This is a genomic window from Streptomyces sp. NPDC020681 (assembly GCF_044334895.1).
Classification (GTDB): Bacteria; Actinomycetota; Actinomycetes; order Streptomycetales; family Streptomycetaceae; genus Streptomyces.
This window is the reverse complement of record NZ_JBIRTX010000030.1, coordinates 1-53,626: the sequence shown is the minus strand read 5'-3', so window position 1 is coordinate 53,626 and position 53,626 is coordinate 1. Positions and strand designations below refer to the sequence as shown.

Here is a 53,626-nt window from a genome sequence, read left to right as displayed (position 1 = left end):
CGACAACACCAAGCCCGCCTCAGTCACTACAAACGACGCGGACACAGCCCATAAAAACTGCCCAACCGTCACGGCAAACACCGTTGCAGTACTAGCTCACCCGTAGCAGGAAGTCCTCCACCGCCGACCGCACGTCCCGCCCGGTCCACTCCAGGCCCTCCCGGCCCACCGTCACCTCTGTGGCGGCGATGCCAGGCGGGCAGCCGTCCGTGAACCAGCGGCGGAACAGCGTCACTCCCGTCTCTTCCGACTGGCTCAGCGCCGCCGCGTTCAGCGCCTGGGCATCCCCCGCCAGCCAGACCTGGAACTGGTGGGTGTGCGGCTCCTCCGGATGGATGCGGAACCAGGGCGTGCCCGAGTCGCGGAAGCTCTCCGTCAGCGCCGCCGCGACCGTCTTCGCGTGCGCGACGTACGACGGCAGCTGCGGCAGTTCCCGTTCCAGGCCGAGCAGGGCCGACAGCGCCGCCGGGTACTGCTGGAAGACCAGGCCGCCGTACCGGTGGCGCCAGACGCGGGCCTCGGAGATCAGGTCCGACGGGCCCGCGAGTGCCGCGCCCGAGAGGCCGTCCAGGGACTTGTAGAAGGACACGTACACGCTGTCCGCGAGCGAGGCGATCTCGTCCAGCGCGCGGTCGAAGTGGGGCGCGCACTCCCACAGCCGCGCGCCGTCGAAGTGCACCACTGCATCCCTTTCGCGCGCCGCGTCCACCACCGCCGTCAGCTCGTCCCACGTCGGCAGCACAAAACCCGCGTCCCGCAGGGGCAGTTCCAGCATCAGGGCGCCGAAGGGCTCCTCGAAGTCCCGCACCTCGTCGGCCGTCGGCAGCCGCAGCTCGTGCGTCGGATGGACCGTGCGCAGCCCGCTCACCGCGCCGAACGCGCCGCCCTCGTGCAGCTCCGGATGGGCCATCGGGTGCAGCGCGACCACCGGACTGCCGGTGCGCCCGGCCCAGCAGCGCAGCGCCACCTGCTGAGCCATCGTCCCGGTCGGGAAGAAGAGCGCGTCCGGGAAGCCGAGCAGCTCGGCCACCCGCCGCTCCAGTGCCGCGACGACCCCGTTGCCGTACACATCGGTCCAGTCGTCCAGATCGTGGACCTTGCCCGCCTCCGCCGCCAGGGACGTCAGACGCTCGCCGATGCTGCGGTCCGCGGAGGCCCGCCACAGCACCCGGTCAGAGGCCCGCCACGCGGCGAGCCTACGTCCGCGCTGGTCCTGGGCGCTCTGTGCGTCGTCGTACGGGTTCGCCGACTCGTCCTGCGGGTCCGATCCGACGGACTCGGTCAGCACGCTCTCACCGCTCGTTTCAGCCATGGCTCGATCATCGCCCACAGCCTGTGGACAACCGATGGAGACGCTGCGGCCCTGGCGTAGCATGACGGGAAATCGTCCGGTACCCCCCGCGGACTGGAACGGAAGGCCCCGCCGCGTGAACCCCACAGCACCACAGGAACCGCTCGACCCGCGGGACCGCCCCGCCCGCCTGACCGTCGGCGTCGTCGGCGCCGGCCGTGTCGGCCCGGCACTCGCGGCGTCGCTGCAGCTCGCCGGGCACCGGCCGGTCGCCGTCTCGGGCGTCTCCGACGCGTCCGTGCGGCGGGCCGCCGCGCTGCTGCCCGACGTTCCGGTGGTGCCGCCCGCGGAGGTGCTCGCGCGCGCCGAGCTGGTGCTGCTGACCGTGCCGGACGACGCGCTGCCCGCGCTGGTCGAGGGACTCGTCGAGACCGGTGCCGTACGACCCGGGCAGCTGCTTGTGCACACTTCCGGGCGGTACGGGGCGAAGGTGCTGGACCCGGCGATGCGGGCCGGTGCGCTGCCGCTCGCGCTGCATCCGGCGATGACGTTCACCGGGACGAGCGTGGACGTCCAGCGGCTGGCGGGCTGTTCGTTCGGCGTGACCGCGCCCGAGGAGCTGCGGCTGGCCGCCGAGGCGCTGGTCATCGAAATGGGCGGCGAGCCGGAGTGGATCGAGGAGGAGTCCCGCCCGCTCTATCACGCGGCTCTCGCGCTCGGTGCGAACCACCTGGTCACGCTGGTCGCCCAGTCGATGGAGCTGCTGCGTACGGCAGGGGTCACCGCGCCCGACCGGATGCTCGGCCCGCTGCTCGGCGCGGCCCTCGACAACGCTCTGCGGTCCGGGGACGCGGCCCTCACCGGACCCGTCGCACGCGGCGACGCGGGCACGGTGGCGGCCCATGTCGCGGAGCTGCGCAAGCACGCGCCCGGCACGGTCGCGGGCTATCTGGCGATGGCCCGCACCACCGCCGACCGGGCGCTCGCGCACGGCATGCTCAAGCCGGAGCTCGCGGAGGATCTGCTGGGCGTACTGGCGGAGGACGACGCGCGATGAGCTTCGACGTCGTACAGACCGCGGACGAGCTGCACACCCTGCAAGAAGCCAAGGCCCCGCGGTCCACCCGGGCCGTCGTCATGACCATGGGCGCCCTCCACGACGGCCACGCCACCCTCATCCGCACCGCGCGCGAACACGTCGGTCCCGACGGCTTCGTGACCGTCACCGTCTTTGTGAACCCGCTGCAGTTCGGCGCCGGCGAGGACCTCGAGCGCTACCCCCGCACCCTTGACGCGGACGTCAAGACCGCCGAAGAGGCGGGCGCCGACGTCGTGTTCGCCCCGTCCCTCGACGAGGTCTACCCGGGCGGACGGCCGCAGGTCAGGATCTCCGCGGGCCCCATGGGCGAGCGCCTCGAAGGAGCCAGCCGCCCCGGCCACTTCGACGGCATGCTCACCGTCGTCGCCAAGCTCCTCCACCTCACCCGGCCCGACGTCGCGTTCTACGGGCAGAAGGACGCCCAGCAGCTCGCGCTGATCCGCCGGATGGTCCGCGATCTGAACTTCCAGGTCGAGATCGTCGGCGTACCGACCGTCCGCGAGGCCGACGGACTCGCGCTGTCCAGCCGCAACCGTTACCTCTCGGCGGCCGAGCGGACCACCGCCCTGGCTCTGTCCCGCGCCCTGTTCGCGGCCCGCGACCGCCTCGGCGCCCAGCAGGCGCTGCACGCCCGCGCCGCGGCCACGCCCGGCACGCACGCCCGAGCCGCCGCGCTCTCCGCCATAGGCGAGGCCCGTGCCGCGGCCGACGCGCACGCTGTGGCCCAGGCGGGACCCGGCGGAGCCGACGGCGTGCGGGCCGCGGCCCGCGTCGTCCTCGACGAGGCAGCCAGGATCGTGCCGCCGCTCGCCATCGACTATCTGGCTCTCGTGGACCCGGACACCTTTGCCGAGGTCTCCGACGACCACTCCGGCGACGCGATCCTCGCCGTCGCCGCCAAAGTCGGCACGACGCGCCTGATCGACAACATCCCCCTGAGGTTCGGAGTCCCCACGTGACCGGCATACGGCTGAACGCCCCCGCGCCCGGCTGGGCCATCGCCGCCGACGTCGTCGTGGTCGGCTCCGGCGTCGCCGGCCTCACCGCCGCACTGCGCTGCGCGGCCGCCGGGCTGAGCACGGTCGTGGTCACCAAGGCCCGTCTCGACGACGGCTCCACGCGCTGGGCGCAGGGCGGGATCGCCGCCGCGCTCGGCGACGGCGACACCCCGGAGCAGCACCTTCAGGACACGCTCGTCGCGGGCGCGGACGTCTGCGACGAGACAGCCGTACGGGTACTGGTGACCGAAGGACCCGACGCCGTACGCCGACTGATCGCCACCGGCGCGCAGTTCGACACCTCCGAGGCCGGCGAGATCGAGCTCACCCGCGAGGGCGGCCACCACCGCCGCCGTATCGCGCATGCCGGAGGCGACGCGACGGGCGCGGAGATCTCCCGGGCGCTGGTCGAGGCGGTCCGCGCGGCCGGACTGCGCACCATCGAGAACGCACTGGTCCTGGACCTGCTCACGGACGCCGAAGGCCGTACGGCCGGCGTCACGCTGCATGTGATGGGCGAGGGCCAGCACGACGGCGTCGGCGCCGTCCACGCACCGGCCGTCGTCCTCGCCACCGGCGGCATGGGCCAGGTCTTCTCCGCCACCACCAACCCCGCTGTCTCCACCGGGGACGGCGTCGCGCTGGCGCTGCGGGCCGGCGCGGAGGTCTCCGACCTCGAGTTCGTGCAGTTCCACCCGACCGTGCTGTTCCTCGGCGCGGATTCGGAGGGCCAGCAGCCGCTGGTCTCGGAGGCGGTACGGGGCGAGGGCGCGTTTCTCGTCGACGCGTCCGGCACCCGCTTCATGCTCGGACAGCACGAACTGGCCGAGCTCGCCCCGCGCGACATCGTCGCCAAGGGCATCATGCGCCGGATGCAGGAGCAGGGCGCGGCCCACATGTACCTGGACGCCCGCCACTTCGGCGCCGAGATGTGGGCCTCCCGCTTCCCGACCATCCTCGCCGCCTGCCGCGCGCACGGCATCGACCCGGTCACCGAGCCGATCCCGGTCGCGCCCGCCGCGCACTACGCGTCCGGCGGCGTCCGCACCGACCTGCGCGGCCGCACCACGGTCCCGGGCCTGTACGCCTGCGGCGAGGTCGCCTGCACCGGCGTCCACGGCGCGAACCGGCTGGCCTCCAACTCCCTCCTCGAAGGCCTGGTCTTCGCGGAGCGCATCGCCGCCGACATCGCCTCCCGCGCACCACTGCGGGCCGGTGCGCCGGCCGCTCCGGCGACCCCGTCCGTACTGCCGCTCATCGCTCCCGAGACGCGTGCCGACATCCAGCGGATCATGTCCCACGGCGCGGGCGTGCTCCGCTCGGCGGACAGCCTCAACGAGGCGGCCGCCGCGCTGGACACCGTCCACCGCAACGCCGTCGAGGACGGGAACGGGCCCACCGCCAAGACGGCCGAGCCCGGCGTCGAGTCCTGGGAGACCTCCAACCTGCTGTGCGTGGCCCGGGTCCTGACCGCGGCCGCGCTGCGCCGCGAGGAGACCCGCGGCTGCCACTGGCGCGAGGACCGGCCCGAGCGCGACGACGCCGAGTGGCGCCGCCACCTGGTCGTACGCCTCTCACCCGACCGCAGCCTCGTCGTCCGCCGCACCGACAGCACCGACTTCGCACCGACCGTCCCCGACGCCCCCATGGAGCCGTAACCGTGAGCACGCCCGAAGAACGTCCGCGACCGGTGGACGTACCGCTGATCCAGTACGGCGCCCCCGCCGAGACCGCCGACAGCGGCTGCGGCGACGCCTGCGGCTGCGGCGACGAAGCGTACGAGTGCGGTCTCGACCCCGCCCTCGCGCGGATGCTGGCCGACGCGGGCCTCGACCCCGTCCAGGTGGAGGACATCGCGCACCTCGCGATCAGCGAGGACCTCGACGGCGGCTCGGACGTGACGAGCATCGCGACCGTCCCTCAAGAGGCAATGGCCACCGGCGACTTCACCGCACGCGAGGCCGGCACGGTCGCGGGACTGCAGATCGCCGAGGCGGTGCTGTCCATCGTGTGCTCGGACGACTTCATGGTGGAGCGGCACGCCGAGGACGGCGACCGCGTCGAGGCGGGCCAGAAGCTCCTCTCCGTCACCGCCAACACCCGTGAGCTGCTGCTCGGCGAGCGCAGCGCGCTGAACATCCTGTGCCGTCTCTCCGGCATCGCCACCGCCACGCGCGCCTGGGCGGACGCGCTGGAGGGCACCAAGGCGAAGGTCCGCGACACCCGCAAGACGACACCGGGCCTGCGTGCTCTGGAGAAGTACGCGGTGCGCTGCGGCGGCGGCGTCAACCACCGCATGTCGCTGGCCGACGCGGCGCTGGTGAAGGACAACCACGTGGTCGCCGCGGGCGGCGTCGCGGCGGCCTTCAAGGCCGTACGGGACATGCTCGCGAAGCACCGCCAGGACATTCCGGTCGAGGTCGAGGTGGACACGCTGCACCAGGTGCGCGAGGTCCTCGACGCGGGCGCGGACCTGATCCTGCTCGACAACTTCACGCCGGCCGAGACCGCGGAGGCCGTCTCGATCGTGGCCGGCCGGGCCGCGCTCGAATCCTCCGGCCGCCTCACACTCGACAACGCCCGCGCCTACGCCGAGACCGGCGTCGACTACCTCGCGGTGGGCGCCCTGACGCACTCCTCCCCGATCCTCGACATCGGCCTCGACTTCCGTGAGGCTGACGTCTGATGCTGCTCACGATCGACGTCGGCAACACGCACACGGTGCTGGGGCTCTTCGACGGCGAGGAGATCGTCGAACACTGGCGCATCTCCACCGACGCCCGCCGCACCGCCGACGAACTGGCCGTCCTGCTACAGGGCTTGATGGGCATGCACCCGCTGCTCGGCGACGAACTGGGCGACGGCATCGAGGGCATCGCGATCTGCTCGACGGTCCCTTCCGTCCTGCACGAGCTGCGCGAGGTGACCCGCCGCTACTACGGCGACGTCCCGGCGGTCCTCGTCGAGCCCGGCATCAAGACCGGTGTGCCGATCCTGATGGACAACCCCAAGGAGGTCGGCGCGGACCGCATCATCAACGCGGTCGCGGCGGTCGATCTGTACGGGGGCCCGGCGATCGTCGTCGACTTCGGCACGGCGACGACGTTCGACGCGGTCAGCGCGCGCGGGGAGTACGCGGGCGGTGTGATCGCCCCCGGCATCGAGATCTCGGTCGAGGCACTCGGCGTCAAGGGCGCCCAGCTCCGCAAGATCGAACTGGCCCGCCCGCGGAGCGTGATCGGCAAGAACACGGTCGAGGCGATGCAGTCGGGCATCGTCTACGGCTTCGCGGGACAGGTCGACGGCGTCGTCCGCCGCATGAAGGTCGAGCTGGCCGACGACGCGGACGAGGTGACGGTGATCGCGACGGGCGGCCTGGCGCCGATGGTTCTGGGCGAGGCCTCGGAAATCGACGAACACGAGCCGTGGCTGACGCTGATCGGCCTGCGCCTGGTCTACGAACGCAACGTCTCCCGCATGTGACGGACCTCCCGGGCCCGGGGCCCTGTCCCCGGCGCCCCGGGGACACCCGGACCGCAGAAACTCACGGCGCGCCCGGGGTGGGTGAATAACCCGATTTTGTCCTCGTCGCACGTATCGTCGGGCCATGCCCACGCCATACGGATCCCGCGGCGGCATGGCCTTCAGCGCAGACGAGCTGCGTGTGCTCCGACGCGCTCTCGCCAGCGCCCTCCATCCCGTCCCGCTCGCCGACGAGGACGTCCAGGACTGTCTGCGGCTGGCCGATTCCGTGGACGAGGCGATGCGCGAGGCCGGTCGGCTGCGCGCCTTTCTCCTCGCCGACCTGGTCAGGTACCGCGAAGCGCTCCCCGGCTCCACAGCGGGCTATCTGGAGCTTCTCCAGGACGCCCTGGCCGCCGGCTACGACCCCCGTCCGGAGGATCTCGCCGCGCTGCGCACGCTGCGCGGCCATCCGGTCGGCGCCGCCGTGCTGCACCGCTGCCAGTCGCTCGCCGAGCAGTCGGTGCGCGCCCGGCTGGCCGGCCGCTCCGTACCGTTCCAGGCCCCCGCGGCGCGTACCCGCCTCCTCGCACTGCCCGGCGGCCGCGCCGCCGACGAGGAGAAGTCGAAGCCCCAGCGCAAGCCGGAGCCGAAGCCCGAGCCGGGGAACCCGCAGCCCAAGCCGTCCGAGCCCGCCGAGCGGCCGGTCCCCAAGCCGTCCGAGGTCTTCCCGCCCCGCCGCCGCCCCGTGCCCCCACCCGAACAGCGCGCCGCCGGCTAGCTACTCTGGGACCCATGGACTACGTATCCGCGCTGCTGCCTCCCGTGGTGATGGCCGTCTTCTTCACCGTGCTCGTCGTCACGATCGTCAAGAGCCAGGGCGGTCCGAACAAGGCGAAGGAGGACGCGTTCGTGGACGCCACGATCGCTCGCGCCGAGTCCACCCGCCAGGCCGTCCGGGACAGCTGACCGGATCCGGTCCCGGTTCCGGTCGGGCGCATCACGCAGATCAAGGACGTACGGCGTATTTCCAGCCGTACGTCCTTTTTCCTACGTCAATAACCAGCCATGCCGGGCATCTCCCACTATGGTGGCGATGTGCCCCGCCAATTGGGAGAGCTGGAAGACGCCGTCATGACGCGCGTCTGGCAATGGAACCGGCCGGTCACCGTCCGGGAAGTCCTGGAAGACCTTCAGCAGGAACGGTCCATCGCCTACACCACCGTGATGACCGTAATGGACAATCTCCATCAGAAGGGCTGGGTCCGCAGGGAAGTCGAGGGCCGCGCCTATCGATATACGGCGGTCTCCACCCGCGCCGCCTACTCGGCCGCACTGATGAACGAGGCATGGTCCAGGAGCGACAACCCCGCGGCCGCACTTGTCGCCTTCTTCGGCATGATGTCGCCCGAGCAGCGTGAGGCGCTGCAAGCCGCCGTGAGCATCGTTCAGGGCGACGTTCCGAGCGATGTTCCCGCCGACGTTCCGGCCGACGTTCAGCGTGAGGTTCAGGGCGAGGTTGAGGGCGACGAGGCCGCCGACGGCGAGACCGCTCAGGGGCGATAGCGTCGGCCCATGCCTTATGCCGCAGCAAATGCCGTCACCGTCCGACGGGCCAGGACCAGCGATGTGTCGGCGGTCCGCCGGCTCTTGGATCCGTACGTGAGTGAAGGCATCCTGCTCGACAAAGCCACGGTCACTCTTTACGAAGCCATCCAGGAGTTCTGGGTCGCGGAACGCGACGTGGACGCATCGGTCGTCGCCTGCGGTGCACTGCATGTCATGTGGGAAGACCTCGCGGAAGTCCGCACTCTCGCCGTCGATCCCGCCTTCAAGGGCACCGGGATCGGCCATCACCTACTGGACAAGCTGTTGCAGACGGCGCGCTGGCTGGGTGTGCGGCGGGTTTTCTGTCTCACCTTCGAAGTGGACTTCTTCAGCAAGCACGGCTTCGTCGAGATCGGTGAGACACCCGTCGACGGCGAGGTGTACACCGAACTGCTGCGTTCCTATGACGAGGGCGTCGCCGAGTTCCTCGGGCTCGAACGAGTGAAGCCGAACACCTTGGGCAACAGCCGGATGCTTCTGCACCTGTGATCACCACAAGAGCCGGAACCCTATGTCCGAATCGCTCACGTTTCCCGCGTTCTTGAGCTTCTGAACCTCTCCCAAGGGTTTGTGTTTTCCTGGGAAAAGCGGTTTCCTTTCCGCGTACTGCATTTTCGATGAAAGGAAATCCGGTGGCACAGAAGGTTCAGGTCCTTCTTGTCGACGACCTCGACGGTGGCGAGGCGGACGAGACCGTGACGTTCGCGCTGGACGGCAAGACCTACGAGATCGACCTCACCACCGCCAATGCCGACAAGCTGCGCGGGCTGCTGGAGCCGTATGCCAAGAGCGGCCGGCGTACCGGTGGCCGGGCCGCGTCCGGCCGTGGCAAGGGTCGCCCGGCGGCGAGCGGCAACAAGGACACCGCGGAAATCCGCGCGTGGGCGAAGGCGAACGGTTATGAGGTCAACGACCGCGGCCGTGTCCCGGCCACGGTCCGCGAGGCCTACGAGAAGGCCAACGGCTGACCTGCCGACGGCCGAGTATTCGCACGCGACGTATTCGTACGCAGCAAACGGGCTCGGTGGCACTGAGTCGCCACCGTGTCCAGAAGTCGCACGAGATCGGTGCTGATTCCCCCGCCGGTGCCAGCTTTGCTTCCGAAAGGGACCAGGGCCGGCAGCGTCGGCTCCACCTCGCGTCCCGGCACGGGGGGCCGCAGCCACACGGCGGCCCCCCGGGATCCGGACCATCCGGGGGGCGGCGGGGCGGTCATCAGCCCGCCCGTGCCGACGGCGGTCAGATCGAGAGCGATCCCGCCCCACTCCAGCCAGTCGAGCAGCCCCGGCAGCTCCTCCGCGCTTCCCGCGGCCACCAGCAGCCGCATTCTGCGTCCCGCCAGGGCCACGGGCCCGCTGAGGTCGATCCGGCGCAGCACCGCCGCACCCGCGTCCGCGGGCAGATCCAGTACGTCGAACCGCAGCCCGGTGCGCAGCCGGACCGGGGAGCCGTCCGCCGCCGCCCAGCCGAGCCGGGTCTCGTACCACTGCGCGACGCCGCCGTCGGAGGGCGTGCGGGGAAGCGGGACGGTGAGAGCCATGTCTCGGGAACTCCCGGGAAGGTCCCAGAGTTACGCAGAGTGGGGGGCCGATCGCGCAGGGTGTCCAGATTTGGGGCGTACGGGAGCATTCTTGAGCGCAAGGTTGTTCGCCCGTAGCTGAGGGAACCGGTGTCCGCCGCATGGAGTGTCAGTGCTTACGGGTAAGACATTCCTAGTGGGGAGGGGCGACACGCTCGCACGGCCGTCTCACGTTCGCCATCGGCGTAGTGGTGGTGAGGGTAACTGCCTGGCCTGCGGGAACATCGTCTCGCACCATCGGGTTGGAGCAGGTGTCGGCGTTCAGCGGTCAGGAGGCCACGGACGGGTGTCGGCAGTTGGAATGAGCGGTCCCCGCTTGCGGGACTAAGCTGCGGAAGGACAGGGAGGGGATCGTCCCCAATCTTTCTGACCGCTCTGAGGAGCGATTAACGATGTTCGAGAGGTTCACCGACCGCGCGCGGCGGGTTGTCGTCCTGGCTCAGGAAGAAGCCCGGATGCTCAACCACAACTACATCGGCACCGAGCACATCCTCCTGGGCCTTATCCACGAGGGTGAGGGTGTCGCCGCTAAGGCCCTGGAGAGCCTCGGGATTTCGCTCGAGGCGGTCCGCCAGCAGGTGGAGGAGATCATCGGTCAGGGCCAGCAGGCCCCGTCCGGGCACATCCCCTTCACCCCCCGTGCCAAGAAGGTCCTGGAGCTGTCGCTCCGCGAGGCCCTTCAGCTGGGCCACAACTACATCGGCACCGAGCACATCCTGCTCGGCCTGATCCGCGAGGGCGAGGGCGTCGCAGCCCAGGTCCTCGTGAAGCTGGGCGCCGATCTCAACCGGGTGCGGCAGCAGGTCATCCAGCTGCTCTCCGGATACCAGGGCAAGGAAGCCGCCACAGCAGGCGGCCCGGCCGAGGGCACGCCCTCGACCTCGCTCGTCCTGGACCAGTTCGGCCGGAATCTCACCCAGGCCGCTCGTGAGTCCAAGCTCGACCCGGTCATCGGGCGCGAGAAGGAGATCGAGCGGGTCATGCAGGTGCTGTCCCGCCGTACGAAGAACAACCCCGTGCTCATCGGCGAGCCCGGCGTCGGCAAGACGGCGGTCGTCGAGGGCCTGGCGCAGGCCATCGTCAAGGGCGAGGTGCCCGAGACCCTCAAGGACAAGCACCTCTACACCCTGGACCTCGGCGCGCTGGTCGCGGGCTCCCGCTACCGCGGTGACTTCGAGGAGCGCCTGAAGAAGGTGCTCAAGGAGATCCGCACCCGCGGCGACATCATCCTGTTCATCGACGAGCTCCACACCCTGGTGGGTGCGGGCGCCGCCGAAGGCGCGATCGACGCCGCGAGCATCCTGAAGCCGATGCTGGCGCGTGGCGAGCTGCAGACCATCGGCGCCACGACGCTCGACGAGTACCGCAAGCACCTGGAGAAGGACGCGGCCCTCGAGCGCCGCTTCCAGCCGATCCAGGTCGCGGAGCCGTCGCTGCCGCACACCATTGAGATCCTCAAGGGCCTGCGCGACCGTTACGAGGCCCACCACCGGGTCTCCATCACGGACGAGGCGCTGGTCCAGGCCGCGACCCTGGCCGACAGGTACATCTCGGACCGCTTCCTGCCGGACAAGGCGATCGACCTGATCGACGAGGCCGGTTCCCGGATGCGCATCCGCCGGATGACCGCGCCGCCGGACCTCCGCGAGTTCGACGAGAAGATCGCGGGCGTGCGCCGTGACAAGGAGTCGGCGATCGACTCCCAGGACTTCGAGAAGGCGGCCTCTCTCCGCGACAAGGAGAAGCAGCTGCTCGCCGCGAAGACCAAGCGCGAGAAGGAATGGAAGGCCGGCGACATGGACGTCGTCGCCGAGGTCGACGGCGAGCTCATCGCCGAAGTCCTCGCCACGGCGACCGGCATTCCCGTCTTCAAGCTGACCGAGGAGGAGTCCTCGCGTCTGCTGCGCATGGAGGACGAGCTCCACAAGCGCGTCATCGGTCAGAAGGACGCCATCAAGGCCCTTTCCCAGGCGATCCGGCGTACGCGCGCCGGCCTGAAGGACCCGAAGCGTCCCGGTGGCTCGTTCATCTTCGCCGGCCCGTCCGGCGTCGGTAAGACCGAGCTCTCCAAGACGCTCGCCGAATTCCTCTTCGGCGACGAGGACGCGCTGATCTCCCTCGACATGTCGGAGTTCAGCGAGAAGCACACGGTTTCCCGTCTCTTCGGTTCCCCGCCCGGATACGTGGGTTACGAAGAGGGCGGCCAGCTCACCGAGAAGGTGCGCCGGAAGCCGTTCTCCGTCGTCCTCTTCGACGAGGTCGAGAAGGCCCACCCCGATATCTTCAATTCCCTTCTGCAGATCCTGGAGGACGGTCGGCTGACCGACTCCCAGGGCCGCGTCGTGGACTTCAAGAACACGGTCATCATCATGACGACCAACCTCGGGACCCGGGACATCTCCAAGGGATTCAACCTGGGCTTCGCCGCGCAGGGCGACACCAAGTCGAACTACGAGCGGATGAAGACCAAGGTCAACGAAGAGCTGAAGCAGCACTTCCGGCCGGAGTTCCTGAACCGTGTCGACGACACGGTGGTCTTCCACCAGCTCACCGAGGACGACATCATCCAGATCGTCGACCTCATGATCGCCAAGGTGGACGAGCGCCTGAAGGACCGCGACATGGGCATCGAGCTCAGCTCGGACGCCAAGTCGCTGCTCGCGAAGAAGGGCTACGACCCGGTCATGGGCGCCCGGCCGCTGCGCCGGACGATCCAGCGCGAGATCGAGGACCTGCTGTCGGAGAAGATCCTCTTCGGCGAGCTGCGCCCCGGTCACATCGTGGTCGTGGACACCGAGGGCGAGGGTGAAGAGAAGAAGTTCACCTTCCGCGGCGAGGAGAAGACGGCGCTGCCGGACGTCCCGCCGATCGAGCAGGCGGCGGGTGGGGCTGGTCCCAACCTGTCGAAGGAGGCGTGAGGCTCGCGCGCTGAGCCGAATGCTTGAAGGGGCTGCCCCGGATCCGTACGGAGACGTACGGGCCGGGGCAGCCCCTTTTGCAGTGGTCGGCGCTAGCCGATGATCTGCCGCTTTGGCAGACCGCGGACGCTGATCTTGAGGCCTTCCACGGCGCGCAGAGGGGTCAGGTTCAGACGCCGCTCCTCCGTGTCGGGGTATGAGATCGAGAGCTTGCGCAACCTTGGCATCCGAGCCATGGCCTCCACATCGTCGACCGAGACCCGTACGGCGTCCAGGTGCACCTCCTCCAGGGAGTCGAGCTCCGTGAGGAAGGCGAGACTTCGCACGGCCGGACAGCGTTTGACCGCCACCTGCTGGAGCTGCGCGCCGCAGCAGTCCAGGAAGGTGAGGTCGGTGAGCGACGCGTTGTTCGCGATGCCGATCGTCGCTACGCGATGCCCGTCGAGGTGGGCCACCAAGTCGGCGGCGCCGAAGTCGCCGGTGATGTCGAGGTTGCGGGCGTGGCGCAGCAGGTGCAACTGAGCCAGCTGGTCCCGGTTGTTGATGAACAGCGGCACGTCCGCCAGGTCGACCCGGGTCAGAACCTCCCGCGCGTACACCTCGGCCGGATAGTTGGCCCAGTTGCGGGCCAGCGAGAACGCGATGCGACTGGGGCCGTCGGCCACGTCGGCGAAGCGGCGGGCGTAGGGGACCGCTTCGGCGCCACCGATCTCGTTGATCAGATCGACCACCCGCTTCACGTTCATGGCCGCCCGTTCGTCGGGGCCGGGCAGCAATGGCAGGAGATACGGACCCAAGCCCGCCAGCAGTTGCAGTTCGCTCGCGTCGCCGGGCGGGATGACGGACGCGATGCCCTTCCGTACCCGCTCGAGCGTGGTGGTGTCCAGCCAGGCCGCGTGCTGGGCGCAGAGGTTCGCCAGTACGTACAGGGCCGTGCGGCGCTCGCCGCGCATCTGTGAACCCGCAGCCATCAGACCGTTGACCAGCACCGGCAGTTCGCGACGTGAACAGTGGCCGGCCGCCAGCAGCAAGACGTCGTGCCACTGCTGGTCATGGGCGTGCTGCAGCATCTCCCTGATGTGGTCGCCCTCCACGAACTCCTTGGCCGCCAGGAAGTCCTGGAATGTGCGGTGGGCGAACTGGAACACGTCGTCGCTGCGTTCCTGGAGGAGACCGCTGCGGTTCAGCAGATGGTTCAGCACGTCCACTCCGGTGCCCTGCTCGCGCACCCGTTGCATCCCGGGCAGCGCGCGGTCCAGCTGGTGCAGGGCCTGTTCGCGGGTGAACTCGGACTGGCCGCCGCGGACAAGCCAGGCCGCGATGCGCTGCAGCAGCTGCTGATTCTCCTCAACGTTCATGGAGATGCCTTCGGGCGCATCGATCTTGCGGCGCTTGTCGCGGTTGCCGAGGAGCATCTGGAGCGCGGACTGGTACAGCGCCCATCTCGTCTCCGGCAGAAAGCCCTGCCGCAGCCGGTGCAGGGCGCAGATGACGGCGCAGAGCAGCGGCGTACGGGCGAGCTCACTGAGTGCGCGACTCTGGGCGAACTGCTGGTCCAGATCCCGCTCCAGGTCGACCAGGGCTTTCTCGTCGTCGCCGTCGAGACGGGCCGCCCGGTGCCAGGCGGCGATGAACGCATGGATGTCCGCGCCCGACAGAGGCAGCAGGCTGAGCTCTTCGAACTGCTCCGACGACAGCCAGTCCGGTTCGACTGCGAGAGGACGCGAGGTCACCACGCAGCGGGTGTCCGGGAAGCGCGCGAGCAGCGCGGACAGCCACTCGTTGGCCTCCTCCCGGTCGCTCTTCGGTACTTCGTCGAGGCCGTCCACGAGCAGCAGCGCACGCCCGGCCTTGAAGACCCGGGCCGCCCAGCCCTCGGGCGGTTCCTCGCACATGAGCCGGGCGACGGAGTGGAGTTGGGCGAGCGCGGGGAAGGCGCCCCCGCCTGCCCGCAGAGTGCGCATCGGGACCACGAACGGAATCAGGCCGTTCAGCTGGTCGAGCCGGGCGGTGAGCGTCCCGGCCGAGGCGTGCGCGGCCAGCCACCACACGAGCGTCGTCTTGCCGGCGCCCGCCTCGCCGCGCAGCAGAACCCGGGGACGGTCGGCGAGTAGATCGTCTATTCGTTTGGGTGCGAGGCTTCCGCCCGTGCCCCCTTCGAACAGGCTGGCTCCCTCGCTCGGGCTCTCGCCCTCGCGCGGCTGCGCCTCCAGGCTCACGTACGCCGTGTCGAGCTCCCACTCCGAGTCTCGTTTGCCCAGCTCGTCGAGGCCGAAGATACGTGTCTTGCGGTAGGCCGTGCCGACGGCCTCCGCGTACTCCTTCTCGTAGCGCAGGTCGTTGACGGCCGAACTCATGAGTTCGCTCAGCTGCGGCGGCGGGTGGCCCGTCGATGTGCCGTACGCGTCGAGGAATCCCTGGTCCATGGCGAGCGTCTGCAGAGGGAGGCACTCGACCCTGCGGTGGCCCCGGCCCCGCGGGACCTCTTGGACGATGCCGAGGAGACCGTCGTCCGCGAAGACCGGCGCGCCGGAGAGGCCGGCGAGCGGTGACGGCCCCTCTTCGGGCTCGGTGGCAGGCGGGCGGTCGAACTCGAACACCATCGTGCCGCGGATGAGTCCGGCCATCGGCAGCAGCGTCCCGGTGTACTGGTCGACGTCCAGCTGCCGGCCGCCGTCGTACCGCTGGACACGTGGGAAGCCGATGATCTCGCAGCCGGGCAGCGGCCGGTCGGTGGCCACGGTGCTCATCCGCGGCAGCCGGGTGCGGGCTTCCGCTGCCGGCTCGAAGTGCAGTAACGCCGCGTCGAGCCGCTCGTCGCTCCACAACACCCGGGAGGTCAGCCGGCTCGAACCGCCGGGAAGGGCCACTCGGGCCGCTTCCGCGTAACCAACGACATGCGCGCAGGTGAGCACCGTGCCGGGGCCGATCAGCACACCGCTGCCCTGTTGCTCGGCGAGAACCGCGACGACGCTCCGGGAGGGCGTGAAGGCCATCACTCACCCGGTCCGGCGCCGAAGCCGTCCGTGCTGCCGAGGTCCTCGTTGCCGACCTTCCACGGCCCGCCGGTGGCCGCGTTCGTCGGCTTGAGCGTGAAGGCGACCTTGTGGGTCTGTCCGGTGGTGCGGGTGCCGTCGGCGCCCGCCTCCACGACCCACGCCTTCACCTTCGCGCCCGCCTTGACCTCCTTGCGGAGTTCGATCGTGAACTCCATCTGGATGTCGCCGACTTCGAAGACGACGGGCCGGCCGGCCGACCGGGTCGCCGCTTCGATCAACTGGTCGCGTACCGACTGGATGGCGTCGGCGAGCTCGATGTCCGTCATGGCCCGGACTGTACGGAGGGTGCAGTCCGGGCCGCCCGCCGTTCAGCAGAACTTGGGCTTCTGCCAGGAGCATTCAAGGTCGGACGGAAGCTCGCGGGAGCGCGCAGCCGTCGGCTGGGCCGCCGCAATCGTGCCGCCCGCGGTGTCCGACTTCGCGAGCGTCACCACAATCGCGTCCTCGATGCTCTTCACCGAGGAGGCGAGGTAGTTGTTGAGCACGACGCTGAAGACCAGTTCCCGGCCGCCGGCATCCGTGACATAGCCGGAGAGCGCCGAAGCGCCGGTCAACGAGCCTGTCTTGGCACGGGCGTTGAGAGCCGCCGGAGTGCCGCACATACGCGTACGGAGCGTGCCGCCGATCGCGCGGTCGGAGTTGCAGGCGACCGGGAGGGACGTGTTCCAGTCCGCGTACCAGGGCGCGTCCCGGACCGCCAGCAGCAGGGTCGCGAGTTGCTCGGCCGGGAAGAGGTTCATACGGGACAGGCCCGAGCCGTCGACCTGGCGGAGTGTGGAGGTGGTGACGCCTTCCTTCTTCAGATAGCCGTCGACGGCCGCGAGCCCCGCCGACCAGGTGCCCTGGCCCGACGCCTCGTCGCCCATCGTCTTGGTGAGCGTCTCGGCGTGCATGTTGTTGGACAGCTTCATGAACGGCAGCATCAACTCCCGCAGCGGCATGGAGTTGTGAGTCGCGAGCTGCTTCGCGTCGGGCGGGGTGGGGCGGCCGAGGCGTGGGGTGCCGGTGAGGCTGATGCCGTGCGCCGCGAGCGCGTCGGAGAAGACCGCGGCGGCGTAGCCGGTGGGCTCCCAGACGGCGACCCACTCCTTGGTGGCGCTTGCGCCGACCGGGATGTTGCCGCTGATGGTGATCGTGTTCGTGCCGTGCTGCCGTTCGACGGCGAGTGTGTCGGGCTGTCCGGCCGGGACGGTGGTGCCGCGGATGTCGAGACGTACGTAGTCCGTCCGGGGCGTCACCGTCACCTTCGGCCGGTCGCCGGGCTTCGCGCCCGGCAGCGCCTCGACGATGACCGTGCCCGAGTCGTAGTCCGTGTCCGGCGCGACCGTGAGCGGCGAGATCTGCGCGGAGTAGTACGAGGACTCGTCGTCGGCGGCCCACGAACGGCCGAGGCGCTGCGTGTCGAAGCGCGTGTCGTCCGCGACGAGGCGGCCGGTGACGCGCTTGATCCCGGTCGCCGCGAGATCGGCGGCGAGCTTGTCGTAGTCCTTGGCGAGCGTCGTCGGGTCGCCGCCGCCGCGCAGATACAGATCGCCGTGGAGCGTCGAGCCGTAGCGGCGGCCCGGGGAGAGGACGTCGGTGCGGTAGCGGTAGTCCGGGCCGAGCAGTGCCATTGCGGCTACGGAGGTGGCGAGTTTGGTGTTGGAGGCGGGCATCACACGCTCAGCGCCGTCGCGCTGATAGAGCCGCTCACCGGTGACGGCGTCGGCGACGACCACGCTCGCCGCTCCGCCGTCCATCCGGGCGTCGGCGAGGATCTTGTCGATGGCGCCCTTGAGCCCGTCGTCGGAGGGTCCGGCTCCGGCGGGCGCGCTCCAGCTGAGCGTGGAGATGAGTAAGCAGGCGAGCCCGATGACGACGGGCCGGATCCTGGCATGGCGCTTCGCGGGTCTACTCGGTTCACTCATGGGACAGGAGCATTCCGGAGAGGCGGGCGCGCGGGAAGAAGGCACGCGTCAGGAGCCCATGTGCAGCCTGCCGTCGAGCAACTCCTCACCGGCGAGCCTCAGCTCGACGGACGGGTGGTGCCTGACCCTGACGTCCAGGTCCGGCAGATTGCTCAGTGGCGTCATGTCGATCTCGTACTCCCGGACCCTTCCGAGGTTCAGCTCCAGCCGGCGCAGGGACGGGAAGACCCGTGCGAGCGCGGCGGTGTTGAGGTACCGGTCGACGTCCCGCAGCGTCAGCTCTGTGATCCGGGGAGCGGCGGCAGTCGCCTCGATGTCGAAAATGCCTATCTGCTCGATCGACAGCCGGCTCAGCCGGGGCATGGGCCTGATCGAGTCGACCAGCGAGGAGATGCGCTCGCCGGTGGTGACGATCAGATGCTCGATCACGTTCCAGCGCGCGAGGTCCGCGTACGGGATGAGGGTCGGACCGAACAGCCGGAGCGTCTGGACCTCCGGATACGGACCGGGCAGTGACAGTCGGTCGGTGTCCAGGGTGAGTTGCCTGAAGGAGCAGTCGGACAGCTCCTCCAGTGTGGACACCGCCGGGGAGTCGTGCAGGGCGAACCAGTCGATCGAGGGACGGTGCCGTACGAAGGACAGGTCCGTCACCGCCGCGTTGAGAATGACGGACAGGTGCTTGATGCCGGTACGGGGCAGATGGGCGTCGAGATCGGCGGTCGAGTGGTCGCCCTCCACGATGATCGAGGAGGCGGGCCCGCAGAGGTGCAGATGGCGGAGCTGGTCCGCGGTGGTGATTCTCAGCATGAAGTCGTCCAGGCGCACGCCGGACAGCACCTCTCGGGCGTACTTCTCGGCTGGGAAGGTGGTCCAGGCGTCCACGAGGGCGGACCGTACGGCGGCGCTGCTGTGCCCGGTGAACTCCTGCAGCCGGTCCATTCCCGCGACGTCGCCGACCATCGCGATGGTCTCCACGATCGCCGCGTCCACATGCGGCGATCCCTTCGACGGTCCGGGCAGCAGCGGCAGCACGTATGTGCCCAGGGAGGCGAGTTCCTGCACATGCCTGGGCCGCTCGAGGGGCGGCATGAGCGCCTTGACCCGGCGTTCGGAGTCCGCCCGGATCCGGTCGTCCAGAAAGACCGCGGACCCGGCGCAGTACCCGGCCAGAAGGTGCAGTGCCCGCCGGGTCTCGGGGCCTGGTGCCGTATCGCCCAGCTTGCCCAGCCCGTCGATCAGCCCGCTCACCCTGCCCCGGTCGAAATGCCCCACCGACAAGCGGATGACGTCCTGCCACTGCTCGTCCGCCGCTCGCTGGAGCAGCTCGCTCACGCTGTCCGTATCCGCGAACTCCTTGGCGGCCAAGTAGTCCTGGAAGGTCCGGTGGATGAACTGGATGACTCCTTGGCTGCGTTCCTGAAGCAAACCGCTGCGGTTGAGGAGATGCGTCAGGATCTGCTTGGGCGTGCCCTGCTTGCCGACCTGTGGCATGCCCTTCGTGGCCTTCTCGATCTGGGTGATGGCCTGCCCGTGGCTGAGCTGTGTCTGGCCGCCGCGTACGAGCCATACGGCGATGTGCTGGACCAGCAGTTTGTGCTCGTCGACGCCGAGGGACAGGCCCTCGGGCCGGTCGATGCCGCGCAGCTTGTCCCGCTTGCCGAGCAGCATGTCGAGGGTCGCTCGGTACAACTCCCAGCGGGTGTGCGGCAGTTCGCCCTCCCGCTTGCGGTGCAGCGCGCAGATGACGGCGCACAGCAGCGGCGTACGGGCCAGGTCGCGCAGCACACGGTTGCGTGCGAACTCCCGGGTCAGGGCCTGTTCCAGGTCCTCCAGATGCCGTTCTTCGGCCGCGGCCCGCGCGCTGTCGGCCAGCCCGGCGTACTCCAGGCGGGCCGCCCTGTGCCAGGCGGCGACGAAGGAGCCGATGTCCTGGTCGCTCATCGGCAGCAGCAGGACATCGGCGAAGCCCTCTGACGTGAGCCAGCGCGACTCGACGGCTCCGGGCCGTACCGTCGCGAGGCAGCGGCTGTTGCTGTGGTGCTTGATGAGGTTGGTGAGCCAGGCGCGGGCCTTGTGACGGTCGGCCTGGGGGAGTTCGTCGAGGCCGTCGACGAGGATGAAGGCCCGGCCCGACTCCAGTACGCGCTCCGCCCAGCCGTCCGGGGCATGGCCGACGGGCAGCCCGGCGACACGGGCCAGGTCGTCGGGGCCCGGGAAGCCGTGGCCCTGCGCGTACAGGCTGCGCATGGGGATGACGAACGGAACCAGACCGTTGAGCTCGTCGAGTTCCGCGGGCAGGGTCCCGCAGGCGGCATGGGAGGCGAGCCACCACACCAGGGTCGTCTTGCCCGCGCCGGCCTCGCCGCGCAGCAGCGTGTGGCGCCTGCCCTTGAGTAGATCCTCCACGCGCTGCGGACGGGATTCGGCCTGGGCGTCGAAGTGCTGCGGGAAACCGGGGCCGTAGTCGAGGTCGGTCGCTTCGAGGCTCAGATACGCGGTGTCCAGGTCCCAGCTCGCCTCGCTGATGCCCAGGTCGTCGATGCCGAAGATCTCCGTCTTGCGGTACTGCGCCTTGAGCGCGTTCGCGTACCGCTCCTCGAAGGCGGCGTCCTGCGGGTGGAAGCCGGAGAGGTTCTCCAGCGCCGGCAGATCGAGGATCGTCCTGTTCGGGTCGGCCTCGATGTCGGTGAAGCGCCTCCGCAGCGGTAACTGGATCGCCTCCACGGGCACCGCTTCGAGGTGCTGGTGCCCGTCCGTCGCCGCCACGTCGGACACGATCCCCAGCAGCACCGACCCCGCGAAGACCGGCGAACCGCTCAGCCCGGCGAGCGGTGAGCCGCCGTTCGGGCGTACGGCTCCGGGGGACTGGTCCAGCCAGAACGTGAGCGCGCCGTGCATCCGGCCCGCGACGGGCAGGACGCTGCCCAGGTACTGGCCGAAGTCCAGCTGGTCCGCGTCGTACCGCTGATGGGCCGAGAAGCCCAAGGTCTGGCAGCCGGGCAGTGGATCGTCCCTGGTCAGGCGGGCCCAGCGGAGTCTGCCGAGCTCGGACGGCGGGAGTACGTCATGGTCGGCGCGCAGCAGGGCGGCGTCGGTCACCTTCGGGTCGCCGATCCACAGCGTCTCGCAGGGGACAAGGCCCCGGGAGGCGGGATGGGCCACCGTGACGCGCTTCTTGCCGACCACATGTGCGCAGGTCAGAAGGTATCTGGAGCTGAGCAGCACCCCCGTGCCCTGCTGGTCGCCGAAGACCACGACCACCCGCTTCGAGGCACTGCTCTTCATGTCCCCACCCCCGTGGTCCGTGCTCCAAACCGAGCTCGAGATTAGCGGCGCGGGCGGACGGTACACCGGCGAATCCGTGACAAGGCACACAGGCCCATCAGGGCCTACTAGCCGGAGTAGTGGAGAGTTTCGGCCCTGACGGGGACTTTCGGTCCGCTTGCGGGGAGGACCTTCGGCCCGTCGGGCCGGGACGGTGGGGGACCCCGCACTTGTCGGGCACTCACTTGGCTCGTACGTCCCTGGTACGCGGGCGGTACGTGTGCTTAAACCTCAATGAAAAGGGATATTTCGACCAGTCTTCAGAAGGCTTCCGCGGCGTGTCCGGAAGGCGTCAATGGTCCAGATCACGCCGCGACAGCTACGACGCAATGTCGTAGATGGGCGGTTTGGGCCTTGCTGGGGGGTTCGGTTACCAAGGTATCGCCAGCCCGGCGCAGAGCCGGGTCCCTTTATGCCTCGGAGGCTTGCCCCGTATGTCTCGCGAAACGAACCGCCGCACCCGCCCGTCCGTTCTCCGTATCCGCACCGCCGTCGTGGCCGCCGGTCTGGGAGCGTCGATGGTGCTCGGAGCCGGGGCCGCGTTCGCAGCCGGGACCGCTGCGACCGGCACCACGACCGCTGCCTCCACCACTGCGGGCGCCGTCGCCGCTCAGGCCCAGGCGCAGGCCAAGGCCGCTGCCGCCGCCAAGGCCGCGACCGTGGCCAAGCAGGCCGCCGCCAAGCAGGCCGCCGCCAAGCAGGCTGCCGCCAAGAAGGCCGCCGCGAAGAAGGCCGTCGCCAAGAAGGCCGCGCCGAAGAAGGCTGCGGCCTGGGTGAAGCCGGTCAGCAAGTACACGCTGTCCGCCAGCTACAACCAGGGTGGCGCCATGTGGTCGCACAAGCACTCCGGCCAGGACTTCGCCGTCCCCACCGGCACCCCGGTCAAGGCCGCCGGCTCCGGCACCGTCGTGAAGGCCGGCCCGAACGGCGGCGGCGACGGTCCCGCGTACGGCAACGCCATCGTGGTCAAGCACTCCAACGGCAAGTACTCGCAGTACGCGCACCTGTCGAAGATCAACGTCAACGTCGGCTCGAAGGTCTCCGCCGGCCAGGTCATCGCCAAGTCCGGCAACACCGGCAACTCGTCCGGCCCGCACCTGCACTTCGAGATCCGTACGACCCCGAGCTACGGCTCCGCGCTGAACCCGATGGCGTTCCTGCGCACCGTCGGCGTCACCATCTGACGCAGCCCCTGACGTACCCCTCGCTCCGTGACCGCCGTCACGGAGCGACGTGGTGGGCCTGGCTCACCAGATCGATCGCGACCTCGAGGACGGCCTGCCGCTTGTCCTCGGGGTTGGCCTCGATGTCCTTGAGTACGAACATTCCGGCGTGCATCGTGAAGAGCGCGCTGATGCACCGGACCTGGTCGACCAGCGGGGCCTCCGGTTCCTTGATCAGGTCGAGCATCGCCAGCATGCGGTCCTTGAAGGTCTCGCCGATGCTCAGATCGCGCATCGTCGCCTGGTTCTCCTGCATGAAGCGGAAGAGCGGCGCCGCGTCGGTGAGTGCGGTGCTGTAGCGGCGCAGGATCTCCTGCTTGGTCTCCAGGGTGTGCGGCTGTGTGCGCGCCCATTCGATCAGCTCGTCCATCGGACGCGTCAGGTCCTGGAAGAGGCTGATCAGGATGTCTTCCTTGGTCTTGAAGTGGTAGTAGAGCGCGGCTTTGGTGACGTCCAGTCGCTCCGCGATCTCCCGCAGCGATGTCTTCTCGTACCCCTGCTCGGCGAAGAGTTCGAGGGCCACGTCCTGAATGAGCTGGCGCGTATTGCCTCTGGCCATGGTCTTCTCCCGAGAACTCGTACTTACTTGACGCCCGGCTAGTTAGGGGTCTACCTTCCCCAGTGTAGTCAACTAGCCGGGCGGCAAGTAAGTAGTTGGGGGAGAGGAAAGAACGATGGCAGTCGCAGCTCAAGAAACAGACCAGGGGAAGGAACAGCCGCAGGCCCGCAGCGTGCGCGTGGTGATACTCGCGCTCATGATCGCGATGCTCCTGGCGATGCTGGACAACATGATCGTCGGCACCGCGATGCCGACCATCGTCGGTGAGCTGGGCGGCCTGGAGCATCTGTCCTGGGTGGTCACCGCGTACACCCTGGCCACTGCCGCCTCCACTCCCATCTGGGGCAAGCTCGGCGACCTGTTCGGGCGGAAGGGCACCTTCCTCACCGCCATCGTGATCTTCCTGATCGGCTCCGTCCTCAGCGGCATGGCCCAGGACATGGGCCAGCTCATCGGCTTCCGCGCCATCCAGGGACTGGGCGCGGGCGGACTGATGGTCGGCGTGATGGCGATCATCGGCGATCTGGTGCCGCCGCGGGAGCGCGGCAGGTACCAGGGCATGATGGCCGCCGTCATGGCCGTCGCGATGATCGGCGGACCGCTGGTCGGCGGCACCATCACCGACCACCTCGGCTGGCGCTGGAGCTTCTACATCAACCTGCCGCTCGGCGCGGTCGCGCTGGCGATGGTCACCGCGGTGCTGCATCTGCCGAAGGTGGAGCGGACCAAGCCGCGCATCGACTATCTGGGCGCGGCGCTGCTGACGGTCGGCATCACCTCGATCGTGCTGGTCACGACCTGGGGCGGCACGGAGTACGCCTGGGACTCGGCCGTGATCATGGAGCTGATCGCGATCGGCGTGGCCTCGCTCACCGGCTTCTTCTTCGTCGAGACCAAGGCCGCCGAGCCGGTCGTTCCGCTGCACATCTTCCGCAACCGCAACTTCTCGCTGATGGCGGTGATCGGCTTCTTCACCGGGTTCGTGATGTTCGGCGCGGTGCTGTTCCTGCCGCTGTACCAGCAGTCGGTGCAGGGCGCATCGGCGACCAACTCCGGGCTGCTCCTGCTGCCCATGCTGATGTCGATGCTGGTCGTCTCGATGATCGCGGGCCGGGTCACCACCAACACCGGCCGCTACCGCCTCTTCCCGATCATCGGCGGCGCGCTGATGATGACCGGCCTGTTCCTGCTCTCGCAGATGGACACCGGGACCTCGCGGCTGACCTCCGGGCTCTATATGGCGGTGCTCGGCGCCGGCATGGGCTTCCTGATGCAGATCACCATGCTGGTCGCGCAGAACAGCGTCGAGCAGAAGGACATGGGCGTCGCGTCGTCGGCCGCCACCCTGTTCCGTACGCTCGGCAGCTCCTTCGGCGTGGCGATCATGGGCGCGCTGTTCACCGCGCAGGTGCAGGACGAGATGACGGCCCGGGGCGGCAGCGAGATCACCGCCGGGTCCGCGCAGCTCGATGCCGCGAGCCTGGCGAAGCTGCCGGACCAGGTCCGTGAGGCGTACGAGTTCGCCGTGTCGTCCGGGACGCATGCGGCGTTCCTGCTCGGGGCGGCGGTGGCGGTCATCGGCTTTGTGGCGGCGTTCTTCGTCAAGGAGGTGCCGCTGCGGGGTGCCGCTCCCGGGCAGGGCACGGAGCCGGAGCCGAGCCCGGACGACAAGAGCCCGGACGACAAGACGGGCAAGGTCGCCGAGACCGTCTGACGCCCCGGCCCGCTGCGCCTTACCGGCCCCCGATGTGCCTGTGCACATCGGGGGCCGCTGTCAGTGGTGGGTGTCAGCATCGGTGATGTGACGCACCTCGCCCGTCTCAAGCAGCTGCGGCTTGCGAAGGACGCCATGGACCGCGACTGGGCCGAGCCGCTCGACCTGGACGCGGTGGCCTCCCATGCCGGTTATTCGCGCTATCACTTCGTCCGCGCCTTCAAGGCGGTGTACGGGCAGACGCCCGGCCAGTACCTGTCGCGCAGGCGCATAGAGCGGGCCGAGGAGCTGCTGCGCTCGGCGAACCTCTCGGTCACCGAGATCTGCACGCTGGTCGGCTTCAGCAGCCTCGGCACGTTCTCGACCAGGTTCAAGAAGCAGACCGGCCTGACCCCGAGCGAGTACCGCGCCAAGCATGTGGGACGAGGGGCAGCGCTGATACCGGGGTGCTACGCGCTGCTGTGGGCGGGCGGCTTCCCGGGCAGGGAGGTGCGCGGCAAGGGGGAGGTCCGGGCCAAGGAGCGCAATTCTGAAGAAGCCGGGTGACGTGCTCGCTGCCTACGGTGGCGGAGCAGACACCGACCCGCCATCCGCAGGAGCTGGACATGATCAAGGGCCTTGGCATCACCACCGTCTGGACGCTCGACCAGGAGCGCACCAAGGCGTTCTTCACCGAGAAGCTCGGCTTCGAGGTCCGTACGGACATGGCCCTCGGAGAGATGCGCTGGGTCACGGTCGGCGCGAAGGACCAGCCCGATGTGGAGCTGGCGCTGATGAGCCCGGACGGGCCCGGCATGGACCCCGAGTCCGCCCAGGCGCTGAAGACGCTGGTCAGCAAGGGGGCGCTGGGAGCGGGCGCGTTCCGTACGGACGACTGCCGCGGGGACTACGAGACGTTCAGGACCCGGGGCGTGGAGTTTCTGCAGGAGCCGAAGGAGCGTCCGTACGGCATCGAGGCGATCTTCCGCGACGACAACGGGAACTGGTACTCGCTCACGGAACGCAGCGAGGAGCTGGACATGACGAAGGACTTCTTCTGAGAAACAGGACTTCGTCCGAGTCCGAGACGGAGGTCCGGCTAGTCCGTGGGCGGGAGCATCGGGAAGCTGCCCGTGTTCGTCGGCGCGTGCTCGGGCAGCCACAGGACCGCGATCGCGCCGCCGGACTCGCCCAGCGGCGTGGCGCCCTCCGGCGCGGCATTGCGGAAGGTGAGGCGCGCGCCGAGGACGCGGGCCTGGCCCGCCGCGATCGTCAGGCCCAGGCCGTGGCCCGTGCCCGCGCGGTCGCTCGCGCCCGTGCGGAAGCGGCTCGGGCCCTCCCGAAGCAGCGCTTCGGGATAGCCCGGGCCATGGTCGCGGACCCGCACCACGCGGCCCTCGACGGTGACCTCCACCGGCGACTTGCCGTACTTCGCGGCGTTGGTGAGCAGATTGAGGAGGATGCGCTCGAGCCGCCTCGGATCGGTGCTGACCCAGGACTCGTGGATCACCTGGATGACGACCTCGGGGTTGAGCGCGGTGATCCGGCGGCTGACGAACTCGCCGAGCGCGATCTCCTGCAACTCGGCCCGCTCGGAGGCACTGTCGAGCCTGGCCACTTCCAGTACGTCCTCGACCAGCGTCCGCATGGCCTGCGCCCGGTCCCGTACGAGCTCCGTGGGGCGGCCGGGCGGCAGCAGCTCGGCGGCCGTGAGCAGCCCGGTCACCGGTGTGCGCAGTTCGTGCGCGATATCGGCGGTGACCCGGCGCTCGGCCTCGATGCGCTCGTTCAGTGCGTCGGTGAGGCGGTCGACGGCGCGGGCGAGATCGTCGGTCTCGTCGCGTACGACGCCGCCTATCGCGTCCCGTACGCGTACGTCCGTGTTGCCCTGCGCGACATGGCCCGCGGCCGCGGCGGCCTTGCGCAGCCTGCGCGAAAGCTGTCCGCCGATCAGCACGCCGAGCGCGCAGCCGCCGAACACCACCGAGACCGAGCCGATGACCAGCGCCCGGTCGAGGTCCTTCATAACGGTGGCGCTGCGGCCGGCGAACTCCGAGTGCAGCGAGAGCACGTCGCCATTGGCCAGCGGCACGGCCGCCCAGATCTCCGGCGTGCCGCCGCGCCCCTCGTCGACATAGCTGCCGCGGCGCTTGTCGTCCATGAGCTTCTGGAGCTCCTTGGGCAACGTGGGGTCATTGATCTTGGAGCTGAACCGCGGGTCCTTGTTCTTGGACGTCTCGTACCAGCGCTGGGCGAGCAGCACGCGGTCCATCTGCACATCGCGCGCGTTGTCGAGCATCGAGACGCGGGCGGCGTTGTGCACGACAAGGCTGAGCGCCATGGCGATCAGAGCCCCGACCCCCGCGATCGCGATGCTGATCTTCCACCGGACGCCGGTGCGCAGTCTCGGGCGCCTCATGCCGTGCCATCCCGTTCAGTCCGCTCCGGCCCCGGGGTCTTTGCTGCCGGGGGTCCGGACCGCGGCGCAGCCGCTATCCGGTGCAGTGCCCCCGGGTGATGCAGCCACCGGACGCCGGTGCGCAGTCTCGGGCGCCTCATGCCTTGAGCTTGTATCCGAAGCCGCGGACCGTTTCGATCCTGTCCTGGCCGATCTTGGTGCGCAGGCGCTGGACATGGACGTCCACGACCCGGGTGTCGCCGCCCCAGCCGTAGTCCCAGACGCGCTCCAGCAGCTTGTCGCGGGAGAGCACCGTGCCCGGCGCGGAGGAGAACTCCAGCAGCAGCCGCATCTCCGTCGGCGTCAGCCCCACCGGCTCACCCGCCTTGCGCACCTCCATGCCCTCCGTGTCGATCTCCAGATCGCCGAAGGCCAGCAGCGGACCCTGCGCATCCTGGCCCGCAGGAGAGGCGTCGCCGACGCCGCCCGCGTGGCCGAAGCGGCGCAGCACCGCGCGGATCCGCGCGACCAGCACCGCTCCGTCGAACGGCTTGGTGACGTAGTCGTCGGCGCCGGCCTCCAGGCCGAGCACCACATCGATCGAGTCGGCACGCGCCGACAGCATGATCACCGGCACGGTGGACTCGTCCCGGATGCGCCGGCACAGGCTCACCCCGTCCAGCCCCGGCACCATCACATCGAGCAGCGCGATGTCCGGACGGTTGGCGCGGAAGGCCTCCAGGCCCAGCAGCCCGTCCGGCATGGCGGTGACCACGAAGCCGTCGCGCTCCAGCGCGAGCTGAGTCGCCTCGCGGATGACATCGTCGTCCTCGACGAACAGGACATGAGTCTCGGCCATCCCGCTGCTCTCAGTTCTCGTTCGTGGCAGGCGCTTCGGGGGCGACCACGTCGCCGTCACCGACCGACCCGCTGAATTCGTTGCGTACCCAGTACTGCTGCGTGAACTTGCCGTTCGCCCAGTGGTATGTGGTGATCTCCTCGCCGGACGGCTCGGTCACCGGGTCCCCCTTGGCGTACACCTGCTTGGTCACCACCAGGTCGCCCCGGTCGATCGCCGCGTACACCGCCGGCTCCTCGGCCGCGAAGACGTTCTCGTACTTCTCGCCGTCCGCGCGGTACACATACGTGCCCATGCCGACCGCGTCGTCGCAGGTCATCACGTTCACGACGACGTCAGGCGTGGTTCCGCCGGTGAGGTTGCCGTACGAGGTGTCCACCGGGTACGAGTCGCGCGCGCAGGGCTTCAGATCGGCCTTGACCCGCTCGCTGACCTGCGGATCGGTCAGGATCAGCTTCACCGAGTCGACGGGATCCACACGCTGTCCCGCTTCACCGGACGGCGGGGCCGGTGAAGGGGTGGCCTTGGCCACCGAGTCGGTGCGGGCCGCACCCTCGTCCTGCGCACCGGTGCCGCCCGAGGAGCAGGCGACGGTGAACAGCCCAACAGCGGCGAGCCCGGCAATCGCCGTACTGCTCGCCGCTATGGAGGCCCTGCCGCCTCTGGCTTTCAGGCCGCCGGTTTTAGGGCCGCTGGTCTTCAGGCCGCGCAACGCTCCTGCCCCCGATCCTCGTGCTCACCGGCACGCCGCAGTTCGCCGCGCTCCAGAGCCCGCGCGTCCAAGTCCCGGCTCTCCAGCTCCTGGCGGAGCCGGGCCAGTGCCCGGTGCAGCGTGCTCTTCACGGTACCGGCCGACATGCCCAGCGCGGCAGCCGTCTCCTCGGTGCTCATCTGCTCCCAGTGTCGCAGCACCACGACGCTGCGCTGCTTGGGTGCCAGCACCTTCAGCACGTCCATCAGCAGAGCGCGGTCCGCGCGCTGCTCGCTGCCGTCCTCGACGCTCGCGTCGGGCAGCTGCTCGGTGGGGACCTCTTCCAGCTTGCGGGCGCGCCACCACTCCGTACGCGTGTTGATCATGACTCGTCGGAGGTATGCGTCGGCGAGTGACTTGTCCGCTATGCCGTCCCAGCGGCCGTACGTGCGGACCAGAGCGGTCTGCAGCAGGTCCTGTGCGTCGATGGGGTCGGGCACGAGGCGCCGGGCGCTTCGCAGCAGAGCCTCCTGCCGGTTGCGTACGTACTCCTCGAACTCGAGCACCTCGCCGTGCGCCATGCCAACCGCCTCCGTCCCCGTCAACTTCACTGCCGTTCGCTTACGTCGAAGAAGCTACGGAGCTGTTGTCACGGGGCTGTGCGGAGCAGCCGTCGGAGGACGCACGGCCATCCATCGGTTATGTAACAGCCGATGTTTCAGGCACGGTTAGTCGGGGAAGCGTGGCATTCCGTCATGTGGTGTTCAGCTGCTCGGCAGTCGGTACAAGCCGTTCTCCAGCGGTTCCACGAGTCCGTCGGAGACCAGACCGTCGAGCGCCCGGGCCCGTTGCACCGGCTCGTGCCAGACCGCGTCCAGTGCCGACTGCGGCACGGGAGACGTGGCCTCGCGCAGCACGGCCAGCAGCTTGCCGCGCACCTGGCGGTCGGTGCCCGCATACGTCTGGCCACGGCGCGCGGGCCCCTGGTGCGCGGGCTTCCCGGCCAGCCGCCACGCACAGCGCCCGGAGATCGGGCAGCGCGAGCAGTCCTCGTTCTTCGCCGTGCACACCAGCGCGCCGAGCTCCATCGAGGCCGCCGCCCAGCGGGCCGCGGTCTCCTGGTCGTCGGGCAGCAGCGCGCGGGCCAGCTTGCGCTCGGCCGCGGTCGTCGCCGTCGGCGGGTACTGGACGCCGGCCGCGGCCCGCGCGAAGACCCGCCGCACATTGGTGTCGAGCACGGCATGGCGCTGCCCGTACGCGAACGAGGCCACCGCGGCGGCCGTGTACTCACCGATCCCGGGCAGCGAGAGCAGCTGGGCATGCTCGCTCGGCACGTCGCCGCCGTGCCGCTCCGCTATCGCCTGCGCGGCCCCGTGCAGCCGCAGCGCACGCCGCGGATAGCCGAGCCGGCCCCAGGCGCGGACGGCCTCACCCGGGGCCTCGGCCGCGAGATCGGCGGGCCGGGGCCAGCGGGCCAGCCACTGCTCGTACACCGGGAGCACCCGGCTGACCGGGGTCTGCTGCAGCATGAACTCGCTGACCATCACGCCCCAGGCGCCCGCCTCGGGGCGTCGCCAGGGCAGATCGCGGGCGTGCTCGTCGAACCAGGCGATGACGGGGCTGTGGAGCGACGCCGCGTCAGCGAGGACAGAGTCGGAGGGGGCCAGGTCTGTGAGGGCGGGGTCTGTCGTGGTGTCAGTCATGGCACTCCGATCCTGGCACGTCCGAGGGTGCTGACGGTGCATACGCTCCGGTGACCGCGCGGTCGGGCACGGCGGACCCGGCCGGCCGGCCTCGGTCCGGCGAACCGGAGCACCACTCCCGTACGGCTCGTACGCATCGTGGCGACCAGCGTCCGGGCCGGCCGGGACAGCGCCGTGGCGACCAGTGCCGCGACCAGCGCGCCGAGCAGCAGACCTGCCGCCGCATCGTGCGGGTAGTGGACTCCGGCGAAGACCCGCGAGAACGCCATCAGCAGCGCCATCGGCACGGTCAGCAGCGCGATCCGCGGCCGCGGCCGAGCCGGCGATCGAGGCGTGGTTGCTCGGGAAGGACCAGTCGCCGGCCGGCGGGCACGGCACCAGTGACGCGGCCGCCTCCGCGACCGAGCGGCACGGACGCTCCTCGTCGACGGCCGACCTGAGCAGCTCGCTCGCGACATGCCCCTGGTACGGCGACCGCGAAGGCACGCGAACTCCCGCTGCGCGCACGCCACCAGGCGGCGGCGAAGAGAGCTCCGAAGAGCAGCAGCCCTGCCTCGGCTCAGAGTTCGGCGAGCTGCCGCGCCCAGCAAGGCGTCGTATGAGCGAAGTCGGTGGTGTCCCGGTAGAGGCCGCGGGTGATGCTGCTGTCCATGGTCACGGACCGTACCGGGCAAGGGATATCGGTCACTCGTAGCGATCGGCCGGAGGCGGCCTTGACGAAGGAGAGGGGTCCGTGCGGCGCATGGCGTGATGATGATCCGCAGAACTCGCGAATCAGGGCGGCGGGTGGGACGGGAGTTGGCCCGGATCTCTCGTAGAGTTCGCCTCGTGGGATCTCTGCGCAATCCGATCGGGCCGCTCCCCTCCTCCATCTACTGGCGACGGAGGGCAGTCGCGCTGTCCCTGATCGCGGTGCTGGCGCTGCTGGCCGTCTGGGCCCTCGGCTCCGGTGGCGGCGGCAACGGGGCCAGCGAGGACGGCAAGGCCAACGGCGGTGCCACTCCCGCGCCTTCGATCACGCCCGGACCCTCGCAGTCCGGTCCGGCGATCAGTGAACAGCCGGGCGGACGCGACGAGTCGGGCGACTCCGGCGACAACGACGGCAGCGGCAGCGGTGGTACGGACGGGGGCACCGGCGGCGAGGGCGCCGACGGAGGCCAGAACGGTGCGGGTGGCGCGGGCGGAGCCGGCGGCGCGGCCGCCGGAGGCACCGGCGGCCAGCAGGTCCCGGCCGGATCCAGCCTGCCCGACTGCGCGCCGGGCGCACTGAAGTTGACCCTGCGCAGCGTCAAGGTGGCCTACGAGCCGGGGGAGAAGCCCACGTTCCAGCTGGTCGCGGCCAACTCGTCGGCGACGACGTGCAAGGCGGACTTCGGTCCGAGGGCCGCGGTGCTCACGGTCACCGACGACGGCGACGACGAAGTGTGGTCGACGAAGGACTGCCCGCGCACGGCGGGGAGCATGTTGCTGAGGGTCCCGGCGAAGGGGTCGATCACGCACACCGTGCAGTGGGACCGCAGGCAGAGCGAGCCGCAGTGCGCGACGCCGCCGGCGGGCGCGGTGCCGCCGGGCACGTACCTGGTCGAGGCGACGATGCCGGGGGTGACGGTGCTGCCGGCGTCGTTCCGCCTGGAGAAGGACTAGCCCTTCGCGGGCCGGCCTCGCGGGACGGCTCTCGGGACCGGGCTGGACGCGGACGACCGCTCGGTTCTCGGGACCGGGCTGGACCCGGACGACCGCTCGGTTCTTGCGACCTGGTCCGAGCTACACGTACCGCTCGAGGATCGAGGACTCGGCCAGCCGCGACAGGCCCTCGCGCACGCTGCGTGCCCGCGCCTCGCCCACGCCGTCGACCGTCTGCAGATCGTCGACGCTCGCCGCGAGCAGCTTCTGCAGTCCGCCGAAGTGCTCCACAAGACGCTCGATGATCGCGCCGGGCAGCCGCGGCACCTTCGCCAGCAGTCGGTAGCCGCGCGGCGAAACCGCGGAGTCGAGGGTCTCGGGCGAGCCGCTGTAGCCCAACGCCCTCGCCACTATGGGAAGTTCGAGCAGCTCGGTGTGGGTGAGGGAGTCCAGCTCGGCGAGCGCCTCGTCGACCGTGCGGGACCTCTTCGCGGTCGGCTCCGGCACATAGTCGCGCACGACCAGCTCACGCTCCGGCTCCACGCCCGCGATCAACTCGTCGAGCTGGAGCGAGAGAAGCCGGCCGTCGGTGCCCAACTCCACCACGTACTCCGCGATCTCCGTGGCGATCCGGCGCACCATCTCCAGGCGCTGCGCCACGGCCGTCACGTCCCGGACCGTCACCAGGTCCTCGATCTCCAGCGCGGAGAGCGTGCCCGCGACCTCGTCGAGGCGGAGCTTGTAGCGCTCCAGAGTGGCGAGCGCCTGGTTCGCGCGGGAGAGGATCGCGGCCGACTCCTCAAGGACCCGGCGCTCCCCGTCCACGTACAGCGCGATCAGCCGCATCGACTGCGAGACGGACACCACCGGGAAGCCGCACTGCCTGGAGACGCGGTCCGCCGTGCGGTGGCGGGTGCCGGTCTCCTCGGTGGGGATGGACGCGTCCGGGACCAGCTGCACACCGGCCCGGTGGATCTTGGTGATGTCCTTGTCGAGGATGAGCGCGCCGTCGAGCTTGCACAGCTCGCGCAGCCGGGTCGCGGTGAACTCCACGTCCAGCACGAAGCCGCCGGTGCACATCGACTCGACGGTCTTGTCCATGCCGAGGACGATCAGGCCACCGGTATTGCCGCGGAGGATGCGCTCCAGGCCGTCGCGCAGGGCCTGACCCGGCGCGACCGCGCTCAGAGCGGCGCGGATCAGTGCTTCGTTGCCGGAGCCTCCGCCGGACTTTCCGGGTGCTGCTGCCCGGTCGTTGGCTGCCACTGCACTCCTCCGGCTCGTACGGATGGGCGAGACCAGGGCAAAGTCTACCGGCGCGTGTCGCCCGCCCGGGGGGCCTCCGCACGCTCTTTCCCCGCGGCGGCCCCCGAAGCCCCCTCGGAACCCTTCTGCCGGCCGCGCGGGAGCACCCTCAGAGCGTCCCCCACATCCGCCACCTCCGTCACTTTCATCCCGGTTGGGATCTTGCCGGGATCCGTGGGGACAAGGGCGTGCGTGAAGCCGAGACGGTGGGCCTCGGCGAGCCGGCGCTGGACGCCCGTGACCCGTCTGACCTCGCCCGCAAGGCCCACTTCACCGATCGCGACCAGGTTTTTCGGCAGCGGAGTGTCGCTGGCGGCCGAGGCCAGCGCCAGCGCGATCGCCAGGTCCGCGGCCGGCTCCGAGAGCTTCACCCCGCCGACGGTCGCGCTGTAGATGTCGCGCTTGCCGAGAGCGGTGATACGGCCCCGCTGCTCCAGCACGGCGAGCATCATCGACACCCGGGAGGTCTCCAGACCCGAGGTCGTGCGCCGCGGCGAGGGGATCTGTGAGTCGACGGTCAGCGCCTGCACCTCGGCGACGAGCGGGCGGCGGCCTTCGAGCGTGACCGTCAGACAGGTGCCGGGGACGGGCGCGTCCCTGCGCGTGAGGAACAGGCCCGAGGGGTCGGCGAGGCCGGTGATGCCCTCGTCGTGCAGCTCGAAGCAGCCGACCTCGTCCGTCGCCCCGTAGCGGTTCTTGACGCCTCGTACGAGACGCAGCCGGGCGTGCCGGTCGCCTTCGAAGGACAGCACCACGTCCACGAGATGCTCCAGCAGGCGCGGTCCGGCGATCGCGCCGTCCTTGGTGACATGGCCCACCAGGATGGTGGACATGCCGCGCTCCTTGGACGCGCGGATCAGCGCACCGGCCACCTCGCGGACCTGTGCCATGCCGCCGGGCGCGCCATCGATCTCGGGCGAGGCCACGGTCTGCACGGAGTCGAGGACCAGCAGGGACGGCTTGACCGCGTCCAAGTGACCGAGGACCGAGGACAGATCGGTCTCGGCGGCGAGATACAGATGGTCGTGCAGCGCATTGATCCGGTCGGCCCGCAGACGGACCTGGCTCGCGGACTCCTCGCCCGTGACATACAGCGTGCGGTGGTCGTCGCTCGCCGCCTTCGCCGCGACGTCCAGCAGCAGCGTGGACTTGCCGACGCCGGGCTCGCCGGCGAGCAGCACGACGGCGCCGGGCACGAGCCCGCCGCCGAGGACGCGGTCGAGCTCGTCGACCCCGGTGGAGCGGGCGGTGGCCTGGCGGCCGTCGACCTGGCCGATGGGCAGGGCAGCGGTGGAGACGCGGCCGACGGCGGTGGTGCGCACGGCAGGCGCGCCGTACTCCTCGACCGTGCCCCAGGCCTGGCATTCGGGGCAGCGGCCGAGCCACTTGGCGGTCGTCCAGCCGCATTCGGTGCAGCGGTAGGACGGCCGGTCCTTCGCGGATTTCGTACGGGCAGCCATGCCGGAACCGTAGCCGTACCCACTGACAACGCCGTCGGCGCGGCCTGCCTCGGCTGCTTCACGGCCTGCGCAACCGCCTACGAATCGGCCTGCTTCACGACGTCGAAGCGCAGATGGGTGATGTCTGAAGACTCCAGGGACCACAGCCGCTTCAGCTCGACGGGCCCGCCGACATGGTCGAACAGCCGCTTGCCGGCGCCGAGCAGGAGCGGGACGAGCATGATGTGGATCCCGTCCAGAAGCCCGGCGGCCAGCGCCTGCTGCGCGACGGTCGCGCCGTGCACGCCCACGTGCTTGCCGGCGGCGGCGGCCTTCGCCTGCGCGATCAGCTCCTCGACGCCGCCGGTGACAAAGGTGAACACATCGGGCGCGACCACGTCCTTGGGGTCCGGCGGTCTGTGCGTGAGGACGAAGCACGGCACCTTGCCGGCCGGGCCGCCGTCGCCCCAGCCGCCGTCGCCCTCGCAGAGGTCGTACGAATGCCGGCCCATCACGATCGCGCCGAGCTCCTCCGCCATGTCGCCGAGGACTTTGGCGTCGGTCTCGTTCATCTCCTCCACCCAGCGGTGCAGGCGCATTCCGCCCACGCCGAGGGGATTCTCACGGGTGTCGTCCGGCCCGGCGATGAAGCCGTCCAGCGACATCGACATGCCTGAGATCACTCTGCTCATGACGGGTTGACTACCTGGCGCCCGGGAACTCATCGGTGAGGGCGCGACCGGTAGGGGCGGAATTAACGATTCCTGTCCCCCTTCGAGCGAACTGTTCACCCGTAAGAATTAAAAGTGTTCAACCGGTACGAACTGGGTGTGGGACTGCGCCTACGGTCACGGCGTGACGAGCAGCAGGCTGGAGCCACCCACACACACCACCGGCGCACACCGGGCGTACCGGCGCGCGCCGCGTCCGGCCCCGAAACAGCCGCCCGCGCGTTATGAGCCGTACCTCGACGGCCTGTTCACGTACTGCCTCTCCGTGCTCTGCGACCACGACGCGGCGACCGCGCTGCTCGGTGACGTACTCGCCATCGCGGAGCGGCAGTACGGGCGCTGCCCGACGTGCGAGCCCGAGCGCAGGGCATGGCTGTACGCGCTGGCGCGCTGGGCCTGTCTGCGCCGGCTGGCCGAACAGCGGCGCAGCCGGCAGGGGGCGCACACGGGCAGACCCCTCGTCTCCGAGGAGCGACCTCGCGTTCCGGAGCACCTCGCCCAGCGCCGCCGTGCCGAACTGGCGCTGCTGGCCTGGCCGGAGGCGGCCGGTACGTCCCCCGAACAGCGCGAGGCACTCGAACTGGCCGTCCGGCACGGTCTCGGCCCGCGCGAGGTCGCCGCGGTCCTCGGCCTCGACGGGCTCGCCGCCCACGAGCTGCTGGCCACGGCGGCGTGCGAGCTCGAGCGCACCCGCGCCGCGCTCGCCGTCGTCGAGACCGGCAACTGCCCGGCCGTCGCCCGGCTCACCGGCGACCACCGCGTCCTGCTCTCCCCGGCACTGCGCCATGAACTCGTCCGGCACGTCGACGACTGCCCGCGCTGCCGCCGCGCGGCCGAGCGGGCCGGAGCGGGCGGGCCGTGGCCGGGGTCGGCCGTCACTCCGGCGACCCTGCCGATGGTCGCGGCGGACCGGGCCGCCGCGTATGCCGCGATGGTGCACGTTCCCCGGGCCCGGGCCGGCGCGCCGCGCTTCGGCCCCGGCGGCTTTCCGCTCGACCCGAAGGACCACGCGGCCCGCCGCGACCGGCTGCGGGCGCGCGCCGTGACGACCACGGTCGTCGCGACGGTCGTCGCCGCGCCCGTGCTCGCGCTGTGGGCGGCCTACCGGGGCGCTCCGCTGACGGGCGAGGGACAGCACGGCCGGACCTCGGTCAGCGCGGCTGAGGCGGACGGGCAGGCCGGTCTCGACGGCGCGCCGTACGACCACTACGAGAACGCGGGCAACGCGGAGGCGGAACCGGACACGAGGTTCACGGTCGGCTCCCGCGCGCCGGACGTCTCGGTCGAGGTCATCAGCGAGGGCGCCTCCGCGCAGCCGACCCGCCCGGGCAGCCGCGGTCCCGGCCGCCTCACGGTCGAGGCGGAACCTTCCGGCAACACGACCCGGATCACGCTCCGGGCGTCCGGCGGCTCGCCGGTGACCTGGTCGGCGTGGACGAATGCGTCGTGGCTGTATATGAGCCGCACCTCGGGCACGCTGAACCCGGGCGAGTCGGTCACGATCTACGTGACGGTGGACCATGACCGGGAGCCGGCGGGGGCCTGGAGCGCGCGGGTGGGGGTGGATCCGTCGGGAGCGGTGGTGGAGATCGACGGCTTCGGCGCGACGAATCCGCCGTCCCCGTCACCGTCGGACCCGTCACCCACGCCTACGCCGTCGGATCCGTCCCCGTCTCCGACGCCCTCGGACCCGTCTCCGACGCCCACGCCGTCCGAACCGTCACCGTCGGACCCGTCCCCGACCGACCCGACCCCGTCGGAGCCGCCGCCGTCCTCGGAACTGTCGGAAGCGCCGCCGTCCTCGCCCGAGGGCTGAGCGGGCCTAGACCCCAGGGTCCGCCGGGTGCGGGGCCAGGAGCGGGAGCTGGGACGACAGGCGGGACTCGCACAGGCCCGCGAGGACGTCGTACGCCTCCTTGCCCATCAGTTCCGTCAGCTCCGGGCGGTAGGTCACGTACACCGGTTCCCCCGCCCCGTGCGCCGACGTCGCCGATGTGCACCACCAGTGGAGGTCGTGGCCGCCCGGGCCCCAGCCCCTTCTGTCGTACTCGCCGATCGAGATCTGGAGCACGCGGGTGTCGTCCGGGCGGTCGATCCACTCGTAGGTGCGCCGCACCGGCAGCTGCCAGCAGACGTCAGGCTTCGTCTCCAGCGGCTCCCGGCCCTCGCGCAGCGCCAGGATGTGCAGCGAGCAGCCCGCGCCGCCCTCGAACCCCGGGCGGTTCTGGAAGATGCAGGACCCCTCCCAGCGGCGCGTCTGGCGTTCGCCGTCGTCGTCGACCTCGACCCAGCCCGTCTCCGCGCCCACGTCGTGGAACTGCCACAACTCAGGAGTCAGCCGGGCAACATGATCAGCGACCCGCTTCTCGTCGTCCTCGTCGGAGAAGTGCGCGCCGAGCGTGCAGCACCCGTCGTCCGCGCGGCCCGCCTGGATCCCCTGGCAGCCGCTGCCGAAAATGCAGCTCCACCGGGAGGTCAGCCAGGTCAGGTCGCAGCGGAAGACCTGTTCGTCGTCGGCGGGGTCGGGGAATTCCACCCACGCCCGCGCGAAGTCCAGCCCCTTCTCGTCGTTCTTCGACGGCTTCGGGGACTTCGCGGGCTTCAAGGGCTTCGAATCGCGGGCCTTGCCCGGTTTCGCCTTTTTCGTCTTCGGCACGAGTCAAGCGTATGCGCGCACCGGCAGTAGCGTTCAGTCCATGAGACTCGGAGTCCTCGACGTCGGTTCGAACACGGTGCACCTCCTGGTGGTGGACGCGCACCCCGGCGCACGCCCACTGCCCGCCCATTCGTACAAGGCGGAGCTGCGCCTGGCCGAACTGCTGGACGGGCAAGGTGCGATCGGTCCCGACGGCGTCGAACGGCTCATCGAGACGGTGTCCGGCGCGGTGCAGGCCGCCGAGGACCAGGGCTGTGAGCAGGTACTCAGTTTCGCGACCTCCGCCGTGCGCGAGGCGACCAACGCCGACCAGGTCCTGACCAGGGTGAAGGCCGAGACGGACGTTGACCTGACGGTCCTGACCGGCGAGGAGGAGGCCCGGCTCACCTTCCTCGCGGCGCGCCGCTGGTTCGGCTGGTCCGCCGGCAAGCTGCTCGTCCTGGACATCGGCGGCGGCTCGCTGGAGATCGCTTTCGGCATCGACGAGGAGCCCGACGCCGCGGTGTCCCTGCCGCTGGGCGCGGGCCGGCTGACCTCCGAGCGGCTGCCGGGTGACCCGCCGGACCCGCAGGACGTGAAGGCGCTGCGCCGCCATGTGCGGGCCGAAATCGCGCGTACGGTCGGCGAGTTCAGCCGGCTCGGCAAACCGGACCACATCGTGGCGACGTCCAAGACCTTCCGGCAGCTGGCCCGGATCGCCGGGGCCGCCCGTTCCGCCGATGGCCTGTACGTACAACGTGACCTCAGTCTCAGCTCGGTGCGCGAGTGGGTGCCGAAGCTCACAGCCATGACGGCCGAGCAGCGCGCCGCCCTGCCCGGAGTCTCCGAGGGCCGGTCCCGGCAGCTGCTGGCAGGAGCCCTGGTCGCGGAGGGTGCGATGGACCTGTTCGGCGCGCAGGTGCTGGAAATCTGCCCGTGGGCGCTGCGCGAGGGCGTCATCCTGAGACGTCTTGACCACCTCCCCGTCACCTGATGGCGGCCCGTAATCTGTCTCCCGTGGCAGAACCCGAGGCGGAACCAGTCGTGCGCATCCCGGACGCGAAGGTCGTGCTGTCGACGGCCTCCGTCTACCCGGAGTCCACGGCGACGGCCTTCGAGATCGCCGCGCGCCTGGGTTACGACGGCGTCGAAGTCATGGTCTGGACCGATCCCGTCAGCCAGGACATAGAGGCCCTGCGCCGCCTCTCCGACTACCACGAGGTGCCGATCCACGCCGTCCACGCGCCCTGTCTGCTGATCACGCAGCGGGTCTGGTCCACCGATCCGTGGATCAAGCTCCAGCGCGCGCAGGCCGCGGCCGAGAAGCTCGGCGCGTCGACGGTCGTCGTGCATCCGCCGTTCCGCTGGCAGCGCCAGTACGCCCGGGACTTCGTCAACGGGATCTGGCGGATGGCGCACGAGACGGACGTCCGCTTCGCCGTCGAGAACATGTACCCGTGGCGCTACCGGGACCGCGAGATGCTGGCGTACGCGCCGGACTGGGACGTCACCAAAGAGGACTACCGGCACTTCACGGTCGACCTCTCGCACACCGCGACCTCCCGCACCGACACCATGGCGATGGTCGACCGGATGGGTGACCGGCTCGGCCATGTCCATCTCGCGGACGGCAAGGGTTCCGCGAAGGACGAGCACCTGGTCCCCGGCCGCGGCAACCAGCCCTGCGCCGAGCTGCTGGAGCGGCTTGCCCGTACCGGCTTCGACGGCCATGTGGTCATCGAGGTCAACACCCGCCGTGCGATGTCGGCGGCAGAACGGGAGGCCGACCTCGCCGAGGCCCTCGCCTTCACCCGGCTCCATCTGGCGTCGGCCGCATCCTCCGGAGTACGCGGCTCATGACCGGCGACGGCTCATGACCGGCGACGCGGCTCCGGCCCCCAGGCGACGCGGCCGTCCGGCCCGTACGGAGGCGTCCGAAGGCCCCGGCGCGCGCGAGCGGATCCTGCAGGCGGCCCGTACGGAATTCGCCGAGCGCGGCTACGACAAGACGACCGTCCGCGGCATCGCGAAAGCGGCGGACGTGGACGCGGCCCTCGTCCATCACTACTTCGGCACCAAGGACGAGGTCTTCGCGGCCGCGATCGAGGTCTCCTTCGAGCCTGCGATGGTCATCCCGGAGATCCTGGGCAAGGGCACCGAGGGCATCGGGGAACGGCTGGCCCGCTACTTCATCAGCGTGTGGGAGAACCCGGTCAGCCGGGCGCCGCTGCTGGCGATCATCCGTTCCGCGCTCACCCACGAGGCGGCGGCCAAGGTGCTGCGCACCTTTGTGCTGCGGCGGCTGCTGGAGCGGATCGCGGCGGATCTGGACGTGCCGGACCCGAAATTCCGGGCGGAGCTGGCGGCCTCGCACATGATCGGCATCGCGATTCTGCGGTATGTGATCCAGGTGGAGCCGCTGGCCTCGGCCGATCCGGAGACGATCGTGGCGATGGTGGCCCCGACGCTGCAGCGGTATCTGACCGAAGCGTGAGCCTCGCGTCCCGTATAGCGGACACGATGTCCAGATCTTGGAGCCGCGGCGTACGCTCGACACAGACCCATCTGTCTAAGGAGCGAGCGACGATGCCCGAGCTGAGGTCCCGCACTGTCACCCACGGCCGGAACATGGCGGGCGCCCGCGCCCTGATGCGGGCGTCGGGCGTAGCGAGCGCGGACATCGGCAAGCCGATCGTCGCGGTCGCCAACTCCTTCACCGAGTTCGTGCCCGGGCACACCCACCTCGCGCCGGTCGGCCGGATCGTCTCCGACGCCATCCTGGCCGCGGGCGCAGTGCCGCGCGAGTTCAACACGATCGCGGTCGACGACGGCATCGCGATGGGCCACGGCGGAATGCTCTACTCCCTGCCCTCGCGCGACCTGATCGCCGACAGCGTGGAGTACATGGTCGAGGCGCACTGCGCCGACGCCCTGATCTGCATCTCCAACTGCGACAAGATCACGCCGGGCATGCTGATGGCCGCACTGCGCCTCAACATCCCGACCGTCTTCGTCTCCGGCGGCCCCATGGAGGCCGGCAAGGCGACCCTCGTCGACGGCACGGTCCGCAAGCTGGACCTGATCAACGCCATCGCCGACGCGGTCAACGAGAACGTCTCGGACGAGGACATCCTCCGTATCGAGGAGAACGCCTGTCCGACCTGCGGATCCTGTTCCGGCATGTTCACCGCCAACTCGATGAACTGCCTGACCGAGGCGATCGGCCTGTCGCTGCCCGGCAACGGCTCGGTCCTCGCCACCCACACCGCACGCCGCGCCCTGTACGAGAACGCGGCCCGCACGGTCGTCGACATCACCAAGCGCTACTACGAGGGCGACGACGAGACCGTCCTGCCGCGCAACATCGCCACCCGCGCGGCCTTCGACAACGCCATGGCGCTCGACATCGCCATGGGCGGCTCCACCAACACGATCCTGCATCTGCTGGCCGCCGCGCAGGAGGCGGAGCTCGACTACGACCTCGACGACATCAACGACGTCTCGCGCCGCGTCCCGTGCCTGGCCAAGGTCGCGCCGAACGTCGCGCCCGGCGGCACGTACTACATGGAGGACGTGCACCGCGCCGGCGGCATCCCCGCCATCCTCGGCGAGCTCTACCGCGCGGGCCTGCTCAACGAGGACGTGCACACCGTCCACTCGCCCGGCATCAAGGAATGGCTCGAAGCGTGGGACGTGCGCGGCGGCTCGCCCTCCGACGAGGCCGTCGAACTGTGGCACGCGGCACCGGGCTGCAAGCGCTCGGCCGAGGCCTTCTCGCAGTCCGAGCGCTGGGACACGCTGGACGTCGACGCGGCCGGCGGCTGCATCCGCGACTTCGAGCACGCGTACTCCAAGGACGGCGGTCTCGCCGTGCTCAAGGGCAATCTCGCCGTCGACGGCTGCGTGGTGAAGACCGCCGGCGTCGACGAGTCGATCTGGACCTTCGAAGGTCCGGCCGTCGTCTGCGAGTCGCAGGAGGAGGCCGTCGACAAGATCCTCACCAAGCAGATCAAGGAGGGCGACGTCGTCGTCATCCGCTACGAGGGCCCGCGCGGCGGCCCCGGCATGCAGGAGATGCTCTACCCGACGTCGTTCCTCAAGGGCCGCGGCCTCGGCAAGGCCTGTGCGCTGGTGACGGACGGCCGCTTCTCCGGCGGCACTTCGGGCCTGTCGATCGGCCACGCCTCGCCGGAGGCGGCGTCGGGCGGCACGATCGCGCTGGTCGAGGACGGCGACCGGATCCGTATCGACATCCCGAACCGCTCGATCGAACTGCTGGTGACGGACGAGGAGTTGGCGTCCCGCCGCGAGGCGCTCGGCGGTGTCTACGCGCCGAAGAGCCGCGAACGCAAGGTGTCGGCGGCGCTGCGTGCGTACGCGGCGATGGCGACGAGCGCCGACAAGGGCGCGGTCCGGGACGTGTCGCTGCTCGGCTGACGTTCGTACGCGCGGCCCGGCTCGCTCACCAGCGCGCCGGGTCCCGTGCGTCCAGGGCGAAGACCGACCCGTCCGGCGCGGTACCGAAGACGCGGCCGCCGACAGCGACCGGCGTCGGCAGCATCGGCGCGAAGGTGTAACGCCCGTCGTCCATACGCGGCTCGGTCTGGCCGATCAGCGCACCCCGCACCGCGTCCACCGCCAGCAGCCGCCCGTCCCCGGCCGTCACATACACCGCCCGCGCGTCGGCCGCCGGGCGCGAGAGATGCGTGACCGAGGTCTCCAGCCGCCAGAGCGCGGCGCCCGCACCCGACATGTCGACGGCGAGCAGCGAACCGCCCGATCCGCTCAGATAGACGGTGCGGCCGACGACCGTGGCCTGCGCCTGGTCGACGGGCGCGGTCAGCTTGAGGCGGCGGACGGTGCGCGCCGCGCCGTTCGTGTCCACGCTCACGACCGCGTCCGTAAAGCCGTCCTTGTCCGCGGAGAGCAGATACAGCACGCCGTCCGCGGCCCGCACCGGACTCAACGTCCCCGTGGCCCGCTTCTCCCACAGTTTCTTGCCACTCGCCGGGTCGACCGCCGCGACCAGCGTGGACGTGCCGTCCGTCGACGGTGTCGCGGCCAGCGCTGGCCCGGCGACGCCCGGCGACGACACCCACTGAGTGCCGACTCCGCCGCGCTGCCCGGTCCAGCGCTCCTTGCCCGTCGTGGCGTCGACGGCCTGCACCTTCCCGCTGTCGGCCACCAGCAGCGCCACGTCCCCGGCGTGCCGGACGGTGGCGTACGCGGAGATGTCGCGGTCCCAGACCACCGTGCCGGACTCGGGGTCGAGCGCCTCCAGCCGCTTTCCGCCGGGCGCGACGATGTGCAGCAGCCCGCCGGCGAGCACCGGCGTCATGCCTTCGTCGCTCTGCCCGCCGACGCGGCTGTCCGCCTGCTTCGACCAGAGCGTCCTGCCGTTGTCGGGGTTCAGCCGGGTCGCCTTGAGGCCGGGTGCGGCGCAGTAGAGACCGGGACCGTCGGCCGCGCAGACCGGTGTCCGGTTCTCGTACTGTCCTGCGCGCAGGGACACGCTCCACGGGCGGAAGGTCTGCTGGGCGTGCGGCACGGTGGGGGCGGGGCTCGTACCGGGGTCGCTGTTCGTGACCTTCAGGACCACGATTCCTGCGGTGACCAGGACGGCGAGCGCCGCGCCCGCCGCGGCCCAGCGGACCTTCCGGCTCAGCCTGGGAGGCTTCCGATTTCCCGGACGGAGATGGGTCTCGACGGCGTCCCCGAGCCCCTTCGGCGCACGTTCGCGCGGGTCCGGCGTCCGCTGCGCCGGTATGTACGCCTGTGTGTCGTACGAGGAGGACGGCGAGGACTCGCGCAGCGCGACCATCAGCTCGTACGGAGTCGGCCGGTCCGCCGGATCCTTCGCCAGGCAGCGCCGGAACAGCGGCACGAGATCGACCGGCACACCCGCCAAGTCCGGTTCGTTGTGCACCACTTGGTACGCCACGATGTACGGGCTGTCCGAGTCGAACGGCCCGCGCCCGGTCGTCGCGTGCACCAGCACCGCGCCCATCGCGAACACATCTGCGGCGGGCCCCACTTCGCGCGGCCGCTGGAACTGCTCGGGAGCCATGAACGGCGGCGTACCGATCAGCTTCCCCGTCTCCGTCCGCAAATCGCTGTCCGTGGGACGGGAGATGCCGAAGTCGATGACCTTCGGCCCGTCGGGCGCCAGCAGCACATTGCTCGGCTTGAGATCGCGGTGCACCACGCCCGCGCGATGGATGTCGCGCAGCGCCTCGGCGAGTCCGGCACCGGCTTTGCGCAGCTCGACGGAGCCCAGCGGGCCGTTCCGCTTCACCCGCTCGGCGAGGGTCGGGCCATCGATGAACAGCGTGGCCATCCACGGCCGTTCGGCTTCCGGGTCGGCGTCGACTACGGGCGCGGTGAAGGCGCCGCTGACCCGACGGGCGGCCGCGACCTCCTGCTTGAAACGGGCCCTGAACTCGGGATCCGATGCGTGCTCGGCATGGATGACCTTGACCGCGAGGCGCAGCCCCGAGGCGGATGTGGCCAAATGGACGACACCCATTCCGCCTGTGCCGAGGCATGCCTCAAGGCGGTACTGCCCGGCGTATTCCGGATGTTCCGCTTCCGATGACTGACCGGTGCTGCGCAGCGGTGGCATCTTCCACCCCCGTGTTGTTCGTGCGCACGCGCGACTCACGGAGCCTAGTCGATGATGCGTACGAGACAGGTGTGGCTTGCTAGCCTGCGCGGCGAACGGTGCGCATACCGCGCACATACAGCAACGGGGGAGATATCTGATGGCACTTGAAGAAGTCCGGCCTGAAAGAGCCGGTCAGGACGCGGTGGAGACGCTGGAGACAGCAGACGCCTTGACGGTCAAGCGCTACCCGATCGCGCCCGGCTACCGCGTCAATGTCCGCAGTGGCCCCGGCACGAACTACTCGATCGTCAAGGTTCTGCCCTACGGGGCCTCGGTGCCGATCAACTGCCAGAAGCCGGGCGAATGGATCTCGGGCCCGTACGGCACGACGAACCTGTGGGACAACATCGCCAACGGGCAGTTCGTCTCGGACGCGTATGTGAACACGGGCAGCGACGGATATGTGACGATCCGCTGCTCCTGACCGCCAGGGTTGCTTGCCCAGGGATAATCGACCCGTGAGCGAGCAGAGCGAGATCAGTGAGCAGGACGGCACCGGCACCGGTACCGGCACGGGAGACACCGGCAGCACGGGCAGCACGGGCGGCAGCGGCGGCGGGCCGCAGCCCGAAGCCATCCGTTTCTTCGGTACGACCTGGGTCGGCCACGACGGGGGCTACGGCCTGCGCCGCGCCGGTGTCGCCGCCGGTTCGCTCGCCGCTGCCTTCGGCGGCGCCTTCGTGCTGCGCTTCGCCTATGAGGGCCTGGCGGTCGCGCAGGTCGGCGGCTTTGTGAACGCGCTTGTCGTCGTGATGTTCGCGATCTGCAGCGCGGTCGCCTTCCGCAAGACCTGGGAGAGCTTCACGCGCCGTCCAGCGGGCCCGACCGGCCCGGACGCGCTGCGCAGCCTCAAGGCGATCGGCTTCATCGGCGCGCTGCTCGCGTACTTCCTCCGCTCGCTGGCCGAGGCGCCGGGCGAGAAGCTGCACCGCGAGGAGTACGAGTCGGCCCGCGTCCAATACGAAAAGCGCCGCAGCACCCGCACCGGCAACCCGGCCGCCCGCAAGCAGAAGCGCACCAAGCCGCGGCGCAAGTAGGAAGCCGCGCGCAGGCAGGAAGCCACGTGCCGGTAAAACGGCGGGCGGGGGCGGCCGTGTCCCGGTGAGGATGAGCCGTATGACGGATCACCTGCCGCGCGCTCTCTCGTTCGATGTCGCCGCCGCACAGTACGACGCCGCCAGGCCCGGCTATCCGCCCGCGCTCTTCGACGCCGTCGAGGAACTGACCGGCCGCCCGCTGCACGGCTCCCGGGTCGTCGACGTCGGCGCGGGCACCGGCATCGCCACCCGCCTGCTGCGCGAGCGCGGCGCGCGGGTCACGGCCGTGGAACCCGGCCCCGGCATGGCCGCACAGCTCCGCCGTACGCTCCCGGACATACCGCTGGTCCACGGCCTCGGCGACGCGCTGCCGCTGGCCGATTGCTGCGCCGACCTCGTCACGTACGCGCAGTCCTGGCACTGGACCGACCCGGAACGTTCCGTCCCTGAGGCGCTGCGGGTGCTGCGGCCCGGTGGCGCGCTGGCGCTGTGGTGGAACGTCGCCCCCACGGAGGTGCCGTGGATCGCCGAGCAGGACAAGCGGCTCCGCCGCGAGCTATCGGACGGCGCCCATGGCGCACCGGACCCCACCCGGCACCTTCTCAACGGTCTGAACGCCGTCCGGCGCGAGGTCCGCTGGACCCGTAGCGTCCCGCTCGACCTGCACCTGGCCAACCTCGGCAGCCACTCGCTCTTCCTCATGCTCGGCAAGGAGGCCACGGCCGATTTCCTCGACCGGGAGCGGGCGTTGCTGCTCCAGGTCTTCCCGGACGGCGTCGTCGAGGAGACCTACGACGTCGAACTGAGCGTCCTCGTGGCCACGGCATAGGGCCAACGGCCTGGGGCGTCGGGCCCTTGGGGGCTTCCGGCCCCGGAGACTCACGCCTTCCGGTTCCGGGCGAACCGTCCCGCGAGCCCCACCACGACCGTCACCAGCAAGCCCGTCCACAGCGCGTCCCACACGCCGCCGAAGAACCCCTGCGACGTGAGCGCCTGGTTCACCACCAGGTCCGCCGCCGCGGCCAGCGCGCCCGGCACCGACGCGACCCGCCACGGGTGCTCGGCGGCCCAGCGGCGTATGCGCCGGTCCGCCGGCGGACCCGCGGTCCTGTCGCCGAGCACCGCCCCGGCTCCGCCGACGATGAAGAACAGCGTCAGCGCGAAGGACAGCGCCGCGGCCAGCATGCCGAGCCCGAATCCGTCGGCGATGGTGCCGAGCCCGAGGGCGGCGCCGCCGCCAAGTCCGCCGACCACCGTGGCGGTGCGCCACGGCCCGAGGGTCACCGAGGCGACGGCGAGCCGTCGCTGTTCTGACTTCGAGATCTCACTGTTGTGGCTCATATGTCCACAGTCGTCCGACCGTCCCCGGAAACGCCATGGGGGATTCCCCTGACGCACCCCCCATCTCTGCGCCCCCATCGCTGCGCGCGGCTTGACGCGGCACGGCCCGAGGCGCATTATTCATCGCATGATGAATAACTCTGGGGTTGCCGTACTGGCCCGCGGCCTCACCGTCATCCGGGGAGACCGCACTGTCCTGCACGGCATCGACTTCACCATTCCGCCCGGCCGTATCACCGGCCTCCTCGGCCCTTCCGGCTGCGGCAAATCGACCCTCATGCGCGCGATGGTCGGCACCCAGGCCAAGGTCACCGGCACACTCGAGATCCTCGGCAAGCCCGCGGGCGACGCCGCCCTCCGCTCCCGCATCGGCTATGTCACCCAGGACCCGTCCGTCTACGACGATCTGACGGTCCGGCAGAACCTCGACTACTTCGCGGCCGTCCTGAAGCCCGGCCGCCGCCACCGCGAGGCCCGCCACGAATACGTCGACCGTGCCATCGCCGACGTCGACCTCGGCTCGCACGCCGACGCGCTCGCCGGCCGGCTCTCCGGCGGCCAGCGAACCCGCGTCTCGCTCGCCGCAGCCCTCATCGGCGCGCCCGAACTGCTCGTACTCGACGAACCGACCGTGGGCCTCGACCCCGTACTCCGCCGCGACCTGTGGGAACTCTTCGACCGCCTCGCCACCGAGCGCGGCGCGACGATCCTCGTCTCCTCCCATGTCATGGACGAGGCCGAACGCTGCCACCGCCTCCTGCTCATGCGAGAAGGCGTGATCCTCGCCGAGGACAGTCCCGACGACCTGCGCGTCCGTACGCACTCGGAGACGGTCGAAGCCGCCTTCCTCCGCCTCGTCGACGAGGCCAACGCCCGCCAGACGGCCGCCCCGCAGGCCCAGGCAACCCACACCCAGGTCATCCAGGAGAACGCCCGATGAGTACGGCTCGCACCCTCGCCACCGCCGCCCGCGTGCTGCGCCAGCTGCGCCACGACCCGCGGTCCATCGCGCTGATGGTCTTCGTGCCGTGCGTGATGCTCTTCCTGCTGCGCTACGTGTTCGACGGCAGCGAGCAGACCTTCGACTCCATCGGCGCCTCGCTGCTCGGCATCTTTCCGCTGATCACGATGTTCCTGGTGGCCTCCATCGCCACCCTGCGCGAACGCACCTCCGGCACCCTGGAACGGCTGCTCGCCATGCCGCTCGGCAAAGGCGACCTGATCGCCGGCTACGCACTGGCCTTCGGCCTCGTCGCCGTCGTCCAGTCCCTGCTCGCCACCGGCCTCGCACTCTGGGCGCTCGGCCTCGACGTCGTCGGCTCGCCCTGGCTGCTGCTGCTCGTCGCACTACTCGACGCGCTGCTCGGCACGGCGCTCGGCCTCTTCGTCTCGGCCTTCGCCGCCTCGGAGTTCCAGGCCGTGCAGTTCATGCCGGCCGTGATCTTCCCGCAACTGCTGCTCTGCGGACTGTTCATCGCACGCGACAAGATGCAGCCCGTCCTCGAAGCGATCTCGAACGTCCTGCCCATGTCGTACGCCGTCGACGCCATGACCGAGGTTCTGCACCACCCGGACGCCACCGGCGACTTCGTACGCGACGTGCTGATCGTGGCGGCCTGCGCCGTCCTGGTACTCGCGCTCGGCGCGGCGACCCTGCGCCGCCGCACGGCCTGACGCTCCTACTCCAGCGTGACGGTGTCGCCGACATTCAGCCGGTCGTAGACCCACCCGGCATCGGCGGCCGGCACCCGCAGCACACTCCGGTTCATGGGGCTTCCCGAGGCGTCGTCCGCGAACAGATACAGCACCTCACCGCTCGGCAGCGAGAGCTCCACCACCCAACTCGCCTCGACGTAGTACGTGCTGTCCGGCGGCACCGACAGCAACGCGGGGATCTTCCGCCTCGGGTTCTTGTACCTGACCTTGGCGCTGCCCGCGGTCACGTCGTCCCTCATCGTCAGACGGAAGGAACGGGCCTTCTCACCAGCAGGCTCGAGCGTCAGCACCTTCGTACGGACATCGATGCGCGCACGGGTGGACGCAGGCACGGGAGCCGACAACGACGGGCTCGGCGGATCGGTCGCCACCGGCCGCCGGATCTCCTTGTGCCCGTCCATCACCCACGGCACCCCGACCGTGGCACCCGCACTCAGCACCACGACCGCGGCCGTCGCCGCCACAGCCCGTCTGCGCCGCCCGCGCGCCTCACCGCGTCGCCGGATCTGCCCGCCCGACAGCGTCGGCGGCACGGATGCGTCGGCGGCCAGCACCCGCAGCGCGGAATCCAGCTCGTCCCGCTCGTGCTCAGACACTGCTGCCCTCCCTCTCGTCAGCGGGCTCACCGGGAGACAACAGTTTGGCGAGAGCGGCACGCCCACGCGACAGCCGGGCCTTGACGGTCCCCGTCGGTGCCCCCGTCTCCGCCGCGATCTGCTCGACGCTCAGATCGCACAGATGATGCAGCACCACCGCGTGCCGCTGCGGCTCCGGCAGTTGACGCAACGCCTGCACCAGCATCGTGTGCTCCGGACCGGGGCCCGGCACCCGGTCCGCAGGCGCCTGGTGGCGCACCAACTCCACCCACCGCTTCGCCCGCCGCCACCGGCTCACCGCGAGCCGCATCGCGACCGTACGGATCCACGCCTCCGGAGCCTCGTCCGCCAGGAGGGAGACACGCCGGTCCCAGGCCCGTACGAAGGCCTCCTGGACCACGTCCTGAGCCTCGCCGTGATCGCCCGTCATCGCGTACAGCTGGCCCACCAACCGGGGGAAAGCGGTCGCGTAGAAGGCGTCGAACTCCTCCTCCGTCACGAGCCGTAGGACCGCTTCAGCGCCTCAGCGGTTCCACAGAAAACTCACCGCCCCAGATGCAACCCACCTCCTTCTCCCATGCGTACAGACCCCGAATGAACAGCTGAACGTCAGCTGACCCAGGGGGAGGAACACCATGCGACGACACCTCGGCGCCGCCGTACTCGGACTGCTCTGCGCACTCGCACTCACCGGCTGCTCGGGGACGGGCCTGATCCCGGATGCCGCCGCCGCACCCGAGCACCCGTCCACGAACGGCTCGACTCCTCCCGCCCGGCCCAAGCCCACCGAGACCCCGCTGTCTCCCGCCACCCGCGCCCATCTGTCCGACGCCTCCCTCAACATCGCCGACGGCCGGCACGTCGGCGTCGGCATGCCGATCTCCCTCACCTTCAAGCGCCCGGTCCCCACGTCCGAGCGCGCCGACGTGGAACGCCGCCTGAAGGTCACCGCCGACCCCGGAGTCGTCGGCTCCTGGGCGTGGATCAAGGACCGCAACCTCCACGACGGCCAGCGGGTCGACTTCCGCCCGCGCACCTTCTGGAAGCCGGGCACCAAGGTCAGCGTCAGCGCAGGACCGGACATCTCCCGCACCTTCACCGTCGACCGTTCACTGGTCGCCACCGTCGACGTCCGCACCCACCGGATGACCGTCGTCAAGGACGGCGCCCCGACCCGGACCATCCCGATCACCGCGGGCCGACCGGGCCTGGACACCTGGAACGGCACGATGGTCGTCCTCGACAAGCAGCGCCGCGTCTATATGGACTCCCGCACCGTGAACCTCGGCGACGCCTACGCCGGGTACTACGGCTACGCCGTCCACCTGACGACCTCGGGCACCTACCTCCACGAGAACCCGAAGGCCAACACCCACGCCGGCAGCCGCAATGTCACCCACGGCTGCATCGGCCTCGCATCCGACGGCACGGCCGCCCGCTTCTACGAGCAGATCATCCCGGGCGACGTCATCCGCGTGACCAACTCCAAGGACACGGTCGCCTCCGGCAACGGCTACGGCGACTGGAACCTCTCCTGGTCCGAATGGCGCTCCCGCAGCGCCCTCTGACCCGAAGAGCCCGGTCCTGACCCGAGGCGGTCAGAACCTTGTCGGGACCCGGCGTCCGAAGAGCGGTGCGGTGCGCTCACCGCTTGTACCGCCCCTCGGACGCCACGGCACCGTCCCGCCCCCGGTGCGAGGATGTCCGCACGTAGTCCCCACCGGCGAGGTGAACAGAGCCATGACCCAGACAGTCGCAGTCCTCGGTACGGGCAAGATCGGCGAGGCCCTTCTCAGCGGCATGATCCGCGCCGGCTGGCGACCTGCCGACCTCCTCGTCACCACCCGCCGCGCCGACCGCGCCGAAGAGCTCCGCACCCGCTACGGCGTCGAACCGGTCACCAACGCCGAGGCCGCCAAGCGCGCAGACACCCTCATCCTGGCCGTCAAGCCCCAGGACATGGGCAAGCTCCTCGACGAGCTCGCTCCGCACATCACCGCTGACCGTCTGGTTATCAGCGCCGCAGCCGGCATTCCCACCTCCTTCATCGAGGAACGCCTGACCCCAGGCGCCCCCGTCGTCCGTGTCATGCCCAACACCCCCGTGCTCGTCGACGAGGGCATGTCCGTGATCTCCGCCGGCAACCACGCCACCGCCGAACACCTCGCCCACGCCGAGGAGATCTTCGGCGGCGTCGGCAAGACTCTCCGGGTCCCCGAGTCCCAACAGGACGCGGCCACCGCCCTGTCCGGCTCGGGCCCGGCGTACTTCTACTTTCTCGTCGAGGCCATGACCGACGCCGGCATCCTCCTCGGACTGCCCCGCGCCCAGGCCCACGACCTCATCGTCCAGGCCGCCATCGGCGCCGCCGTGATGCTCCGCGACAGCGGCGAACACCCCGTCAAGCTCCGTGAAGCCGTCACCTCCCCCGCGGGCACCACGATCAGCGCCATCCGCGAACTCGAGAACCACGGCGTACGCGCCGCCCTGATCGCCGCCCTCGAAGCGGCCCGCGACCGCAGCCGCGAGCTCGCCTCCGGCAACGGCTGACCTCCGCGTCCGGACCGTCACCCGCCCTGCCGCCTGCCGTCCTACCGCCGTGGCGAAACGGCGGTAGGACGGTGGACGACAAGCCGTCCACCGCTACCCGGGCAGCAGCCCGATCGCCGCATAAGCGGCATCCACCCTCGGCCTGGCCATCCCCCTGGCCCGCTCCGCCCCCTTCCTCAACACCTCGTCGACATATCCCGGATCCGCCGCCAGCTCGGCATGCCGCTTCTTCACGGGCCTCAGCAGCTCCACCACCGCCTCGGCCGTGTCCTTCTTCAACGCTCCGTACGACTCATATACACCGGCCAAGTCGATCGGGTTCCCACCCGAACACGCAGCAAGCACCTCGAGCAGATTCGCGACACCGGGCCGCTCCTCCCGGTCGTACTCGACCTCGTGCCCGCTGTCCGTGACCGCCCGCATGATCTTCTTGCGCACCTGGTCCGCCTCGTCGAGCAGATAGACGATCCCGGCGCCCGAATCGTGCGACTTGCCCATCTTCGACGTCGGATCCTGCAGATCCATCACCCGCGCGGCCACCGGAGGATGCGTCGCCTTGGGCACGGTGAACGTGTGCCCGTACCGCTGGTTGAACCGCACCGCCAGATCCCGGGTCAGCTCCACGTGCTGCGTCTGGTCATCACCCACCGGAACCTCATCGGTCCCATAGGCCAGGATGTCCGCCGCCATCAGCGCCGGATACGTCAGCAGCGACAGCCGCACGCTCTGCCCCGCCGCCTTCGCCTGCGCGGCCTTCTCCTTGTACTGGATCATGCGCCGCAGCTCGCCGTCCGTGGCCGTGCACTCGAGCAGATACGAGAGCCGGGCGTGCTCGTCCACGTGACTCTGTACGAATACGGTGCACAGCTCGGGATCCAGCCCGGCGGCGAGCATCATCGTCGCCGCCTGCCGACTGAGTCTGCGCACCCGCGCCGGATCGTGCTCAACGGTCAGCGCATGCAGATCGACCACACTGAACAGTGCGTCCGCCTGATGCTGATCGACCTCGACCCACCGGCGCAGCGCCCCGAGGTAGTTGCCCAGCGTCAGATGCCCTGTCGGCTTGATCCCGCTGAAGATCCGCGTCATCACGTTCTCCCTCTCCTGATCGGAGCCGCCGCGTCAAGCGACCGGCTCTCCGGAGGGAGAAACGAGAACGGCCGCCGAAGCGGCGGCCGTTGAGTGCATGCGTAGGTGCCGGCCGCCGTCAGGCGGCCCACCACTGAAGGAAGCACGTACGCGTAGTCATGTGTACGAGGCTACGGCACCGGGTCCCAGGTTGACAGTGGATACCGGCGGTCCGTAGTGTTCTCCGAGTTGTCCGACGTGAGCACCGACTTCGGCCGGTCCCCGGACAGCCATTCCGCAAGACCCACTACGAGCGAGCGACTCCTTGTCGCCCGTCTTTCTGTGCGCCTTTGCGAAATGAGGAATCCGCGTTCGAATGAGCGCAACCCCGATTAGCGTCGGGGCTGAGGATTCCGCTAAAGTCTCACTCGTCGGAACGGCTCAAGGGCCGGAAAGACAACCCGAGTTCGACCGGGAATCAGGCCCGAAAGGTTCTGATAGAGTCGGCACCGCCGGAAAGCCGAAAGGCTGGAAAGCGAAACCCGCCGGC

General features: G+C 70.1%; 49 protein-coding genes and 1 pseudogene. 28 read left to right on the top strand and 22 right to left on the bottom strand.

Translation table 11 applies throughout. The features are described 5' to 3' along the window. Positions 1–91 precede the first annotated feature (91 nt). A complete protein-coding gene (locus ACH4YL_RS37785) occupies positions 92–1,312 on the bottom strand; it encodes a threonine aldolase family protein (RefSeq protein WP_398512059.1) in 1,221 nt (406 codons plus the stop codon). 115 nt (positions 1,313–1,427) lie between these two features. Between ACH4YL_RS37785 and ACH4YL_RS37780 the strand changes: the two genes are divergently transcribed. From ACH4YL_RS37780 to ACH4YL_RS37735, 10 genes are all read left to right on the top strand, one after another. Then, positions 1,428–2,348 carry a Rossmann-like and DUF2520 domain-containing protein gene (locus tag ACH4YL_RS37780; RefSeq protein ID WP_398512058.1) on the top strand — a complete coding sequence of 307 codons (921 nt, stop codon included), beginning with the start codon at positions 1,428–1,430 and terminating at the stop codon, positions 2,346–2,348. Further along, on the top strand, positions 2,345–3,349 hold the full coding sequence (gene panC, locus ACH4YL_RS37775) for a pantoate--beta-alanine ligase (RefSeq protein WP_398512057.1): 1,005 nt from the start codon (positions 2,345–2,347) through the stop codon (positions 3,347–3,349). Before ACH4YL_RS37780 ends, panC begins: the two co-directional genes overlap by 4 nt. Continuing rightward, a complete protein-coding gene (locus ACH4YL_RS37770) occupies positions 3,346–5,046 on the top strand; it encodes an L-aspartate oxidase (protein ID WP_398512056.1) in 1,701 nt (566 codons plus the stop codon). The genes panC and ACH4YL_RS37770 overlap by 4 nt, the downstream gene beginning before the upstream one ends. A gap of 2 nt (positions 5,047–5,048) precedes the next feature. Further along, positions 5,049–6,074 (top strand): carboxylating nicotinate-nucleotide diphosphorylase, encoded by a 1,026-nt coding sequence (gene nadC / locus ACH4YL_RS37765; RefSeq protein ID WP_398512055.1) that lies wholly within the window; start codon positions 5,049–5,051, stop codon positions 6,072–6,074. Continuing rightward, a complete protein-coding gene (locus ACH4YL_RS37760; protein ID WP_398512054.1) occupies positions 6,074–6,871 on the top strand; it encodes a type III pantothenate kinase in 798 nt (265 codons plus the stop codon). Before nadC ends, ACH4YL_RS37760 begins: the two co-directional genes overlap by 1 nt. A 154-nt stretch (positions 6,872–7,025) precedes the next feature. Next, positions 7,026–7,631: a hypothetical protein gene (locus tag ACH4YL_RS37755; protein WP_398512063.1), complete on the top strand. Its 606-nt coding sequence runs from the start codon at positions 7,026–7,028 to the stop codon at positions 7,629–7,631. Between the two features lie 14 nt (positions 7,632–7,645). After that, on the top strand, positions 7,646–7,819 hold the full coding sequence (locus ACH4YL_RS37750; protein ID WP_398512053.1) for a hypothetical protein: 174 nt from the start codon (positions 7,646–7,648) through the stop codon (positions 7,817–7,819). Between the two features lie 129 nt (positions 7,820–7,948). Then, entirely contained in the window at positions 7,949–8,416 is a 468-nt protein-coding gene (locus ACH4YL_RS37745) for a BlaI/MecI/CopY family transcriptional regulator (protein ID WP_398512062.1), read from the top strand. A 9-nt stretch (positions 8,417–8,425) separates the two neighbouring features. After that, on the top strand, positions 8,426–8,947 hold the full coding sequence (locus tag ACH4YL_RS37740) for an amino-acid N-acetyltransferase (protein ID WP_398512052.1): 522 nt from the start codon (positions 8,426–8,428) through the stop codon (positions 8,945–8,947). A 143-nt stretch (positions 8,948–9,090) separates the two neighbouring features. Next, entirely contained in the window at positions 9,091–9,426 is a 336-nt protein-coding gene (locus tag ACH4YL_RS37735; protein ID WP_398512051.1) for an Lsr2 family protein, read from the top strand. Here ACH4YL_RS37735 and ACH4YL_RS37730 read toward each other — a convergent pair. Continuing rightward, complete coding sequence (locus ACH4YL_RS37730) at positions 9,405–9,998, bottom strand: SCO3374 family protein (RefSeq protein ID WP_398512050.1); 594 nt, start codon at positions 9,996–9,998, stop codon at positions 9,405–9,407. The genes ACH4YL_RS37735 and ACH4YL_RS37730 overlap by 22 nt on opposite strands. 431 nt (positions 9,999–10,429) lie before the next feature. Here ACH4YL_RS37730 and ACH4YL_RS37725 point away from each other — a divergent pair, with 431 nt between their 5' ends. Next, entirely contained in the window at positions 10,430–12,955 is a 2,526-nt protein-coding gene (locus ACH4YL_RS37725) for an ATP-dependent Clp protease ATP-binding subunit (protein WP_398512049.1), read from the top strand. Positions 12,956–13,047: 92 nt separating this feature from the next. Here the strand turns inward: ACH4YL_RS37725 and ACH4YL_RS37720 are convergent, their stop codons facing one another. The 4 genes from ACH4YL_RS37720 to ACH4YL_RS37705 are packed head-to-tail and all read right to left on the bottom strand — an operon-like array spanning position 13,048 to position 21,206. Further along, positions 13,048–15,951 (bottom strand): NACHT domain-containing protein, encoded by a 2,904-nt coding sequence (locus tag ACH4YL_RS37720; protein ID WP_398512048.1) that lies wholly within the window; start codon positions 15,949–15,951, stop codon positions 13,048–13,050. Beyond that, positions 15,951–16,280, bottom strand: coding sequence for a trypco2 family protein (locus ACH4YL_RS37715; protein WP_398512047.1), 330 nt, complete (start codon positions 16,278–16,280; stop codon positions 15,951–15,953). Before ACH4YL_RS37715 ends, ACH4YL_RS37720 begins: the two co-directional genes overlap by 1 nt. A gap of 42 nt (positions 16,281–16,322) precedes the next feature. After that, positions 16,323–17,921, bottom strand: a complete 1,599-nt coding sequence (gene dacB / locus ACH4YL_RS37710) for a D-alanyl-D-alanine carboxypeptidase/D-alanyl-D-alanine-endopeptidase (RefSeq protein ID WP_398512046.1) — start codon at positions 17,919–17,921, stop codon at positions 16,323–16,325. Positions 17,922–17,969: 48 nt separating this feature from the next. Continuing rightward, positions 17,970–21,206 (bottom strand): NACHT domain-containing protein, encoded by a 3,237-nt coding sequence (locus ACH4YL_RS37705; protein WP_398512045.1) that lies wholly within the window; start codon positions 21,204–21,206, stop codon positions 17,970–17,972. A gap of 473 nt (positions 21,207–21,679) precedes the next feature. Here ACH4YL_RS37705 and ACH4YL_RS37700 point away from each other — a divergent pair, with 473 nt between their 5' ends. After that, positions 21,680–22,429, top strand: coding sequence for a M23 family metallopeptidase (locus ACH4YL_RS37700; RefSeq protein WP_398512044.1), 750 nt, complete (start codon positions 21,680–21,682; stop codon positions 22,427–22,429). 37 nt (positions 22,430–22,466) lie between these two features. Here ACH4YL_RS37700 and ACH4YL_RS37695 read toward each other — a convergent pair whose 3' ends face one another. Then, positions 22,467–23,027, bottom strand: coding sequence for a TetR/AcrR family transcriptional regulator (locus ACH4YL_RS37695; RefSeq protein ID WP_398512043.1), 561 nt, complete (start codon positions 23,025–23,027; stop codon positions 22,467–22,469). 115 nt (positions 23,028–23,142) lie between these two features. On the opposite strand from ACH4YL_RS37695, the gene ACH4YL_RS37690 reads away from it, so the two are divergent. The 3 genes from ACH4YL_RS37690 to ACH4YL_RS37680 all read left to right on the top strand — a co-directional run bounded on the left by ACH4YL_RS37690 (position 23,143) and on the right by ACH4YL_RS37680 (position 25,781). Then, a complete protein-coding gene (locus ACH4YL_RS37690) occupies positions 23,143–24,741 on the top strand; it encodes an MDR family MFS transporter (protein WP_398512042.1) in 1,599 nt (532 codons plus the stop codon). A gap of 135 nt (positions 24,742–24,876) precedes the next feature. Next, positions 24,877–25,287, top strand: coding sequence for a helix-turn-helix transcriptional regulator (locus tag ACH4YL_RS37685; RefSeq protein ID WP_398512061.1), 411 nt, complete (start codon positions 24,877–24,879; stop codon positions 25,285–25,287). 59 nt (positions 25,288–25,346) lie between these two features. Beyond that, positions 25,347–25,781, top strand: coding sequence for a VOC family protein (locus tag ACH4YL_RS37680; protein WP_398512060.1), 435 nt, complete (start codon positions 25,347–25,349; stop codon positions 25,779–25,781). A 38-nt stretch (positions 25,782–25,819) separates the two neighbouring features. On the opposite strand, the gene cseC is transcribed toward ACH4YL_RS37680, so the two are convergent. The 6 genes and pseudogenes from cseC to ACH4YL_RS37650 all read right to left on the bottom strand — a co-directional run bounded on the left by cseC (position 25,820) and on the right by ACH4YL_RS37650 (position 31,023). Next, positions 25,820–27,139 (bottom strand): two-component system sensor histidine kinase CseC, encoded by a 1,320-nt coding sequence (gene cseC, locus ACH4YL_RS37675; RefSeq protein ID WP_398512041.1) that lies wholly within the window; start codon positions 27,137–27,139, stop codon positions 25,820–25,822. 136 nt (positions 27,140–27,275) lie between these two features. Next, on the bottom strand, positions 27,276–27,977 hold the full coding sequence (gene cseB, locus ACH4YL_RS37670) for a two-component system response regulator CseB (RefSeq protein ID WP_398512040.1): 702 nt from the start codon (positions 27,975–27,977) through the stop codon (positions 27,276–27,278). 10 nt (positions 27,978–27,987) lie between these two features. Next, on the bottom strand, positions 27,988–28,689 hold the full coding sequence (locus tag ACH4YL_RS37665; RefSeq protein WP_398512039.1) for a hypothetical protein: 702 nt from the start codon (positions 28,687–28,689) through the stop codon (positions 27,988–27,990). Further along, positions 28,677–29,249: a SigE family RNA polymerase sigma factor gene (locus ACH4YL_RS37660; RefSeq protein ID WP_398512038.1), complete on the bottom strand. Its 573-nt coding sequence runs from the start codon at positions 29,247–29,249 to the stop codon at positions 28,677–28,679. The genes ACH4YL_RS37665 and ACH4YL_RS37660 overlap by 13 nt, the downstream gene beginning before the upstream one ends. A 183-nt stretch (positions 29,250–29,432) precedes the next feature. Continuing rightward, complete coding sequence (locus ACH4YL_RS37655) at positions 29,433–30,371, bottom strand: A/G-specific adenine glycosylase (RefSeq protein WP_398512037.1); 939 nt, start codon at positions 30,369–30,371, stop codon at positions 29,433–29,435. Continuing rightward, positions 30,368–31,023: pseudogene (locus tag ACH4YL_RS37650) on the bottom strand (phosphatase PAP2 family protein). Before ACH4YL_RS37650 ends, ACH4YL_RS37655 begins: the two are co-directional and overlap by 4 nt. A gap of 176 nt (positions 31,024–31,199) precedes the next feature. On the opposite strand from ACH4YL_RS37650, the gene ACH4YL_RS37645 reads away from it, so the two are divergent. Then, the gene (locus tag ACH4YL_RS37645) at positions 31,200–32,015 is read left to right on the top strand and encodes a hypothetical protein (RefSeq protein WP_398512036.1); all 816 of its coding nucleotides are present in this window, start codon (positions 31,200–31,202) and stop codon (positions 32,013–32,015) included. A 120-nt stretch (positions 32,016–32,135) separates the two neighbouring features. On the opposite strand, the gene disA is transcribed toward ACH4YL_RS37645, so the two are convergent. From disA to ACH4YL_RS37630, 3 genes are all read right to left on the bottom strand, one after another. Continuing rightward, entirely contained in the window at positions 32,136–33,260 is a 1,125-nt protein-coding gene (gene disA / locus ACH4YL_RS37640; RefSeq protein WP_398512035.1) for a DNA integrity scanning diadenylate cyclase DisA, read from the bottom strand. Between the two features lie 44 nt (positions 33,261–33,304). Next, entirely contained in the window at positions 33,305–34,759 is a 1,455-nt protein-coding gene (radA, locus tag ACH4YL_RS37635) for a DNA repair protein RadA (protein ID WP_398512034.1), read from the bottom strand. A 77-nt stretch (positions 34,760–34,836) separates the two neighbouring features. Further along, positions 34,837–35,430 (bottom strand): dihydrofolate reductase family protein, encoded by a 594-nt coding sequence (locus tag ACH4YL_RS37630; protein WP_398512033.1) that lies wholly within the window; start codon positions 35,428–35,430, stop codon positions 34,837–34,839. Positions 35,431–35,593: 163 nt separating this feature from the next. Between ACH4YL_RS37630 and ACH4YL_RS37625 the strand changes: the two genes are divergently transcribed. Beyond that, positions 35,594–37,285, top strand: a complete 1,692-nt coding sequence (locus ACH4YL_RS37625) for a hypothetical protein (protein WP_398512032.1) — start codon at positions 35,594–35,596, stop codon at positions 37,283–37,285. Positions 37,286–37,291: 6 nt separating this feature from the next. Here ACH4YL_RS37625 and ACH4YL_RS37620 read toward each other — a convergent pair whose 3' ends face one another. Further along, on the bottom strand, positions 37,292–38,125 hold the full coding sequence (locus tag ACH4YL_RS37620; RefSeq protein ID WP_398512031.1) for a hypothetical protein: 834 nt from the start codon (positions 38,123–38,125) through the stop codon (positions 37,292–37,294). A 40-nt stretch (positions 38,126–38,165) separates the two neighbouring features. Here ACH4YL_RS37620 and ACH4YL_RS37615 point away from each other — a divergent pair, with 40 nt between their 5' ends. The 4 genes from ACH4YL_RS37615 to ilvD all read left to right on the top strand — a co-directional run bounded on the left by ACH4YL_RS37615 (position 38,166) and on the right by ilvD (position 42,541). Then, complete coding sequence (locus tag ACH4YL_RS37615) at positions 38,166–39,098, top strand: Ppx/GppA family phosphatase (protein WP_398512030.1); 933 nt, start codon at positions 38,166–38,168, stop codon at positions 39,096–39,098. 23 nt (positions 39,099–39,121) lie between these two features. Next, entirely contained in the window at positions 39,122–39,964 is an 843-nt protein-coding gene (locus ACH4YL_RS37610; RefSeq protein WP_398512029.1) for a sugar phosphate isomerase/epimerase family protein, read from the top strand. Positions 39,965–39,977: 13 nt separating this feature from the next. Continuing rightward, the gene (locus ACH4YL_RS37605) at positions 39,978–40,598 is read left to right on the top strand and encodes a TetR family transcriptional regulator (protein ID WP_398512028.1); all 621 of its coding nucleotides are present in this window, start codon (positions 39,978–39,980) and stop codon (positions 40,596–40,598) included. A gap of 92 nt (positions 40,599–40,690) precedes the next feature. Next, positions 40,691–42,541: a dihydroxy-acid dehydratase gene (gene ilvD / locus ACH4YL_RS37600; protein WP_398512027.1), complete on the top strand. Its 1,851-nt coding sequence runs from the start codon at positions 40,691–40,693 to the stop codon at positions 42,539–42,541. A 25-nt stretch (positions 42,542–42,566) separates the two neighbouring features. Here the strand turns inward: ilvD and ACH4YL_RS37595 are convergent, their stop codons facing one another. Then, positions 42,567–44,726 carry a PQQ-binding-like beta-propeller repeat protein gene (locus ACH4YL_RS37595; RefSeq protein ID WP_398512026.1) on the bottom strand — a complete coding sequence of 720 codons (2,160 nt, stop codon included), beginning with the start codon at positions 44,724–44,726 and terminating at the stop codon, positions 42,567–42,569. A 139-nt stretch (positions 44,727–44,865) separates the two neighbouring features. Here ACH4YL_RS37595 and ACH4YL_RS37590 point away from each other — a divergent pair, with 139 nt between their 5' ends. From ACH4YL_RS37590 to ACH4YL_RS37580, 3 genes are all read left to right on the top strand, one after another. Beyond that, positions 44,866–45,192, top strand: coding sequence for a peptidase (locus tag ACH4YL_RS37590; RefSeq protein WP_398512025.1), 327 nt, complete (start codon positions 44,866–44,868; stop codon positions 45,190–45,192). Between the two features lie 34 nt (positions 45,193–45,226). Continuing rightward, the gene (locus ACH4YL_RS37585) at positions 45,227–45,805 is read left to right on the top strand and encodes a hypothetical protein (protein ID WP_398512024.1); all 579 of its coding nucleotides are present in this window, start codon (positions 45,227–45,229) and stop codon (positions 45,803–45,805) included. Positions 45,806–45,884: 79 nt separating this feature from the next. After that, positions 45,885–46,634 carry a class I SAM-dependent methyltransferase gene (locus tag ACH4YL_RS37580; RefSeq protein WP_398512023.1) on the top strand — a complete coding sequence of 250 codons (750 nt, stop codon included), beginning with the start codon at positions 45,885–45,887 and terminating at the stop codon, positions 46,632–46,634. Positions 46,635–46,684: 50 nt separating this feature from the next. Here the strand turns inward: ACH4YL_RS37580 and ACH4YL_RS37575 are convergent, their stop codons facing one another. Continuing rightward, positions 46,685–47,146, bottom strand: coding sequence for a hypothetical protein (locus ACH4YL_RS37575; protein WP_398512022.1), 462 nt, complete (start codon positions 47,144–47,146; stop codon positions 46,685–46,687). A 127-nt stretch (positions 47,147–47,273) separates the two neighbouring features. On the opposite strand from ACH4YL_RS37575, the gene ACH4YL_RS37570 reads away from it, so the two are divergent. Together ACH4YL_RS37570 and ACH4YL_RS37565 are read left to right on the top strand one after the other, a co-directional pair. Further along, positions 47,274–48,086 carry an ABC transporter ATP-binding protein gene (locus ACH4YL_RS37570; protein WP_398512021.1) on the top strand — a complete coding sequence of 271 codons (813 nt, stop codon included), beginning with the start codon at positions 47,274–47,276 and terminating at the stop codon, positions 48,084–48,086. Continuing rightward, positions 48,083–48,820 (top strand): ABC transporter permease, encoded by a 738-nt coding sequence (locus ACH4YL_RS37565; protein ID WP_398512020.1) that lies wholly within the window; start codon positions 48,083–48,085, stop codon positions 48,818–48,820. The genes ACH4YL_RS37570 and ACH4YL_RS37565 overlap by 4 nt, the downstream gene beginning before the upstream one ends. 5 nt (positions 48,821–48,825) lie before the next feature. On the opposite strand, the gene ACH4YL_RS37560 is transcribed toward ACH4YL_RS37565, so the two are convergent. Beyond that, the gene (locus ACH4YL_RS37560) at positions 48,826–49,458 is read right to left on the bottom strand and encodes a hypothetical protein (protein WP_398512019.1); all 633 of its coding nucleotides are present in this window, start codon (positions 49,456–49,458) and stop codon (positions 48,826–48,828) included. Next, complete coding sequence (locus ACH4YL_RS37555) at positions 49,451–49,957, bottom strand: SigE family RNA polymerase sigma factor (RefSeq protein ID WP_398512018.1); 507 nt, start codon at positions 49,955–49,957, stop codon at positions 49,451–49,453. The genes ACH4YL_RS37560 and ACH4YL_RS37555 overlap by 8 nt, the downstream gene beginning before the upstream one ends. Before the next feature lie 136 nt (positions 49,958–50,093). Between ACH4YL_RS37555 and ACH4YL_RS37550 the strand changes: the two genes are divergently transcribed. Further along, positions 50,094–51,026, top strand: a complete 933-nt coding sequence (locus ACH4YL_RS37550; protein ID WP_398512017.1) for a L,D-transpeptidase — start codon at positions 50,094–50,096, stop codon at positions 51,024–51,026. Between the two features lie 172 nt (positions 51,027–51,198). Further along, positions 51,199–52,008 (top strand): pyrroline-5-carboxylate reductase, encoded by an 810-nt coding sequence (proC, locus tag ACH4YL_RS37545; protein WP_398512016.1) that lies wholly within the window; start codon positions 51,199–51,201, stop codon positions 52,006–52,008. A 93-nt stretch (positions 52,009–52,101) separates the two neighbouring features. Here proC and trpS read toward each other — a convergent pair whose 3' ends face one another. Next, entirely contained in the window at positions 52,102–53,097 is a 996-nt protein-coding gene (trpS, locus tag ACH4YL_RS37540) for a tryptophan--tRNA ligase (protein WP_398512015.1), read from the bottom strand. Positions 53,098–53,626 lie beyond the last annotated feature (529 nt).

What these genes read in the sequence shown, in the direction of transcription:
- ACH4YL_RS37705 (WP_398512045.1), bottom strand. Translation starts at nt 21,206, where the DNA reads ATGAAGAGCAGTGCCTCGAAGCGGGTGGTCGTGGTCTTCGGCGACCAG.
- ACH4YL_RS37655 (WP_398512037.1), bottom strand. Translation starts at nt 30,371, where the DNA reads ATGACTGACACCACGACAGACCCCGCCCTCACAGACCTGGCCCCCTCC.
- proC (WP_398512016.1), top strand. Translation starts at nt 51,199, where the DNA reads ATGACCCAGACAGTCGCAGTCCTCGGTACGGGCAAGATCGGCGAGGCC.
- cseB (WP_398512040.1), bottom strand. Translation starts at nt 27,977, where the DNA reads ATGGCCGAGACTCATGTCCTGTTCGTCGAGGACGACGATGTCATCCGC.
- ACH4YL_RS37630 (WP_398512033.1), bottom strand. Translation starts at nt 35,430, where the DNA reads ATGAGCAGAGTGATCTCAGGCATGTCGATGTCGCTGGACGGCTTCATC.
- ACH4YL_RS37660 (WP_398512038.1), bottom strand. Translation starts at nt 29,249, where the DNA reads ATGGCGCACGGCGAGGTGCTCGAGTTCGAGGAGTACGTACGCAACCGG.
- ACH4YL_RS37605 (WP_398512028.1), top strand. Translation starts at nt 39,978, where the DNA reads ATGACCGGCGACGCGGCTCCGGCCCCCAGGCGACGCGGCCGTCCGGCC.
- radA (WP_398512034.1), bottom strand. Translation starts at nt 34,759, where the DNA reads ATGGCTGCCCGTACGAAATCCGCGAAGGACCGGCCGTCCTACCGCTGC.
- panC (WP_398512057.1), top strand. Translation starts at nt 2,345, where the DNA reads ATGAGCTTCGACGTCGTACAGACCGCGGACGAGCTGCACACCCTGCAA.
- ilvD (WP_398512027.1), top strand. Translation starts at nt 40,691, where the DNA reads ATGCCCGAGCTGAGGTCCCGCACTGTCACCCACGGCCGGAACATGGCG.
- ACH4YL_RS37700 (WP_398512044.1), top strand. Translation starts at nt 21,680, where the DNA reads ATGTCTCGCGAAACGAACCGCCGCACCCGCCCGTCCGTTCTCCGTATC.
- ACH4YL_RS37595 (WP_398512026.1), bottom strand. Translation starts at nt 44,726, where the DNA reads ATGCCACCGCTGCGCAGCACCGGTCAGTCATCGGAAGCGGAACATCCG.
- ACH4YL_RS37680 (WP_398512060.1), top strand. Translation starts at nt 25,347, where the DNA reads ATGATCAAGGGCCTTGGCATCACCACCGTCTGGACGCTCGACCAGGAG.
- ACH4YL_RS37615 (WP_398512030.1), top strand. Translation starts at nt 38,166, where the DNA reads ATGAGACTCGGAGTCCTCGACGTCGGTTCGAACACGGTGCACCTCCTG.
- ACH4YL_RS37715 (WP_398512047.1), bottom strand. Translation starts at nt 16,280, where the DNA reads ATGACGGACATCGAGCTCGCCGACGCCATCCAGTCGGTACGCGACCAG.
- ACH4YL_RS37740 (WP_398512052.1), top strand. Translation starts at nt 8,426, where the DNA reads ATGCCTTATGCCGCAGCAAATGCCGTCACCGTCCGACGGGCCAGGACC.
- ACH4YL_RS37720 (WP_398512048.1), bottom strand. Translation starts at nt 15,951, where the DNA reads ATGGCCTTCACGCCCTCCCGGAGCGTCGTCGCGGTTCTCGCCGAGCAA.
- cseC (WP_398512041.1), bottom strand. Translation starts at nt 27,139, where the DNA reads ATGAGGCGCCCGAGACTGCGCACCGGCGTCCGGTGGAAGATCAGCATC.
- dacB (WP_398512046.1), bottom strand. Translation starts at nt 17,921, where the DNA reads ATGAGTGAACCGAGTAGACCCGCGAAGCGCCATGCCAGGATCCGGCCC.
- ACH4YL_RS37550 (WP_398512017.1), top strand. Translation starts at nt 50,094, where the DNA reads ATGCGACGACACCTCGGCGCCGCCGTACTCGGACTGCTCTGCGCACTC.
- ACH4YL_RS37730 (WP_398512050.1), bottom strand. Translation starts at nt 9,998, where the DNA reads ATGGCTCTCACCGTCCCGCTTCCCCGCACGCCCTCCGACGGCGGCGTC.
- ACH4YL_RS37725 (WP_398512049.1), top strand. Translation starts at nt 10,430, where the DNA reads ATGTTCGAGAGGTTCACCGACCGCGCGCGGCGGGTTGTCGTCCTGGCT.
- ACH4YL_RS37565 (WP_398512020.1), top strand. Translation starts at nt 48,083, where the DNA reads ATGAGTACGGCTCGCACCCTCGCCACCGCCGCCCGCGTGCTGCGCCAG.
- ACH4YL_RS37695 (WP_398512043.1), bottom strand. Translation starts at nt 23,027, where the DNA reads ATGGCCAGAGGCAATACGCGCCAGCTCATTCAGGACGTGGCCCTCGAA.
- ACH4YL_RS37690 (WP_398512042.1), top strand. Translation starts at nt 23,143, where the DNA reads ATGGCAGTCGCAGCTCAAGAAACAGACCAGGGGAAGGAACAGCCGCAG.
- ACH4YL_RS37750 (WP_398512053.1), top strand. Translation starts at nt 7,646, where the DNA reads ATGGACTACGTATCCGCGCTGCTGCCTCCCGTGGTGATGGCCGTCTTC.
- ACH4YL_RS37755 (WP_398512063.1), top strand. Translation starts at nt 7,026, where the DNA reads ATGGCCTTCAGCGCAGACGAGCTGCGTGTGCTCCGACGCGCTCTCGCC.
- ACH4YL_RS37590 (WP_398512025.1), top strand. Translation starts at nt 44,866, where the DNA reads ATGGCACTTGAAGAAGTCCGGCCTGAAAGAGCCGGTCAGGACGCGGTG.
- ACH4YL_RS37575 (WP_398512022.1), bottom strand. Translation starts at nt 47,146, where the DNA reads ATGAGCCACAACAGTGAGATCTCGAAGTCAGAACAGCGACGGCTCGCC.
- ACH4YL_RS37785 (WP_398512059.1), bottom strand. Translation starts at nt 1,312, where the DNA reads ATGGCTGAAACGAGCGGTGAGAGCGTGCTGACCGAGTCCGTCGGATCG.
- ACH4YL_RS37685 (WP_398512061.1), top strand. Translation starts at nt 24,877, where the DNA reads ATGGACCGCGACTGGGCCGAGCCGCTCGACCTGGACGCGGTGGCCTCC.
- ACH4YL_RS37570 (WP_398512021.1), top strand. Translation starts at nt 47,274, where the DNA reads ATGATGAATAACTCTGGGGTTGCCGTACTGGCCCGCGGCCTCACCGTC.
- ACH4YL_RS37580 (WP_398512023.1), top strand. Translation starts at nt 45,885, where the DNA reads ATGACGGATCACCTGCCGCGCGCTCTCTCGTTCGATGTCGCCGCCGCA.
- trpS (WP_398512015.1), bottom strand. Translation starts at nt 53,097, where the DNA reads ATGACGCGGATCTTCAGCGGGATCAAGCCGACAGGGCATCTGACGCTG.
- ACH4YL_RS37760 (WP_398512054.1), top strand. Translation starts at nt 6,074, where the DNA reads ATGCTGCTCACGATCGACGTCGGCAACACGCACACGGTGCTGGGGCTC.